The organism is Pseudomonas sp. 2024-210, assembly GCF_045062345.1.
In the GTDB taxonomy this organism is placed as follows: domain Bacteria; phylum Pseudomonadota; class Gammaproteobacteria; order Pseudomonadales; family Pseudomonadaceae; genus Aquipseudomonas.
The window spans coordinates 1-56,010 of the sequence record NZ_JBJGEJ010000024.1 but is presented as its reverse complement, the minus strand read 5'-3'; the positions used below and the strand labels follow the sequence as shown (position 1 = coordinate 56,010).

43 protein-coding genes and 1 pseudogene are annotated in these 56,010 nt (G+C 57.3%); 37 read left to right on the top strand and 7 right to left on the bottom strand.

The window, feature by feature from the left end; genetic code table 11:
- Positions 1–255 precede the first annotated feature (255 nt).
- The 5 genes from recC to ACI7MX_RS21855 all read left to right on the top strand — a co-directional run bounded on the left by recC (position 256) and on the right by ACI7MX_RS21855 (position 11,485).
- Positions 256–3,705, top strand: a complete 3,450-nt coding sequence (recC, locus tag ACI7MX_RS21875) for an exodeoxyribonuclease V subunit gamma (RefSeq protein WP_405591423.1) — start codon at positions 256–258, stop codon at positions 3,703–3,705.
- Positions 3,705–7,394 (top strand): exodeoxyribonuclease V subunit beta, encoded by a 3,690-nt coding sequence (gene recB, locus ACI7MX_RS21870; protein WP_405591426.1) that lies wholly within the window; start codon positions 3,705–3,707, stop codon positions 7,392–7,394. Before recC ends, recB begins: the two co-directional genes overlap by 1 nt.
- A complete protein-coding gene (gene recD / locus ACI7MX_RS21865; RefSeq protein ID WP_405591429.1) occupies positions 7,391–9,472 on the top strand; it encodes an exodeoxyribonuclease V subunit alpha in 2,082 nt (693 codons plus the stop codon). The genes recB and recD overlap by 4 nt, the downstream gene beginning before the upstream one ends.
- A 178-nt stretch (positions 9,473–9,650) precedes the next feature.
- Positions 9,651–10,226 (top strand): YfiR family protein, encoded by a 576-nt coding sequence (locus ACI7MX_RS21860; protein WP_405591432.1) that lies wholly within the window; start codon positions 9,651–9,653, stop codon positions 10,224–10,226.
- Positions 10,223–11,485 (top strand): diguanylate cyclase domain-containing protein, encoded by a 1,263-nt coding sequence (locus ACI7MX_RS21855; protein WP_405591435.1) that lies wholly within the window; start codon positions 10,223–10,225, stop codon positions 11,483–11,485. The genes ACI7MX_RS21860 and ACI7MX_RS21855 overlap by 4 nt, the downstream gene beginning before the upstream one ends.
- Before the next feature lie 88 nt (positions 11,486–11,573).
- Here the strand turns inward: ACI7MX_RS21855 and ACI7MX_RS21850 are convergent, their stop codons facing one another.
- Positions 11,574–12,521, bottom strand: a complete 948-nt coding sequence (locus ACI7MX_RS21850) for a LysR family transcriptional regulator (RefSeq protein ID WP_405591438.1) — start codon at positions 12,519–12,521, stop codon at positions 11,574–11,576.
- Between the two features lie 114 nt (positions 12,522–12,635).
- Between ACI7MX_RS21850 and ACI7MX_RS21845 the strand changes: the two genes are divergently transcribed.
- Together ACI7MX_RS21845 and mmsB are read left to right on the top strand one after the other, a co-directional pair.
- A complete protein-coding gene (locus tag ACI7MX_RS21845) occupies positions 12,636–14,150 on the top strand; it encodes a CoA-acylating methylmalonate-semialdehyde dehydrogenase (RefSeq protein ID WP_314485237.1) in 1,515 nt (504 codons plus the stop codon).
- Positions 14,151–14,160: 10 nt separating this feature from the next.
- Positions 14,161–15,048 carry a 3-hydroxyisobutyrate dehydrogenase gene (mmsB, locus tag ACI7MX_RS21840; protein ID WP_405591442.1) on the top strand — a complete coding sequence of 296 codons (888 nt, stop codon included), beginning with the start codon at positions 14,161–14,163 and terminating at the stop codon, positions 15,046–15,048.
- Between the two features lie 374 nt (positions 15,049–15,422).
- On the opposite strand, the gene ACI7MX_RS21835 is transcribed toward mmsB, so the two are convergent.
- Together ACI7MX_RS21835 and ACI7MX_RS21830 are read right to left on the bottom strand one after the other, a co-directional pair.
- Positions 15,423–16,823 (bottom strand): amino acid permease, encoded by a 1,401-nt coding sequence (locus ACI7MX_RS21835; RefSeq protein ID WP_405591445.1) that lies wholly within the window; start codon positions 16,821–16,823, stop codon positions 15,423–15,425.
- 147 nt (positions 16,824–16,970) lie between these two features.
- Positions 16,971–17,855 carry a LysR family transcriptional regulator gene (locus ACI7MX_RS21830; protein ID WP_314485242.1) on the bottom strand — a complete coding sequence of 295 codons (885 nt, stop codon included), beginning with the start codon at positions 17,853–17,855 and terminating at the stop codon, positions 16,971–16,973.
- Between the two features lie 105 nt (positions 17,856–17,960).
- Here ACI7MX_RS21830 and ACI7MX_RS21825 point away from each other — a divergent pair, with 105 nt between their 5' ends.
- The 9 genes from ACI7MX_RS21825 to ACI7MX_RS21785 all read left to right on the top strand — a co-directional run bounded on the left by ACI7MX_RS21825 (position 17,961) and on the right by ACI7MX_RS21785 (position 28,341).
- Positions 17,961–18,725 carry a sulfite exporter TauE/SafE family protein gene (locus ACI7MX_RS21825; RefSeq protein ID WP_405591449.1) on the top strand — a complete coding sequence of 255 codons (765 nt, stop codon included), beginning with the start codon at positions 17,961–17,963 and terminating at the stop codon, positions 18,723–18,725.
- A gap of 171 nt (positions 18,726–18,896) precedes the next feature.
- On the top strand, positions 18,897–19,487 hold the full coding sequence (locus tag ACI7MX_RS21820) for an NAD(P)H-dependent oxidoreductase (protein ID WP_314485248.1): 591 nt from the start codon (positions 18,897–18,899) through the stop codon (positions 19,485–19,487).
- A gap of 81 nt (positions 19,488–19,568) precedes the next feature.
- Positions 19,569–20,480 (top strand): LysR substrate-binding domain-containing protein, encoded by a 912-nt coding sequence (locus ACI7MX_RS21815; protein WP_405591453.1) that lies wholly within the window; start codon positions 19,569–19,571, stop codon positions 20,478–20,480.
- Between the two features lie 338 nt (positions 20,481–20,818).
- On the top strand, positions 20,819–21,082 hold the full coding sequence (locus ACI7MX_RS21810; protein ID WP_405591456.1) for a DUF3077 domain-containing protein: 264 nt from the start codon (positions 20,819–20,821) through the stop codon (positions 21,080–21,082).
- 100 nt (positions 21,083–21,182) lie between these two features.
- On the top strand, positions 21,183–22,850 hold the full coding sequence (gene ggt, locus ACI7MX_RS21805) for a gamma-glutamyltransferase (RefSeq protein WP_405591459.1): 1,668 nt from the start codon (positions 21,183–21,185) through the stop codon (positions 22,848–22,850).
- Between the two features lie 231 nt (positions 22,851–23,081).
- On the top strand, positions 23,082–24,527 hold the full coding sequence (locus tag ACI7MX_RS21800) for a SulP family inorganic anion transporter (protein ID WP_405591462.1): 1,446 nt from the start codon (positions 23,082–23,084) through the stop codon (positions 24,525–24,527).
- A 171-nt stretch (positions 24,528–24,698) separates the two neighbouring features.
- A complete protein-coding gene (locus tag ACI7MX_RS21795) occupies positions 24,699–26,048 on the top strand; it encodes a gluconate:H+ symporter (protein ID WP_314485263.1) in 1,350 nt (449 codons plus the stop codon).
- Positions 26,049–26,909 (top strand): MurR/RpiR family transcriptional regulator, encoded by an 861-nt coding sequence (locus ACI7MX_RS21790; RefSeq protein ID WP_405591466.1) that lies wholly within the window; start codon positions 26,049–26,051, stop codon positions 26,907–26,909.
- A gap of 1 nt (position 26,910) precedes the next feature.
- Positions 26,911–28,341, top strand: a complete 1,431-nt coding sequence (locus tag ACI7MX_RS21785; protein WP_405591469.1) for an amidohydrolase family protein — start codon at positions 26,911–26,913, stop codon at positions 28,339–28,341.
- Between the two features lie 146 nt (positions 28,342–28,487).
- Here ACI7MX_RS21785 and ACI7MX_RS21780 read toward each other — a convergent pair whose 3' ends face one another.
- Entirely contained in the window at positions 28,488–29,201 is a 714-nt protein-coding gene (locus tag ACI7MX_RS21780; protein WP_405634606.1) for a methyl-accepting chemotaxis protein, read from the bottom strand.
- Between the two features lie 141 nt (positions 29,202–29,342).
- A pseudogene (locus ACI7MX_RS21775) lies at positions 29,343–30,275 on the bottom strand (methyl-accepting chemotaxis protein); the annotation flags it as partial.
- Between the two features lie 460 nt (positions 30,276–30,735).
- On the opposite strand from ACI7MX_RS21775, the gene ACI7MX_RS21770 reads away from it, so the two are divergent.
- Positions 30,736–31,458, top strand: a complete 723-nt coding sequence (locus ACI7MX_RS21770) for a histidine phosphatase family protein (RefSeq protein WP_405591472.1) — start codon at positions 30,736–30,738, stop codon at positions 31,456–31,458.
- 56 nt (positions 31,459–31,514) lie between these two features.
- Here the strand turns inward: ACI7MX_RS21770 and ACI7MX_RS21765 are convergent, their stop codons facing one another.
- Positions 31,515–32,981 (bottom strand): ArnT family glycosyltransferase, encoded by a 1,467-nt coding sequence (locus ACI7MX_RS21765; protein ID WP_405591475.1) that lies wholly within the window; start codon positions 32,979–32,981, stop codon positions 31,515–31,517.
- A gap of 231 nt (positions 32,982–33,212) precedes the next feature.
- Here ACI7MX_RS21765 and ACI7MX_RS21760 point away from each other — a divergent pair, with 231 nt between their 5' ends.
- The 4 genes from ACI7MX_RS21760 to ACI7MX_RS21745 all read left to right on the top strand — a co-directional run bounded on the left by ACI7MX_RS21760 (position 33,213) and on the right by ACI7MX_RS21745 (position 36,570).
- Positions 33,213–34,571 carry a DUF2515 family protein gene (locus tag ACI7MX_RS21760; protein WP_405591478.1) on the top strand — a complete coding sequence of 453 codons (1,359 nt, stop codon included), beginning with the start codon at positions 33,213–33,215 and terminating at the stop codon, positions 34,569–34,571.
- Positions 34,571–35,203, top strand: a complete 633-nt coding sequence (locus ACI7MX_RS21755) for a hypothetical protein (RefSeq protein ID WP_405591481.1) — start codon at positions 34,571–34,573, stop codon at positions 35,201–35,203. The genes ACI7MX_RS21760 and ACI7MX_RS21755 overlap by 1 nt, the downstream gene beginning before the upstream one ends.
- A 384-nt stretch (positions 35,204–35,587) precedes the next feature.
- Entirely contained in the window at positions 35,588–36,091 is a 504-nt protein-coding gene (locus ACI7MX_RS21750; protein ID WP_405591484.1) for an Hcp family type VI secretion system effector, read from the top strand.
- The gene (locus tag ACI7MX_RS21745; RefSeq protein ID WP_405591487.1) at positions 36,091–36,570 is read left to right on the top strand and encodes a hypothetical protein; all 480 of its coding nucleotides are present in this window, start codon (positions 36,091–36,093) and stop codon (positions 36,568–36,570) included. Before ACI7MX_RS21750 ends, ACI7MX_RS21745 begins: the two co-directional genes overlap by 1 nt.
- 42 nt (positions 36,571–36,612) lie before the next feature.
- Here the strand turns inward: ACI7MX_RS21745 and ACI7MX_RS21740 are convergent, their stop codons facing one another.
- Positions 36,613–37,908 (bottom strand): carbohydrate porin, encoded by a 1,296-nt coding sequence (locus tag ACI7MX_RS21740; protein WP_314485303.1) that lies wholly within the window; start codon positions 37,906–37,908, stop codon positions 36,613–36,615.
- A 199-nt stretch (positions 37,909–38,107) separates the two neighbouring features.
- Here ACI7MX_RS21740 and ACI7MX_RS21735 point away from each other — a divergent pair, with 199 nt between their 5' ends.
- The 16 genes from ACI7MX_RS21735 to ACI7MX_RS21660 form a co-directional block, all read left to right on the top strand.
- Positions 38,108–39,121, top strand: coding sequence for an ATP-grasp domain-containing protein (locus ACI7MX_RS21735; protein ID WP_405591490.1), 1,014 nt, complete (start codon positions 38,108–38,110; stop codon positions 39,119–39,121).
- Between the two features lie 40 nt (positions 39,122–39,161).
- On the top strand, positions 39,162–40,304 hold the full coding sequence (locus ACI7MX_RS21730) for a trypsin-like peptidase domain-containing protein (protein WP_405591493.1): 1,143 nt from the start codon (positions 39,162–39,164) through the stop codon (positions 40,302–40,304).
- Positions 40,305–40,381: 77 nt separating this feature from the next.
- Positions 40,382–41,518 (top strand): phosphoribosyltransferase domain-containing protein, encoded by a 1,137-nt coding sequence (locus ACI7MX_RS21725; protein ID WP_405591496.1) that lies wholly within the window; start codon positions 40,382–40,384, stop codon positions 41,516–41,518.
- Positions 41,508–42,266 (top strand): trehalose phosphatase, encoded by a 759-nt coding sequence (locus ACI7MX_RS21720; RefSeq protein ID WP_314485315.1) that lies wholly within the window; start codon positions 41,508–41,510, stop codon positions 42,264–42,266. The genes ACI7MX_RS21725 and ACI7MX_RS21720 overlap by 11 nt, the downstream gene beginning before the upstream one ends.
- Positions 42,259–43,353, top strand: coding sequence for a cysteine protease StiP family protein (locus tag ACI7MX_RS21715; RefSeq protein WP_314485318.1), 1,095 nt, complete (start codon positions 42,259–42,261; stop codon positions 43,351–43,353). The genes ACI7MX_RS21720 and ACI7MX_RS21715 overlap by 8 nt, the downstream gene beginning before the upstream one ends.
- A complete protein-coding gene (locus ACI7MX_RS21710) occupies positions 43,353–44,309 on the top strand; it encodes an HpcH/HpaI aldolase/citrate lyase family protein (protein WP_314485321.1) in 957 nt (318 codons plus the stop codon). Before ACI7MX_RS21715 ends, ACI7MX_RS21710 begins: the two co-directional genes overlap by 1 nt.
- Positions 44,306–44,980 carry an HAD family hydrolase gene (locus ACI7MX_RS21705; RefSeq protein WP_314485323.1) on the top strand — a complete coding sequence of 225 codons (675 nt, stop codon included), beginning with the start codon at positions 44,306–44,308 and terminating at the stop codon, positions 44,978–44,980. Before ACI7MX_RS21710 ends, ACI7MX_RS21705 begins: the two co-directional genes overlap by 4 nt.
- A 74-nt stretch (positions 44,981–45,054) precedes the next feature.
- A complete protein-coding gene (locus ACI7MX_RS21700) occupies positions 45,055–45,645 on the top strand; it encodes a TerD family protein (protein WP_314485325.1) in 591 nt (196 codons plus the stop codon).
- On the top strand, positions 45,642–46,868 hold the full coding sequence (locus ACI7MX_RS21695; RefSeq protein WP_405591503.1) for a TerD family protein: 1,227 nt from the start codon (positions 45,642–45,644) through the stop codon (positions 46,866–46,868). The genes ACI7MX_RS21700 and ACI7MX_RS21695 overlap by 4 nt, the downstream gene beginning before the upstream one ends.
- A 66-nt stretch (positions 46,869–46,934) precedes the next feature.
- Positions 46,935–47,384, top strand: a complete 450-nt coding sequence (locus ACI7MX_RS21690) for a tellurite resistance TerB family protein (protein WP_153380199.1) — start codon at positions 46,935–46,937, stop codon at positions 47,382–47,384.
- 7 nt (positions 47,385–47,391) lie between these two features.
- Positions 47,392–48,441, top strand: a complete 1,050-nt coding sequence (locus ACI7MX_RS21685) for a TerC/Alx family metal homeostasis membrane protein (RefSeq protein WP_405591507.1) — start codon at positions 47,392–47,394, stop codon at positions 48,439–48,441.
- 33 nt (positions 48,442–48,474) lie between these two features.
- On the top strand, positions 48,475–49,050 hold the full coding sequence (locus ACI7MX_RS21680; protein WP_314485340.1) for a TerD family protein: 576 nt from the start codon (positions 48,475–48,477) through the stop codon (positions 49,048–49,050).
- 39 nt (positions 49,051–49,089) lie between these two features.
- On the top strand, positions 49,090–49,668 hold the full coding sequence (locus ACI7MX_RS21675; RefSeq protein WP_314485343.1) for a TerD family protein: 579 nt from the start codon (positions 49,090–49,092) through the stop codon (positions 49,666–49,668).
- 231 nt (positions 49,669–49,899) lie between these two features.
- Complete coding sequence (locus ACI7MX_RS21670; RefSeq protein ID WP_405591511.1) at positions 49,900–54,615, top strand: AAA domain-containing protein; 4,716 nt, start codon at positions 49,900–49,902, stop codon at positions 54,613–54,615.
- 337 nt (positions 54,616–54,952) lie between these two features.
- Positions 54,953–55,468 (top strand): Hcp family type VI secretion system effector, encoded by a 516-nt coding sequence (locus ACI7MX_RS21665; protein ID WP_405591514.1) that lies wholly within the window; start codon positions 54,953–54,955, stop codon positions 55,466–55,468.
- Between the two features lie 76 nt (positions 55,469–55,544).
- On the top strand, positions 55,545–56,010 hold a 466-nt coding region (locus tag ACI7MX_RS21660), incomplete at its 3' end, for a toxin VasX (protein WP_405591517.1).

Genomic DNA, 56,010 nt, shown 5'->3' with positions numbered 1-56,010 from the left:
AACGATGCATCGCCGATGGTAGTGTGGGGTTTCCCCATGTGAGAGTAGGTCATCGTCAAGATTAAATTCCAAACCCCCTGTCTGCTCACGCAGACAGGGGGTTTGTTTTTGTGCGCGAAAAAGCCCGGGCGAGCGACAAGCAACACGTTTTAAATCCTCTGCATGCCCCAAGCTGTTCGCTTGCAGCTTGCGCAACTCCCCCCCATGCAATGTTAAGGTTCGTCTTTGGATATTGCCTTCCCTAAGGATGCCTTCATGCCGGTCGCTACTTCTCTGAATCCAGGTTTCATGGTCGTTCACGGTAATCGCCTTGATGAACTGCGAGGCTTGGTCGTGAGCTGGATGCGGCGCTATCCCTTGGCACCTCTGGAGAACGAAATTGCGCTGGTACAGAGTAATGGCATCGCTCAATGGCTGAAGCTGGCTCTGGCCGAAGATGCTCAGGATGATGACTTGGGTGGCTGCGGGATTGCCGCTGCGGTGGATGTGCAACTGCCCGGCAGTTTCATGTGGCAGCTCTATCGCATCGTGTTGGGCACAGAACAAATCCCCGCCAAATCCTTGCTTGATAAAGCCCCGCTCACTTGGCGTTTGATGCGTTTATTGCCTGCGCTTATTGATCAGCCGCACTTCGAACCGTTGCAGCGGTTTCTGACCCACGACGCTGATTTGCGCAAGCGCTATCAACTGTCAGAGCGCCTCGCCGACCTCTTCGACCAATATCAGGTTTATCGCGCCGATTGGTTGGAAGATTGGGCGGCAGGCCGTCACCAGCTACGCAATGCACGAGGCGAAACCCCCGTCCTAGGTCCGGCCAATTGCTGGCAAGCGGAGCTATGGCGTGCACTTCTGCTCGATGTAGGTGAAGAGGGCATGTCGCAGAGTCGTGCCGGCGTTCATCAACGCTTTATGGACAGGATCAATAGCCTCGAACAAGCGCCGCCCGGTTTGCCGGCCCGAGTCATCGTTTTTGGCATCTCATCGCTTCCTGCTCAGGCACTCGAAGCGTTGGCAGGTCTGGCCCGCTTCAGTCAGGTGCTGCTGTGTGTGCACAACCCTTGCCGTCATCATTGGTCTGACATCGTGGCGGACAAAGATCTGCTGCGCCACCAGTACAAACGCCAAGCCCGCAAAGCCGGAATGCCAGCCGCGCTGGACGTCGATATCCTGCATCAACATGCTCACCCTTTATTGGCTGCCTGGGGCAAGCAGGGCCGTGACTACATCAACCTGTTGGACAGTTACGACGATCCGAACAGTTATCGGGCCGCCTTTCGCGATGGACGGATAGACCTATTCAGCAAAGTAGAACCACTCAACCTGTTGAATCAACTCCAAGACGATATTCTTGAGCTGCGTCCTCTCAATGAAACACGTGAGCTATGGCCTGCTGTTGATTTAGATACGGATCGTTCAATCCGTTTTCACATCGCCCACAGCGCGCAGCGTGAAGTTGAAATCCTTCACGACCAATTGCTGGCCCGCTTCAGCGAAGATCCTGGCTTACAGCCACGCGACGTGATTGTAATGGTGCCGGACGTCGACAGTTACGCCCCCCATATTCGAGCCGTGTTTGGCCAGGTTGAACGCGACGATCGCCGTTTCATCCCCTACACCCTCGCGGATCAAGGCCAGCGAGGCCGTGATCCTCTGCTGATCGCCATCGAGCACTTACTTAAATTGCCTGACAGTCGTTTCCCGGTCAGCGAAATCCTCGATCTTCTGGATGTTCCCTCACTACGAGCTCGCTTCAACGTTCAAGAGCGCGACCTTCCAACCTTGCATCGCTGGATCGAAGGCGCAGGGATTCGCTGGGGATTGAATGCGCAACAGCGCGCCGGCCTTGGCTTGCCGGCGCAACTGGAACAGAACAGTTGGCGGTTCGGCCTGCGCCGCATGCTGCTTGGCTATGCCGTGGGCAGTGGCGAAGCCTGTGATGGCATTGAACCCTACGACGAAATTGGCGGCCTGGATGCTGTCTTGATTGGCCCGCTAGTGGCTCTGCTCGATGCGCTGGAAATTGCCCATGAGGAACTCTCGCAACCGGCGCTGCCTCAGCAATGGGGCGAACGACTGCAAGCGCTGGTTCAACTTTTCTTCCTGGCGGAAACCGAACACGACGATTATCTCTTGGCCCAGCTTGAAGAGCTTCGAGAAAACTGGCTTGAAACCTGTGAGCTGGTTGGCCTGCAAGATGAGTTACCGCTCACGGTTGTTCGTGAGGCGTGGCTGGCAGGTCTCGACCAAGGCAAACTGTCCCAACGATTCCTGGCAGGTGCGGTCAACTTCTGCACGCTGATGCCGATGCGTGCCATCCCGTTCAAATTAGTGTGTTTGCTGGGGATGAATGACGGCGACTATCCGCGTGCGCAACCGCCCCTGGATTTTGACTTGATGGGCAGTGACTATCGCCCCGGCGATCGCTCGCGCCGTGAAGATGACCGTTATTTGTTGCTTGAAGCACTGCTTTCGGCCCGTGATCAGCTGTACATCAGTTGGGTCGGGCGCAGTATTCGCGACAACAGCGAGCGCCCGGCCTGCGTTCTGATCGGACAACTGCGCGATCATATCGCCGGTGGCTGGAAGCATCAGGGCGGCAGTGATCTGCTTGAAGCCATGACGCAAGAGCATCCGTTGCAACCTTTCAGCACCCGCTATTTCCATGAAGGCACCCCCAACCTTTTCAGCTACGCCCGTGAGTGGCAGCAATTGCACGAGTTTCAGGATGCCCCGGCTCAACCCGGGTCACTCACCGCACACGAACAAGAAGAACCCTTGAACCTGACTCAACTGCAGGACTTTTTGCGCAACCCGGTGCGCCACTTCTTCAGTCAGCGTTTGAAAGTGTTCTTTGAAGCCGCAGAAGTACCTCTTGCAGATGAAGAGCCTTTCGTCCTCGATGCTTTACAGCGTTACACCCTGAGCGACAGCTTGCTCGAGGCCGCCTTGGCGCAGCCCGATCAACTGGAGCAAGCCTTACACAACCGCGCCCTGCGCCTGCAAGGCAGCGGCCTGTTACCGATGGCCGGGTTTGGGGAATGCTTGCAGCACGAACTGATAGAACCTTTGCCCGACGTAATGCAACGCTATCAACAGTTGTTGACGCTTTGGCCTAAGCCTCTGAGCAGCGCCTTGCCTGTCAGCCTCGAAGAACATGGGCTGAAACTGGAAGGGTGGCTGGGCAATCTGCATCAGCGAAGTGACAACGGCTTACTCTCCGTCACCACGATTCCCAACAGCATTGGCGCGATCAAAACTCGTAAATGGCACCGTTTGACCCGGCCGTGGGTCAATCATCTGGTGGCCTGCGCCAGCGGCTTGCCCATGTCCACCGCGTTGGTCGCCAGCGATGACACCTTGTTGCTCGAGCCTATGCAGCCTCAACAAGCCCGGGACATTCTCGGCAATCTGTTGCTGGCCTGGAAGGTAGGGATGAGTCGCCCGCTGCCTATCGCAGTCAAAACAGCCTTCGCCTGGCTGGCCCAGAGTGATCCGGCCAAAGCAGAGGCCGCGGCACAAAAAGCGTACGAAGGTGATGGTCAGAACAGTAATGGCGAGCGTCGCGAAAGTGCTGCGCTCGCTCGTCAGTTTCCGGACTACGCGGCGCTGATTGCCACTCATGAATTTGAAGACTGGTGCGACGCCCTGTATCGCCCCTTGTTTGACGCCCCTTGGCGTTCACTGACCAGCGAGGCGGCCCGTTAATGAGTGCGTTAAATCCCCCCTTGGCGCTAGCCTTTCCCCTGCACGGCAGCCAACTGATCGAAGCCAGCGCCGGCACCGGCAAGACATTCACCATCTCGGCCCTCTACCTGCGTTTGATACTGGGGCACGGAGCACAGGACGCCGGGTTTGGCCGCGAACTGTTACCCCCACAAATTCTCGTTGTGACCTTCACGGATGCTGCCACCAAAGAGTTGCGTGACCGTATCCGCACCCGCCTTGCGGAAGCTGCGCGGTTCTTCCGTGACGAAATCGAAGCGCCGGACGCTTTAGTTGCACAACTGCGAGATCAGTATTCGTACGAGCAATGGGCAGGATGCGCAGGTCGGCTCGACATTGCCGCGCAATGGATGGATGAAGCCGCCGTTTCGACCATCCACAGTTGGTGTCAGCGGATGCTGCGTGAGCATGCGTTCGACAGCGGAAGCCTGTTCACACAGACACTGGAAACCGACCACAGCGACTTGCTGGGCGAAGTCGTGCGCGATTACTGGCGCCTGTTTTGCTACCCCATGCACGGTGACGCGCTGAACTGGGTACGTACAAATTTGAGTGGCCCCGACGCTTTGTTACCGCGTATACGTGCGCTGTTCGGCAGTTCGCGGGCGGGCGTAGATCCGCAGCAAAGCCCTGCGCAGATTATCGATACGTGCCTGCAGGAACGTCGTCAGGTGCTCACGCAGCTCAAAACCCCGTGGGTGCAATGGGCCCAGGAACTGCGAGATATTTGTCTGCAGGGCGTAGCCAGTAAAAGTGTCGACGGTCGCAAGATGCAAGCGCGTTACTTTGAACCCTGGTTCGAGAAACTCAGCGCATGGGCGGTAGACGACACACTGGAACAGTTGGACCTGAGCACTGGATTCACGCGTCTGACCCCCGACGGTATGGCCGAAGCCTGGAAAGGGCAACCGCCGCAGCATCCGGGTCTGGATGCCATGGCCGGCCTGAAAGCCGCATTGGACGCTTTACCCAGCCCTGACGCTGCGGTGTTGGAGCATGCTGCGCGTTGGGTGAGTGCGCGTTTTGAGGAAGAAAAGCGCCGCCGTGCCGAGATGGGCTTTGACGATATGCTGCTCAGGCTTGATACAGCGTTGCAAGCAGATGGCGGCGAGCGTCTGGCGACGTTGATTCGCGAGCAGTTTCCGGTAGCCCTGATCGATGAATTCCAAGACACCGACCCGGTGCAGTACCGCATCTTCGAAACCATTTACCGTATCGAGGACAACAGCCCTGAGACGGGTTTGTTTCTGATCGGCGACCCGAAGCAGGCGATCTATGCGTTTCGCGGTGCCGACATTTACACCTACCTGCGCGCCCGTCATGCCACTCAAGGCCGACTGCACACACTGGACACCAACTTTCGCTCCAGCCACGCGATGGTGGATGCGGTGAACCACGTGTTTGCCCGAGCTGAACAGCGCGATACAGGACGCGGTGCGTTTTTGTTCCGTGAGGGTTCTGAAAACCCTGTGCCGTTTGTCTCGGTTAAATCTCAAGGCCGAAAAGAAGTCCTGCACATGGATGGGCAACCGGTGTCCGCCATGAACCTTTGGCAATTGCCCTCCGAACAGCCCGTTTCCGGCGCGGTGTATCGCCAGCAACTGGCGGCCGTGTGCGCCAGCCAGATTGTCGAGTTGCTCAATGGCGGCCAGCAAGGTCGGTGCGGGTTTGTCCAGGAAGGGCATCCGCTACGCGGTGTATTGCCGGCTGATATCGCGATTCTGGTACGTGACGGTAAAGAAGCGCAGGCTGTGCGGCGCGAATTGTCGACCCGTGGCGTGCGAAGTGTTTACTTGTCAGACAAGGATTCGGTCTACGCCGCGCAGGAGGCACACGATGTGCTGGCCTGGCTTAAAGCCTGTGCCGAACCGGATGTCGAGCGCCCACTGCGCGCCGCACTGGCCTGTATCACGTTGGACCTGCCCTTAATTGAGCTTGAACGTCTGAATCAGGACGAACTGGCGTGGGAACGTCGTGTCATGCAGTTCCGTGGTTACCGCGAAATCTGGCGCAAACAAGGCGTATTGGCCATGTTGCGACGCCTGCTGCATGACTTTGAATTACCCCGCACCTTGATTGCCCGCCCGGACGGTGAGCGGGTGTTAACCAATGTGTTGCACCTGTCTGAACTGTTGCAGCAAGCGGCTGCCGAGCTGGATGGTGAGCAAGCGCTGATCCGCCATCTGGCCGAGCATCTGGCCTTGTCGGGTCAGGCCGCAGAAGACCAGATCCTGCGCCTTGAAAGCGATGAGCAACTGGTAAAAGTGGTCACTATTCACAAGTCGAAAGGGCTGGAATACCCGTTGGTGTTCTTGCCATTTATCTGCTCGACCAAGCCGGTGGATGGCAGCCGTTTGCCGCTCCATTACCACGACGCTGCGGGTAACGCGCAGGTCAGTTTGAAAGCCACGCCCGAACTGATCGCTCAGGCCGATGACGAGCGTCTGGCCGAAGACCTGCGTTTGCTCTATGTGGCCCTGACCCGTGCCCAGCATGCCTGCTGGCTGGGCGTTGCCGACCTTAAACGCGGCAACAACAATCGCTCGACGCTGCACCTGTCTGCGTTGGGTTATTTGCTCGGGGGGGGCGCAGTGCTGGCCGAATCCGTGGCCCTTGCAGGCTGGCTGGCGGACGCACAGCAAGATTGCCCGGCCATTGATTGCCAGGCTGTGCCATTGCCCAGCCCCGCGTACTTTGTTCCGCCGATCAACCAGGCCATGTTACGTACACCGTTAATCCCGGCTCGGCGCGCAGCCGAAAACTGGTGGATAGCGTCCTACAGCGCGTTGCGGATTGGCGACAGCCTCAGCCCTGCCGAGGCACCGGAAAGCGCATTGGCTCAAAAGCTCTCGGATGATGAGCGACTCGATCCTGATGCGCCGCGTGATGTGTTGCTCACCGGGGGCGACATTCACCGGTTCCCTCGTGGGCCCAATCCCGGCACCTTCTTGCATGGCCTGCTGGAATGGGCTGGCGGCGAAGGTTTCAAGGCTGAGGCTGCAGCCGTCAACGATGCCGTCGCGCGACGTTGCAATCGACGTGGCTGGCAAGGCTGGATTGAAACCTTGAGCGACTGGTTGCTGCATCTGCAACACGAACCCCTGCGCCTGAACAATGGTCAACCCGCTGTGGTACTGAGCGGCTTGAATCAATACCAGATCGAAATGGAATTCTGGTTTGCCAGCCACAAGGTCGACGTGCTGCAACTCGATAAGCTGGTGCGCCAACATACGCACGGCGGTGCGCCACGTGCGGCCGCTGAACCAAGCCTGCTCAATGGCATGTTCAAAGGCTTTATCGACCTCACGTTCGAGCATGCAGGGCGCTATTACGTAGCGGATTACAAATCCAACTGGCTGGGTATCGACGATGCGGCCTACACCGAACAGGCGATGACCACATCGATCCTGGATAATCGCTACGACCTGCAATACGTGTTGTACCTGTTGGCCCTGCACCGTCAACTCAAGGCGCGGCTGATTGACTACGACTACGACCAGCACATGGGCGGCGCGTTGTATTTATTCCTGCGCGGCACTCGCTCCCAAGGGCAAGGGGTGTTCTTTACGCGGCCGCCCAGACATTTGATTGAAAGCCTGGACCTGATGTTCCAGGGCAAACCTCAGCCTCAACGGGCTGAACCGGCATGGGAACAGGGAGAGTTGTTATGAGTCGTTCGTTTGCCGAACTGTTGCCCACGCCGTTGACGGCTGAAAGCCTTGCCCGATTACAACCGTTGACGCGAGCCGATGATCTGTTGCTGCTGCTGGAGCGCTGGGTAGAACGCGGGTGGCTGCGTGCGCTGGATAAAGCGTTTGTCGCTTTTCTGCATGAGCGCGACCCCGGGGGTGACCCATTGGTGTTGCTGGCGGCGGCGCTGACCAGCCACCAGCTGGGTCACGGCCATGTCTGTCTGGACCTGTTCGAAACCCTGAAAGAGCCCGACTTTGCACTGTCTCTGCCGCCTGAAGGCGATGTGCAGACAGGCGCCATGCTCCTGCCGTCGCAGCTACTCGAAGCGCTGGAGGGTGACGCGTGGTGTGCTGCCTTGCAGGCCAGCCCTTTGGTTGAGCACGCCGGACATTGCGCCGAGGCGAGCAGTCGTCCCATGGTGCTGAGTGACCGTCGTCTGTATTTACGTCGTTATTGGGCGTATGAGCGGCGAATCGACAGCGCTTTGCGCCAACGGCTGTCTGCTGCGCAGGTCACGCCTGAGGATTTGCCGACTCGCCTCAACAGTTTGTTTGGCAGCCCGGAACAGCCTGCACCGATTGACTGGCAAAAGCTGGCCTGCGCGTTAGCGACCCGCGGGGCCTTCAGCATCGTCACGGGCGGCCCCGGCACCGGCAAAACCACCACCGTAGTGCGCCTGCTGGCCCTGCTGCAGGCCCCGGCCGTCGAGGCAGGAGCGCCGTTGCGAATTCGTCTGGCTGCACCGACCGGCAAAGCGGCCGCGCGCTTGACCGAATCCATCAGCCTGCAAGTCAAATCGCTGGAAGTGGCTGACAGCGTTCGGCAAAAAATCCCAAGTGATGTCACCACGGTTCACCGCCTGCTGGGCAGCCGACCGGGTACACGGCACTTCCGCCATCACGCGGGCAATCGGCTGCCGCTGGATGTGTTGGTGGTGGATGAAGCCTCCATGATCGACCTGGAGATGATGGCCAATTTACTCGATGCATTACCCGACCATGCGCGGCTGGTGCTGTTGGGGGACAAGGACCAGTTGGCCTCGGTTGAAGCGGGCGCGGTACTGGGCGATTTGTGTCGCGATGCCGAGGCGGGCTGGTATACCCCGCAGACCCTGGCATGGCTGGAGCAGGTCAGTGGTGAAAACTTGGCGGCCAGCGATTTGCAACAAGATCTGGACGGTACTCATCCGCTCGCCCAGCAAGTGGTCATGTTGCGTCACTCGCGTCGCTTTGGAGAAGGCAGCGGTATTGGCCAGCTTTCTCGTCTGGTAAACCGTCAGCAGTCACACGAAGCGCGGGCGTTGCTGGTCGCCGGCCATCACGAGGATCTGTTTACCTTGCCCCTCAAGGGTGAGCAAGACCGGGGGTTCGAGCGTCTGGCGCTGGAAGGGCGCGGTGCGCAAGCCAAAGGCTATCGGCATTACCTTGAGGTACTGCGCGACCGGCGTCCATCGGCCGATGCAGGCCTTGAAGACCCTTGCTGGTCCGTTTGGGCGGGGCAAGTACTGGAGGCGTTCGAAGCGTTCCAGGTACTGTGCGCCGTGCGTAAAGGCCCCTGGGGTGTGGAAGGTTTGAACGAGCGCATCACGCGAACATTGTTTGCCCGTATGTTAATAGACGGTGACCAACAGTGGTACGAAGGGCGTCCCGTGCTAATGACCCGTAATGATTACGGCTTGGGGTTAATGAATGGTGATATCGGCATCGCCCTCAAACTCCCGGAGCGTGACGCAGATAAGCAGCGCCATGTGCTGCGGGTAGCCTTTGCCCGCAATGATGGGCAGGGCGGTATTCGTTTTGTGCTGCCCAGTCGACTCAATGATGTTGAAACGGTGTACGCCATGACGGTGCACAAATCCCAGGGTTCAGAGTTTTCGCACACCGCGCTGGTGCTCCCTGAAGCCCTTAACCCGGTGTTGACCAAAGAGCTCATCTATACCGGCATCACGCGGGCTAAACACTGGTTCAGCCTAATTGAACCGCGGGCAGGTGTGTTTGAGGAGGCCGTAGCACGCAAGGTCAAGCGCTTGAGCGGGCTAATGTTGGGTCTGGGTTAGCCAAAAACCGATTCAATGGCGGCGGGCGCGCAGGGAAGCGCTGCCCCCCAAAAGCGGTGTGTATACAGGCCGGGTATCTACTTTTGGATGTTCGGTAATGTGATGTCTGTCACAGTTAATACGAATCCTGTGATACATTCCCGGCATTATTCCTACAACGTTTTCCGAGATTTCCTGCATGGATGTGGCTGTTTTCTCGACACGGCAGGGTTTGAGAAGCGGCCTGCTGCGCCTGTCTCTTCACCTGCTATTGCTGAGCACCCCCTGCTTGGCTCAACCCGAAGTGACGCTAAATCAGGTTGATCAACGAGCCAAAAATGTCACCCAAGTGGTGCTTGGCATTCTCAGCTATGCGCGTTGGCCCATCGAACCGGCGTATTTGCAGCTGTGTGTGGTTGGCCCGACCGAGTACGCCGATGACCTGCTTAAAGGCGCGACACAGGCCAATGGCAGAGCGTTGCAAGTGCGTCGGGTAATGGTCACGGATCCTTCGCTTATCGAGCGCTGCAACGCGCTTTATTTAGGCAAACTCAGCCCTGAAGACCGTAGCGGTGTGTTCGAGCAACTCACGGGCCAAGCGGTTCTGAGCATCAGCGAACAGGTGGATCCGTGCAGCGTCGGCAGCTTGTTTTGCCTGCGAGTGGGCGAAGCGCAGGTGTCGTTTGAGGTTAACCTCGACGCTGTCGCCCGTAGCGGCGTGCGGATTCACCCGCGCGTGTTGCAATTGTCCCGTCGTCGGGGTGATCAGGCATGAGCCCGAAAAAAAGGTTTCCTGTACATCGCCGATTGCGTTCGGTGCTGCGCCGCGGGCATTTGAGCGTGGCGTTGGTCGCCGTCGTGCTGGCCAGTACGTCGATGACGCTGTTGGGCACGTTGGCACTCAAGGTGTACGCCGACAACAACGTGCATTTGTTGGCGCGTGCCATCAATTACACCGTCGAAGCGGCAGTGGTGTTCGATGACAAGGCCGCTGCGTTAGAAGCACTGGCCTTGATTGCCTCCTCAGCGGCTGTCGCCGACGCTCAAGTGTACAAGGCCAATGGTCAATTACTGGCGCAGTGGCATCGCCCGGAAAACGGGTTGTTGTCCAAGGCAGAGATGTGGCTGGCAGATCACTTGTTGAGTCAGCCGGTAACGGTGCCGATTGAGCGTCAGGGTCAGCAGATCGGTGAAGTGAGGATCCGTGCCCACGGCGGTAACCTGTTGAGGTTTTTGATCAGCGGACTGTTCGGTATGTTGCTGTGCACGGCGCTCTGTGTATGGAGTGCATTGCACCTTTCACGGCGCATGCACGGCGGTATAACCGGGCCATTACAACAACTGGCTGAAGTGGCACATGCGGTACGTATCGAGCGCGTATTCGACCAGCGCGTACCGGTGGCGCAGATTGCCGAGTTGAACAGCCTGGGCAATGACTTTAACGCGTTGCTCGATGAGCTGGAGTCGTGGCAAAGCCATCTGCAAAATCAAAACCAGGCACTGGTGCACCAGGCCAATCATGACTCACTGACCGAGTTGCCCAACCGTGCCTACTTTGAATCACAGTTGGCGCGCACGCTGCGTTCGCTGAACACAACCCATGAAAAAGCCGCGGTGCTGTTTCTCGACAGTGACCGTTTTAAAGACATCAATGACACCTATGGCCATGCAGCGGGTGATGTGGTGTTGGTGACGGTGGCCGCCCGCATCCGCGGCTTGCTCCGTGAGAACGATGTGGTTGCGCGACTGGGGGGCGATGAATTTGCGATTTTACTGCAGCCGCTGCACAAGATCGAAGACGCCCAGCGTATTGCGGACAAAATCATCGCCAGCATGCTTGAGCCTGTTTCTTTGCCGGGCCACTGCAGTGTTGTCACCTCTTTCAGTATCGGTATTGCGGTTTACCCCGAGCATGGCACCCACCCGGATTCGCTGCTGTGTGCAGCCGATTCGGCGATGTACCACGCCAAACGCCTCGCCCGTGGCGGGCAACATGTTGCGAAGCCGGAGTGCGCCGTAACCTCGAATACCTAATCAGCTGTTCCCCCCAACAAGACCCGCGCCGGGCGAACCGAAAACCGGCGGGTGTCCATCGTGGTGATTACGGATTAACGCCGGTGGGTCAGCCCACAAACTTGAGTACCCGCGTCTGCCCCTGCAATAAAGGCGCATTCAGCTCAGTCACTTCACGGATGTAATCCCACAACAGGGTGATCCGCTTGAGCTTTCTCAGATCCTCCCTGCAATACATCCAGAACTGCCGGGTGAGGTTGATTTCATCGGGCAGCACAGGCAATAGCCGTGGGTCTTGAGCCGCCAGAAAGCACGGCAGTATTGCCATCGAACGCCCTTGCTGCGCAGCCACGAACTGCGCAATCACGCTGGTGCTTCGCAAGGTGGCGCTGGCGCCGGGCACGACATTGGCCAGATACAGCAGCTCTGAACTGAATGCCAGATCGTCGACGTAGCTGATAAAGGGATGTTCCTGCAAGTCAGCGGCCCGGCGGATGGGCGGGTGTTGGTCCAGATAGTCCTGGGTGGCAAACAGTTGCAAGCGGTAGTCACACAGTTTGCAGCACACATACGGCCCATGCTCCGGGCGCTCCAGCGCAATGACAATATCGGCTTCGCGTTTGGACAGGCTGATGAAGTGCGGCAGCGGCAGGATATCCACCGAGATCGCCGGGTAAGTGTCCACAAAGTGGCTTAACTGCGGGGTGATGAAAAAGCTGCCAAAGCCTTCGGTACAGCCCATGCGTACATGCCCGGACAACGCCACCCCTGAACCCGACACTTGCTCACAGGCCATGTGCAGCGTGCTTTCAATCGACTCGGCATAACCCAATAAGCGCTGGCCTTCAGGGGTCAGCGTGAAGCCATTGGTGCGCGATTTTTCAAAGAGCAACGTACCCAGTGCACTTTCCAGCGAGCTGATCCGCCGCGACACGGTGGTGTAGTCGACTGCCAGGCGTTTAGCAGCGCTGCTGGCTTTGCGGGTGCGGGCCACTTCCAGAAAAAACTTCAGGTCGTCCCAGTTCAAAGCGCTTAACGAGGTGATGTTTTTTTGCATGTTTGACCGGCTTATATGTGCGTTCTTATTAGAAGAACGCACACCTATACTCCAAAAACTGTCCTGCGACCAATCCGGGCGCCCGTACTCATAAAAATAATGTCGGAGACCTCCATGAGCGTTCCTAACACCCCGTATCAAAATGCCCGCTTACTGATCGATGGCGAATGGATCGAGTCGCAGACCACCGAGTGGCACGACATCGTTAACCCGGCCACTCAGCAGGTACTGGCCAAAGTGCCTTTCGCGACAGCCTCTGAAGTCAACGCGGCGATTGCAGCTGCCCAGCGTGCCTTTCAAACCTGGAAGCTGACGCCGATTGGCGCGCGCATGCGCATCATGCTCAAGCTGCAAGCGCTCATTCGTGAACACTCCAAGCGTATTGCTACTGTCCTCAGTGCTGAGCAGGGCAAAACCATTGCCGACGCCGAGGGTGATATTTTTCGGGGCCTGGAAGTGGTCGAACACGCGTGCTCCATCGGTACGTTGCAGATGGGTGAGTTCGCCGAAAACGTTGCAGGCGGGGTGGATACCTACACCTTGCGTCAGCCCATCGGCGTCTGTGCGGGGATCACGCCGTTTAACTTTCCGGCCATGATTCCGTTGTGGATGTTTCCGATGGCAATCGCCTGCGGCAACACGTTCGTTCTGAAACCTTCCGAGCAAGACCCGCTGTCGACCCTGATGCTGGTGGAGTTGGCGCTTGAAGCCGGTGTGCCACCGGGTGTGCTGAACGTGGTGCACGGCGGCAAGGAAGTCGTGGATGCCCTGTGCACGCACACTGACATCAAGGCCGTGTCCTTTGTCGGCTCGACAGCCGTGGGCACCCATGTGTATGACCTGGCGGGGCGTCATGGCAAGCGCGTGCAATCGATGATGGGCGCCAAAAACCACGCCGTGGTACTGCCCGATGCCAATCGTCAACAAACCCTCAATGCGCTGGTCGGTGCGGGTTTTGGCGCAGCCGGCCAACGCTGCATGGCCACGTCGGTGGTGGTGCTGGTGGGCGCGGCCAAGCAATGGCTGCCCGACCTCAAGGCGTTGGCGCAAAAGCTTAAGGTTAATGCCGGCAGCGAAGCGGGCACTGACGTCGGGCCGGTGATCTCCAAGCGCGCTAAAGAGCGCGTACTGGGGTTGATTGAAAGCGGGATCAAAGAAGGCGCAGTGCTTGAACTGGACGGGCGCGACGTCAACGTGCCGGGGTTTGAGCAGGGCAACTTTATCGGCCCGACCCTGTTCTCGGGCGTGACCACCGACATGCAGATTTACACACAGGAAATCTTTGGCCCGGTGCTGGCGGTCATAGAGGTGGATACCCTTGATCAAGCCATCGCGCTGGTCAACGCCAATCCGTTCGGCAACGGCACGGGGCTGTTCACCCAAAGTGGCGCTGCTGCGCGCAAGTTCCAGACCGAAATCGATGTGGGTCAGGTCGGTATCAACATTCCGATTCCAGTCCCAGTGCCGTTTTTCAGCTTCACTGGGTCACGTGGGTCGAAACTCGGCGATCTTGGCCCGTACGGCAAACAAGTCGTGCAGTTCTATACCCAAACAAAAACCGTCACCAGTCGCTGGTTTGACGATGACAGCGTGAATGATGGCGTCAACACCACCATCAACCTTCGCTGAGGGCACGATCATGAACATCGCATTTATTGGCTTGGGCAACATGGGCGCACCGATGGCGCGCAACCTGCTCAAGGCCGGCCATTCGTTGAACCTGTTCGATTTGAACAAAGACATTCTGGCGGAGCTGGCCGCGCTGGGCGGGCACATCAGTCACTCGCCCCGCGAGGCCGCCCAAGGCACTGAGCTGGTCATCACCATGCTGCCGGCCGCCGCGCATGTGCGCAGTGTTTGGCTGGGGGAAGACGGCGTGCTGGCCGGTATCGGTGAAGGTGTGCCTGCCGTGGATTGCAGCACCATCGACCCGCAAACCGCCCGTGATTTGGCGGCCGCTGCCGCTCGGCAAGGCGTGCAGATGGCCGACGCACCGGTCTCCGGTGGCACCGGCGGGGCACAAGCGGGCACCCTGACGTTCATGGTCGGAGCCTCGCAAGCGCTCTTTGACACCCTGCACCCCGTACTCGCGCAAATGGGCCGCAACATCGTCCATTGCGGGGATGTGGGCACCGGTCAAGTGGCTAAAATCTGCAACAACCTGCTGCTTGGAATCACCATGGTGGGCGTCAGCGAGGCCATGGCCTTGGGGGCGGCGCTGGGGATCGACAGCGAAGTGTTGGCCGGGGTGATCAACAGTTCTACCGGGCGTTGCTGGAGTTCCGAGGTCTACAACCCTTGGCCCGGTATTGTCGAAACTGCCCCGGCGTCACGGGGGTACACCGGCGGTTTTGGTGCCGAGCTGATGCTCAAGGATTTGGGACTTGCCACGGAAGCGGCTCGTCAGGCCCATCAACCTGTCGTGATGGGCGCTGTGGCTCAGCAGTTGTATCAAGCCATGAGTTTGCGCGGGGAGGGCGGTAAAGACTTCTCGGCCATCATCAATAGCTATCGCAAACCCGAATAGGGTTTTTTCCGGGAGTCCGCGTCGGGCGGATTTCCCGGGTTTTTGCGTTCACTGACATTTGTTCCCTCACCCCAACCCTCTCCCTGAGGGAGAGGGGGCTGATGGGTGGTGTTACGCACATCTGTTTTTGAATTGAGTTCCCTCTCCTTCTGAAAGGGAGCTGATGTACGCCGTTACACCTATCCGCTTTTGCTTGAGTCCCCACTTCCAGAGGGAGAGGGCGCTGATGTGCGCCGTTACACCCACCTGCTTTTGTTTGAGTCCGCTCTCCCTCTGGGAGAGGGCGCTGATGTGCGCCGTTACACCCATCTGCTTTTGCTTGAGTCCCCTCTCCCTCTGGGAGAGGGCTAGGGTGAGGGGCTTTTGATGTGAAGTTAGCGCCTGGACAGTGGCCTGCCAGTGCTCAAGCGCACCTGATAAAAACCATAAATGATCAGCAGCCATACCGGGATGGCGTACACCGAAGCGCGAACGTCGGGGATCATCCAGATAACCGCAATAATCACCGCCATAAAGGCCAGGCACAAGATGTTGCTGAACGGCGACCAGAACGCCTTGAACGCAGGCGTCTCACCTTTCTCGCTCATGGCCTTGCGGAACTTGAGGTGGGTGAGGCTGATCAGCGCCCAGTTGATCATCAGCGAGGCAACCACCAGCGCAAACAGCAGTTCCAGCGCCTTATGCGGTGCCACGTAATTGACCACCACACAGAGTAACGTCACCAGCGCTGACAGACCCAGTGCGCGTAAAGGCACGCCGTTTTTGGTCAGTTTCATCAATGCTTTGGGCGCATCACCTTGTTCGGCCAGACCAAACAGCATGCGGCTGTTGCAGTACACACCGCTGTTATAAACCGACAGGGCGGCGGTCAGCACCACGAAATTGAGGATTTGCGCGGCGGTATCGCTGCCGATCAAGGCAAAAATCTGCACAAAGGGGCTGCTGCCATAGGCATCGCCACCCGCGCCCAGTGTGACCAGCAACTGATCCCACGGGTACAGGGCCAGCAACACGGTCAGGGCGCCCACGTAGAAAATCAGGATGCGGTACACCACCTGGTTGATGGCCTTGGGAATAACCTTTTTCGGTTCGCTGGCCTCGGCTGCCGTGATGCCCACCAATTCCAGGCCACCAAAGGAAAACATGATGAAGGCCATGGCCATCAACAGCCCGGTGCCACCATTGGGGAAGAATCCGCCGTGGCTCCACAGGTTGCTGATTGACGCTTGTGGGCCGCCCGTGCCGCTGATCAGCAGGTAGCAGCCCAGAACGATCATGCCGACAATTGCCACAACCTTGATGATGGCAAACCAGAACTCCATCTCGCCGAAGACTTTCACATTCAGGGTATTGATCAAGTTGACCAGCACGAAGAACACCACAGCACTGACCCACGTGGGCACTTCGGGCCACCAGAACTGGATGTATTTACCCACCGCTGTCAGCTCGGCCATGCCCACCAGCACGTAGAGCACCCAATAATTCCAGCCCGACAGAAAGCCCGCATAGCCGCCCCAGTATTTGTGGGCAAAGTGGCTGAACGAGCCGGCGACAGGTTCTTCGACGATCATCTCGCCCAGCTGGCGCATGATCAAAAAGGCGATAAACCCGGCAATGGCATAGCCCAGAATCATCGACGGCCCGGCTGACTTCAGCACACCCGCCGAACCCAGAAACAAGCCTGTACCGATAGCGCCGCCCAAGGCAATCAGCTGGATATGGCGATTTTTTAAACCGCGTTTGAGTGTGATCGGGGGGGAATTAGTGTCAGCCATCAGGTGCCCTGCACGTTGTTGTTATCGGTAGTTGATCACATCACCCGCGGCGCCTCACGCCCCCGGGTGGCGGGAAGCCACGGATATTACTCCGGGTAAAAATGCAGGCATACAGGCGAAATCGACTCTGAGAAATTTCCTACGTATCTAGGGTGGGCTCAGCGCATCCAGCAATGCCCGTGCATAGGGCGGCAGCTGTTCAAAGGAGCGTGCGCACAGCAGCAGCGTGCGGTCGGCCCACGGCTCACTCAAGTTGACGACGGTGAAGCTCGGTTCGGCTTGCCAGCGTGCGATGGCGGCCTTGGGCACAATGCCCAGCCCGGCGCCTCGGGCGACCATGCGCAACACGCCATCGACGCCCTCGGCGCGGATGCGCACGTTCATGCGCACCCCGCTGCGCAGGGCTTGTTCTTCCAAATACACGGCCAACGCGCTGTTTGCCGAAAGCCCGACATAGTCATGGCTCAGGGTGTCGTTGAAGGTCGGTGCGTCAAGCGCGCTGAGGGGATGATTCGGGGGCATGACGAGCACGAGCGGGTCATCGCGAAAGGCCCGGGTTTGCAAATCGCGGGTATCCACAGCATTGGAAATTACACCGATATCGGCAGCGTTCTGACGCAAGGCATGGGTAATACGCAGGCTGGTCAGCTCTTGCTGGTCGACGCTGATGGCGGGATGGAGGCGAACAAAGTCCGCCAGGAGTTCGGGCAAGTATTCCGTCAGGGCCGCCGTGTTGCACAACAGCCTGACCTGGCCTTTGAAGCCTTGCGCGTATTCGGCCATTTCAACCTTCAAGCGTTCGACGTGCAGCAGCAACAGCCGAGCATGCTGGGCCAAAGCTTGGCCGGCCGGGGTCGGACTGACCCCACGGCGACTGCGTTGCAAACATTCAACGCCCAAAGAAGCTTCCATCGCCCGGATACGCGCGCTGGCGGCGGCCAGCGACAAATGGCTGAGGCTGGCACCGGCGGTAATATTGCCAGCCTGAACCACATTCAAATACAGACGCAGGTCAATCAGGTCGAAATGCATGGCAGGCCTTAACGATGCGGAGTGTGTCGAGCCTCTTGTCTGGCAAGAGGCTGGCTCAGTGTATGGCACATTTTCAATCCCGTCCCCGGCGCGCACGCTGGGCGCATGAACACATTAATCGAGTTTTACCAACATCTGGGTTGGGCACTGTCGCTGCTGGTGATGATGACCTTTTTGCTGGCAGGCATGGTCAAGGGGGTGATTGGCTTGGGCTTGCCCACCGTTGCCATGGGCCTGCTCGGCCTGGCTATTGCGCCTGCGCAGGCTGCGGCATTACTGATCATTCCCTCAATGGTGACCAATGCCTGGCAATTGGCCGCGGGCGGGCAGTTGGCCGAGGTGTTCAAGCGCCTATGGCCGATGCAACTGGGGATAGTGATCGGCACGGCGTTCGGCGTGCTCTGGCTGCCAATCGACGGCGGCAGCGGCGTCGTGCGTGCGCTGGGCATGGCGTTGCTGGTGTATGCCCTGAGTGGCCTTTTTTTGCCTGCCTTGCACATCGCTGCGCGCCACGAGCGCTGGATGGGGCCGATGTGCGGGCTTATTACCGGGGGTATCAGTTCAGCCACCGGCGTGTTTGTCATTCCTGCCGTGCCCTACCTACACGCCTTGGGCATAGGCAAAAATCAGTTGGTTCAGGCCTTGGGATTATCGTTCGGCGTCGCCACATTGGCCCTTGCGGCCGGGCTGTACTGGCGCGGCACATTGGGTGGCGTCGAGCTCAATGCTTCAGTCTTGGCACTATTGCCAGCCATGCTCGGCGTGTTTTTCGGCCAATGGTTGCGCGAGCGCATCAGCGCGAGGGTGTTCAAGCGGGTGTTTTTTATCGGCATGGCACTGCTGGGTGCGCATTTGCTGATCGGTGGTTAAGCCGCTTTGACAACAATCAAATATTGATTTGTGACTACAGCGCAAAAGCTATTTGTCCCGGCGCGGGTTTTTCTGTGGTGCATGGCTCTATATCCTGCCCCTCATGATTTAAACCTTTAACGCCCCACGTCGCTCAACAGCGCTGAGGGTGAACTCCTGATGAGGCTGACGATGAAAAAGATTCTGTTACTAAACGGCGCTAAAAAATTTGCACACTCCGATGGTCGCTACAACCTGACGATGCATGACACGGCCTTGGCGTTTTTTGATCGCCAGGGTTTTGAGGTCAAAGTCACTCACATCGACGAAGGTTATGACGTTGCCGAAGAAGTCGAAAAATACCTGTGGGCGGACGTGGTGATCTACCAAATGCCAGGCTGGTGGATGGGCGCGCCCTGGATCGTAAAAAAATACATCGATGAAGTGTTCACTCAAGGTCACGGCAAGCTCTACGCCAGCGACGGTCGCACCCGTTCCGATGCTTCGCAGCGTTACGGCAGCGGTGGTCTGATCCAGGGTAAAAAATACATGCTGTCACTGACCTGGAACGCACCGCAGCAAGCGTTTGACGACCCAGCGGACTTCTTTGAAGGCAAAGGCGTGGACGCAGTGTATTTCCCGTTCCACAAAGCCAACGAGTTTCTGGGCATGACCGCTCTGCCGACCTTCCTGTGCGTTGACGTGATGAAGCGTCCACAGCCAGACGTTGATGCGGCCCGTTACGAGCAACATTTGACTGAAGTGTTTGGTCTGAACGGATAACAGGTTGCCACCCAGGTGCAGATTTACCCTCGTTTCGCTTCTCAGCGACTACGCTACGTCGTTATTCAATGAGGGGCACGTGTGAAAGCCAGATCCGATGAGCTGCAAATCTTTGTTTCGGTGATCGAGTGCGGGTCTATTTCAGCCGCCGCCGAACAGGCCGGGCAAACGCCTTCAGCCGTCAGCCGCACGCTGTCACGGCTGGAGGCCAAGCTCGACACCACGCTGATCAATCGCACCACCCGGCGCATGGACCTGACCGAAGAAGGCAAGTTCTTCTTCGAGCGGGCCAAGCTGATCCTGGCGCAGATGGAAGAGCTGGAAGAACGCCTGATTTCGCACCAGCGCACGCCCTCCGGGCGTTTGCGGATCAATGCCGCCGCGCCGTTTGTGCTGCACGCCATCGTGCCTTACATCCCCGAGTTTCGTGCGCTGTACCCCGAGATCCAGCTGGAACTCAACAGCAATGACCTGATCATCGACCTGCTGGAGCAAAGCACGGACATTGCCATTCGCATCGGTCCTTTGGCGGACTCGACCTTGCATGCCCGCTCGTTGGGGTGCAGCCCGCTTAACATTCTTGCCAGCCCCGACTACCTCGCCCGCCACGGCGCGCCCACCAGCGTGGCTGACTTGGCCAATCACACCTTGATCGGCTTTACCCAGAACGATGGCCTCAACCAATGGCCCCTGCGTTATGCACAGGGTGATCGCTGGGCGATTCAACCTGCCATCAGTGCTTCCAGCGGTGAAACGGTGCGTCATCTGGCGCTGCAAGGGCAGGGCATCGCCTGCCTGTCGCACTTTATGACCCACGAAGACATCAGTGCCGGGCGCTTGCAGGGGGTATTGGCTGAGTACAACAGCGGCTACCGCCAGCCCATCCATGCGGTGTACTACCGCAACTCGCAGTTGGCGCTGCGCATTCAGTGCTTTCTGGATTTTATCCAGACCAAGCTGGCCAGTTATGCGGAATGTGATGACCGAAGATAACCCTCGTGCTTACACATATGGCAACGTCTGACCCGACGCTTCCCTTTCTATTGAACGACGTTTCCTAGAGAATCCTGACCGTCTTGCGGCGTAGCAATTGGGCGAATAGTCTCGGCGAGTCACTGGCATCAGTGACCGGTTTTGACAGACCGACCCAAAAGCACTTTCAGCGCTGTAGACCTTTCTTGATGTTATGGCAGCTGCGTGTGGGGCACTTTCGAGTGCGCCGAGTTTTCGGGTGTTTTTTTCCTCGGTCTGTCAACCCGCACGCAGTTGCCACCCTCACCGATTGACAGCGGTACGTGGCAGCTATTTCAGTCTTGATTTGGAATACACCCATGAAAAAAATCGTCCCCGACCCGCCTCTGCTGACCTGCGCCCATAAGGGCACTGCGTTATTCAGCACCAACCCCGGCATTACCCTGCAAGACGCCCTCACTCACGCCTCTTTATTGCTCAAGGGCGCAGAACTGACGGCCGATGACATCCGCTCTCACCTCAACGGATACGACGCTGAACAGTTATGGAGCGTCATTCACGGCGTCGAGATGGCGCGCAGTCTGGTGGAGTCGCTTCTGATCGAGACTCGCTTGCCTGACTGAACCCGGCGCGCCGTTCTGCTTTTTTATTTCTTGTTTGAAAACGTGTCTGAAATGAGACAAGGTTTGGGCACGTTTTAAAAACAATAAAAGGAAGTGTTGAATGCGCATTGTGTGGTTTAAAACCTTGGCCCTGACGGCTGCCATTGCAGCCAGTTCATCCGTATTTGCTGTCACGCTTGAAGGCGGCGCGGTGGCGGCTCCCAATCAATACGGCGCTGATGTCGCCGCGCAAATTCTCAAAAAGGGCGGCAATGCCGTTGACGCAGCGGTCGCGACCGCATTCGCACTGGCCGTGACCTACCCCGAAGCCGGCAACATAGGTGGCGGGGGCTTTATGACCTTGTTTATCGACGGCAAACCCTACTTTCTCGACTATCGCGAAACGGCGCCCAAGGCGGCCAGTCGCGACATGTACCTGAATGACAAAGGCGAGATTGTCGAAAACATGAGCTTGGTCGGCGCGCGGGCTGCGGGCGTACCAGGTACGGTGATGGGCTTGTGGGAGGCGCATCAGCGCTTTGGCAAATTGCCCTGGAGTGAGCTGCTGACCCCGGCTGTGGGGTATGCGAAAAACGGCTTCACCGTGGCCGACAAGCAATACCAGTACCGCGAAGATGCGTTAAAGCTGTTTAACGGCACGACCAATTTCGCTGACTACTTTGGCAGCATGAAAAATGGTCAGAACTTCAAGCAGCCTGAACTGGCCGAAACCCTTGAGCGCATCGCTGATCAGGGCGCCAAAGATTTCTACCACGGCAAAACCGCCGACCTGCTGGTTGCCCAAATGCAGCAGGACAAAGGCCTGATTACCAAGGACGACCTGAACGAGTACAAGGCCCAATGGCGTGAACCGATGCGGGTCGACTGGCGCGGCAATACGTTGTACACCGCGCCGCTGCCCAGCTCGGGCGGGATTGCGCTGGCGCAGCTGATCGGCATCAAGGAAGCCCGCGCTGCCGATTTCAAAGGCGTTGAGCTGAACTCCGCGCCGTATATCCACCTGCTCGCCGAAATCGAGAAGCGCGTGTTTGCAGACCGTGCCGACTATCTGGGTGATCCAAGTTTCGGCAAGATGCCGGTGGCCGCTTTGATTGACCCCGTGTACATCGCCAAGCGGGCGGGTGAAGTCAATCCGAAGGCGATCTCGCCGACGGCCAACGTCAAACCGGGACTTGAGCCGCATCAGACCACGCACTTTTCCATCGTCGACAAAGACGGCAATGCGGTCAGCAACACCTACACGCTGAACTTTGATTACGGCAGCGGGGTGGTGGTTAAAGGCGCCGGTTTCTTGCTTAACGACGAAATGGACGACTTCAGCTCCAAACCGGGCGTGGCCAATGGCTTCGGTGTGGTGGGTGGCAGCGCCAATGCCATTGAGCCGGGCAAGCGCATGCTGTCTTCGATGAGCCCAAGCCTGGTCACGCGGGACGGTAACGTCACGCTGGTATTGGGCACGCCAGGCGGTTCACGGATCTTCACCTCGATCTTTCAAGTATTGAACAACGTCTACGACTATGACCTGCCGCTGCAAAAAGCCGTGGCTGCGCAGCGTGTGCATCATCAGTTGCTGCCTAAAGACACGATCTACTACGACGCGTATGCACCCATCACCGGCAAAGTGGCGGATGAGCTGAAAGCCATGGGCTACACCCTGGAAGATCAGGGTTGGAACATGGGTGATATTCAAGCCATCCGGGTCAACGGCACCCAGCTCGAAACCGCCTCCGACCCCCGTGGTCGCGGAGTGGGTAAAGTGGTGAAGTAACCCCCCACACACATCACCCGTAGCAGCTGCCGAAGGCTGCGTCCGGCGGCGCAGCCGTCGTAAATTCAGCCATTGCGGTGTAACAAGTACACCGTGATTGCAGAATTTACGATCGCTTTGCAATCGGACGCAGCCTTCGGCAGCTGCTACGGGTTGATATATCCCTGTATAGATTTGTTACCATCCGTTTCTCGATACTCCCCTCCGTTTGTCCTGTCTTTTAGGTATTCCATGAAATTCAAACGTCTGCGCGCTGATGTACTGGCCGGGCTCACGACGTCGTTCGCCCTGCTGCCCGAGTGCATCGCCTTCGCGCTGGTGGCGCATCTCAATCCTCTAATGGGGCTGTACGGCGCGTTTATCATCTGCACCCTCACCGCACTGTTTGGCGGTCGGCCCGGCATGGTTTCGGGTGCTGCGGGATCGATGGCGGTGGTCATTGTCGCGCTGGTGGTGCAACACGGCGTGCAATACCTGTTGGCCACCGTGCTGCTGAGCGGTCTGATCATGCTGGCGTTCGGCTTGCTCAAGCTCGGCAAGCTGGTGCGCATGGTGCCGCATTCGGTGATGCTCGGTTTCGTTAACGGGCTGGCGATTGTCATTGCGCTGGCTCAACTCGATCACTTCAAGGACGGTGACACCTGGCTCAGCGGCATGCCGTTGTACCTGATGATCGGCCTGGTGGCGCTGACCATGGCCATCGTCTATCTGCTCCCTCGCCTGACACGTGCTGCGCCACCCGCTTTGATAGCGATTCTGGGTGTGGGGCTGGCGGTTTACCTGCTGGGTTTACCAACCCGCACATTGGGCGACATGGCCCATATTGCCGGCGGCTTGCCAACGTTTAGCCTGCCGCAGTTGCCGTGGAATCTGGAGACCCTGAGCACCATCGCGCCCTATGCGCTGGTGATGGCGATGGTCGGGCTGCTTGAAACCTTGCTGACCCTCAATCTGACTGACGAAATCACTGAAAGCCGAGGTTTCCCCGACCGCGAGTGCGTGGCGCTGGGCGCGGCGAACATGGTCTCGGGCGTGTTTGGCGGTATGGGCGGCTGCGCGATGATCGGCCAAACCGTGGTCAACCTCAGCTCTGGCGGTCGCGGCCGATTGTCGGGCATTACGGCCGGGGTCATGATTCTGTTGTTCGTGCTGTTTTTGTCACCGTTTATTGAACGCATCCCGCTGGCGGCTTTGGTTGGGGTGATGTTCGTAGTGTCACAGCAGACTTTTGCCTGGGCCTCCCTGCGGGTGCTGAACAAAGTACCGTTGAACGATGTACTGGTCATCATCGCGGTGACGGTGATTACCGTGTTCACTGATCTGGCGGTGGCGGTGATGTGCGGGGTGATCATTGCGGCGCTAAATTTTGCCTGGCAACACGCGCGCCAGTTGTATGCCGATACCGAGGTGCAGAACGATGGCAGCAAGCTGTACCGGGTTCACGGCACGCTGTTTTTCGCTTCCACGACCGCCTTTCTCAAACAATTTGATCCGGCAGAAGACCCGGACAATGTCACCCTCGATTGCAGCCATTTGAGTTTCGCCGACTACTCTGCCATTGCCGCGCTCGACACCTTGCGTGAGCGCTACAACAAGGCCGGTAAACACCTGCGAGTGGTGCATTTGTCGCCGCGCAGTAAAAAGCTGCTCAAGCGGGCGCGCATCACGCATGAGTAAGCCAAGGGATGAAAATACACCGGGGTGATTTTCATTTTGGGCACTTGCTCATGCCTGAATGCGACAGCACATGCCGCTAAACGAAAATTACTTTCAGAAAGATTGATAAATAACCTCTGGAATGCTTTTTAAGTTTCAAAAGAACTCGAAAACATTGCCGGGGTATCTCGCATGACGCCATCTTCGGGCTACGGGCTGCTGCTCTACGCCGCCATCGCCATCATTGCGCTGATCGTTTTGATTGCGCGCTACAAGATCAATCCTTTTATTGTCATTACCCTGATTTCTGTCGGGCTCGGCCTTATGGCGGGCATGCCGGCGGGCAGTGTGATTGGCGCTTACGAAGGCGGCGTGGGCAAAACCCTGGGGCATATCGCACTGGTGGTCGCGCTGGGGACGATGCTGGGCAAGATGATGGCCGAGTCGGGCGGTGCCGAGCAGGTGGCGCGCACGCTGATTGATCGCTTTGGTGAACGCAATGCGCACTGGGCGATGGTCTGCATCGCCTTTCTGGTGGGCTTGCCGCTGTTCTTTGAAGTCGGTTTTGTGCTCTTGGTGCCCATTGCTTTTACTGTCGCCCGCCAGGTCGGGGTGTCTGTGCTCATGGTGGGTTTGCCGATGGTCGCCGGCTTGTCGGTGGTGCATGCGCTGGTGCCGCCGCATCCGGCGGCGATGCTGGCCGTACAAGCCTATGAAGCGTCTGTTGGGCAAACCTTGATGTATTCGATTTTGATCGGCATACCCACCGCGATTATCGCGGGGCCCATCTTTGCCAAATTTATTGTGCCGCGTATCCACCTGCCTGCGCATAACCCGATGGAACAGCAGTTCATCAACCGTGAGCCGCGTACACGCTTGCCGAGTTGCAGCCTGACGCTGGGCACTATTTTGTTACCGGTCGTGCTGATGCTCATTGGCGGTTGGGCCAACCTGATCTCAACGCCGGGCAGTGGTTTTAATCAGTTTTTGCAGTTTATCGGCAACTCGGTCATGGCCTTGCTGATCGCCACGGTGGTGAGTTTCTGGACGCTGGGGTTGGCGCAAGGTTTTAGCCGCGAGTCGATCCTCAAATTCACCAATGAATGCCTCGCGCCGACGGCCAGTATCACGTTGCTGGTGGGCGCGGGTGGCGGCTTGAATCGCATTTTGATTGACTCGGGTGTCACCACTGAAATTGTCGGGCTGGCGCAGGATTTTCATCTGTCGCCGCTCTTCATGGGCTGGGTATTTGCGGCGCTGATGCGTATCGCTACGGGTTCGGCGACCGTTGCCATGACCACGGCCTCGGGCATCGTTGCGCCGGTGGCCATTGGCATGGGGTATCCGCATCCGGAACTCTTGGTGCTGGCGACGGGGGCTGGCTCAGTGATTTTTTCCCACGTGAACGACGGCGGCTTCTGGCTGGTCAAGGAATACTTCAATATGACGGTCGCTCAAACCTTCAAGACCTGGACGGTGCTGGAAACCTTGGTTTCAGTCGTGGCGTTCGGTTTAACCCTGGTGCTCTCGGAGCTGATCTAAATGGACATCCTGTATCAAATTCGAGTGCGTCAGGACACCTTCAGCGCAGCTGAGGCGCGGATTGCCCAGCTGATACTGAGCGATATCGGCTTTGCCGCCAGTGCCAGTCTGGACGAGCTTGCCGTGCGTGCAGACGTCAGCAGCGCCACCTTGTCGCGCTTTGCCCGCAGCGTCGGTTGCCGCGACTTGCGTGACTTGCGCTTGCAGTTGGCGCAGGCCAGCGGGGTGGGCAAGCGCTTTTTCGACACGGGCAGCCGGCCGGAGCAGTCCGCATTTTTTCGCCAGATCGTCAGTGACATTGAATCGACCCTTCATGAGCATTTGGCCGGGTTCAACGGTGGGCAGTTCGCGGATGCGGTCAAACTGCTCGGCGAAGCCAGCATGATTCACGCGTTCGGCATGGGCGGCTGTTCCAGTGTGTGCTGCGACGAGCTGCAAGTGCGCTTGGTGCGCTTGGGCTATCCCATTGCGGCATGTCGGGACGGGGTGATGATGCGGGTGACAGCAGCCACGCTCGGCCCGCAGCACGCGCTGATTGTCTGTTCACTGACCGGCCTGACACCGGAGTTGATCAAGGCGGTGCAACTGGCCCGCAACTATGGCGCCAAAGTCATCGCCATCACGCGCCCCGATACGCCGCTGGCGGATCTGGCCGACGTGGTGCTGGCGCTGCAAGGCGTGGAAACCAGCTTTATCTACAAACCGACGGCGGCCCGTTACGGCATGCTGCTGGCCATTGATGTGCTGGCCACTGAGCTGGCGCTGTCGATGCCCGAAGCCAGCCAGGAACGCCTGCGCCGGATCAAATTGGCTTTGGATGACTATCGAGGCGGCGACGACGGTTTGCCGTTGGGGGACTGAGATGAATTACGACACATTGATTAGAAATGCCCAGGTGATTGATGGCAGTAATACGCCTGGTTATGTCGCTGATGTGGCACTGCGCGGTGGGCGTATCGCGTGCATTGGCGACTTGAGCGGTAGACGGGCCACACACGAAATCGATGCGGCGGGGCGGGTGCTGGCCCCGGGGTTTATCGATGTGCACACCCACGATGACACCGTGGTCATTCGTCAGCCCCAGATGTTGCCCAAGCTCAGTCAGGGTGTGACGACGGTGATTGTGGGTAACTGTGGCATCAGCGCGTCGCCGGTGACCTTGCGCAATGAGCCGCCTGATCCGATGAACCTGCTGGGCAACAAGGCTGCTTTTTCGTACCCGCGCTTTGCTGACTACCGCACCGCGGTGCAAGCGGCCCGCCCGGCGCTCAATGTTGCCGCGTTGATTGGTCATACCGCGTTGCGCAGCAACCATATGGATGACTTGCAGCGCACCGCCACGGCCAGGGAAATTCAGGCCATGCGCCTGCAACTGCGAGAAAGTCTGGACGCGGGGGCGCTGGGGTTATCCACAGGGCTGGCCTACGCCAGTGCGTTTAACGCCGACACGGACGAGGTGCTGCAACTGGCCGAAGAATTGACCGCGTTCGGTGCGCTGTACACCACGCATTTACGCAGTGAGTTTGAACCGGTGTTGGAGGCGATGGATGAAGCCTTCTTGATCGGCCGTACCGCGCGGGTGCCGGTGATCATTTCTCACCTTAAATGCGCGGGGGCCGGGAATTGGGGGCGCAGTCCGCATTTGCTGGCCGCCTTGGAGCAGGCGGCGAAGGATCATCCCGTGGGCTGCGATTGCTATCCGTATGCCGCCAGTTCGTCGACGCTGGATCTCAAGCAAGTGACGGATGCTTTTCGCATCACCATTACCTGGTCAACGCCGCATCCGCAGATGGGCGGGCGGGATTTGCAGGACATTGCAGCGCAGTGGGGAGTGTCCTTGATGGCTGCCGCTCAGCGTTTGCAGCCGGCGGGTGCGGTGTACTACGGGATGGATGAAAGCGACGTGCGTCGAATTCTGGCGCATCCGTTATCGATGATTGGCTCGGATGGTTTGCCGGATGATCCGTTTCCGCATCCTCGATTGTGGGGCGCGTTTCCTCGAGTGCTGGGGCATTTCAGCCGGGATGTGGGGCTGTTCCCGCTGCACACGGCGGTGCACAAAATGACTGGCATGTCGGCGGCTCGTTTTGGTCTTACTGAGCGAGGGCAGATACGCGAAGGGCATTGGGCCGATCTGGTGTTGTTTGACGCTGAAAAAGTGCGGGACGTGGCGGACTTCAACGCACCGCAACAGGCGGCTGAAGGGATAGACGGGGTGTGGGTCAATGGTGTGTTGAGTTATCAACAGGGTGGCGCGAATGGTCAGCGTGCCGGGGTTTTTTTGCCACGCTGATCAAAGGCCCCTCACCCCAACCCTCTCCCAGAGGGAGAGGGGGCAGATGTGTGGTGTTGGGCAGATGTGTGGTGTTGCGCAAATCTGCTTTTGCTTTTAGTCCCCTCTCCCTCCGGGAGAGGGCTAGGGTGAGGGTGAAACCTGCCTCACACTTTAAAGTGGCTCACCATCTCTTGCAGTTGATTGCCCAGACGCGCCAGTTCAACACTGGACTTGGCCGTTTCATCACTGGCCGCTGCCGTTTGTTCCGACACGTCGCGAACATTGACGATGCTGCGGCTGATCTCTTCAGCCACCGCGCTTTGTTGTTCGGCCGCTGCTGCAATCTGCTGGTTCATCGACTGAATATTCGACACGGTACGGGTAATACCTTGCAGCGATGTGCCCGCCTGACGGGTCAACGTCACGCTGCTGTCAGTCAGCACGCGGCTGTTGTTCATGACCGACGCCACGTGCTGGGTGCCGCTTTGCAGGGCGGCTACCAAAGTTTGAATCTCTTCAGTGGACTTTTGTGTGCGCTGAGCCAAACCACGCACCTCATCAGCCACCACCGCAAAACCGCGTCCTGCTTCACCCGCACGGGCCGCTTCAATGGCCGCATTGAGTGCCAACAGATTGGTCTGTTCGGCCACGGCCTTGATCACGTCCATCACGCTGCCAATTTTGTCGCTTTCCTGTTGCAACACGGCCATCGCTTCGGTCGAACGACCCACTTCCACCGCCAGGCGCTCAATCTGATCAATCGCCTGATTGACCACGTTGTCGCCTTCACGGGCTTCGGCGTCAGCACCGGCCGCCGCTTGCGAGGCTTGTTCGGCGTTACGCGCGACTTCCTGCACGGTGGCGGTCATTTCATGCATGGCGGTGGCCACTTGATCGGTTTCGATTTTCTGGCTGTTGACCCCGGCACTGGTCTGTTCCGTCACCGCTGACAGCTCTTCAGCTGCGCTGGCGATTTGTGTCACGCCATCGCGAATGCCACCAATCAAATCGCGCAACGTGGTGCCCATGCGCGCAATACCTTGTTGCAACACCCCCAGTTCATCGCGGCGGGTCACACGCAGGTCCTGGCTCAGGTCGCCACTGGCAATGCGCTCGACCACGTCCAGGGTTTCACGCAGCGGGCGAGTGATCTGGCGAGTGATGATCACGGCGGCGGCAATACCGAACAGCAAGACCAGCAGGGTGGTGATCAGTTGCAGTCGGTTGGCCTGTGCGCTTTCGATGTCGCGTCGCTCCAGCTGAAGGGTGTAAAGCGCATCACTGCGGCTGAGTACGTTGGCGCCGTAATCAGTCATGTCTTTGCGCACGGCAATAATGGTGTTGTCCGTATCGGCGTACACCTGCAGCGCGGCTTGATACTGATCCATGGTCTGGGTCAGTGTGCGCAGGGTGTCAGTGGCACTGACCGCGAACCAGGTGTTCAATTTGCCGAGGCTGGCGACCGTATTACTCAGTTGTTCTCGCGCTGTTTTCTCGGTGGCCGGGGTGGGTGCCGATACATAAGCGCTTACCTGATAACGCGAGAGCAGAAGTTGTTCGCGCAGCTCAGATACCGCTTGGTACATGGCGAAGCGTGATTCATCACCCTCCGGCACTTGCAGGGCGCGGGCCAGCAGGGTGGCGATCGCCTCCTGTGCGACCAGCGCGTTACGGTCCATGGCGGCCCGAGCGGTTGCGGAGTCGATATAGGCCTTGCGCATGACGACCAGCGCGGCCTCGTACCGGCTGATGATGTCTTGCTGCTCTTTAAGCAACTTGAGGTTTTCCGGGCTCTTGAAGCTGCCGATCAGTTGCTGTTCGAGGGCCTGGAAGGCATTAATACTGTCTTGAACTTTTTGCGCGGCGGTCTCATCACCGTTGGTGAGCATGTACTGCAAGCGCGTTACCCGAAGGTTGGTGAACGCGGTGTTGAGGCGTGTGATGTCGCTCATCCAGTTACTGCGGTCGATCAGTTTGTCCAGACTGAACCAGTTGCTGATTGCCATCAGGCAGGTGAGGCCCAGTACCAGACCGAAGCCCAGGGCCAGTTTTAGATTGACGCTGATGTTGTTCAGCCAACGGTTCATAAAATTCTCCAGGAACGTGCGCGCAGGATCGAGATTCGCTGGAGTTTTTTGTTATTTAGCCCAGCAGAGTGCTTGTGTTGGCTTGTATCGGCGGCGGAGCGCAGAGCTGAAACGATTTATTTTTTTACATGATGAAAGGCCTTCTGCGCAGGAGTGACCGTTTCGCGCTTGAGCTTTTTTTCACATCCGTTTCACCCCCCTCTGACCCCCGTTTTTTTAGGCTGCGGTTCAGCAAACAGACGCCATTGGTGTGTGAGGCTTCTTGCAGCTAAAGGCTGCGCATCAAGCCAGGTTCATCGTCGCGTCAAAGGTGGGGGGGCAATTTGTGATACTGAGTTTTCATTTCGCCGGGACGCTGCGCGCCAAGCTGCGCAGTGGTCTGATCCGCCATAGAAATACAGGGGTGGTGGTCGCTGCCAGTGCGCTGACGGTCATGCTCACCTTGCATCTGCTGGCGCCTGTCGCGGTGCCTAATCTGGCGCAGCCGGTGAATGCAACCCGAGCGCTGGACCTGGCCCAGAGTTGGTCAAAAGGCGATGTGATCGCCTTGGTGCGCCATGCCGAGCGCTGCGATCGTTCATCGAAACCGTGTCTGGGCCCGTTGGACGGCATTACCGAGCGAGCAGCACGCACGGCACACATCGTGGGCGCAGACTTCAAACAGCTGGGCCTTAACAACGTCGATATTTACAGCAGCCAAATGACCCGCACCCGGCAGACCGCCAAGGCCATGTTTACCCGGCCTGTTGCCACGCAGGATTGGCTATTCGACTGCCGGGGTTCGATATTGCACGATGCGCTCAAGCACAAAGTGGCGGGGCGCAATCTGGTGCTGATCACCCACAGCGAATGCATGGACGCCTTGGTGTCTGACTTGCACGCCGCCACGAACACATCGTTCGGTTATGCGACGGCATTGTTTATCAACGCCGAAGGCGCGCAAGGCGGGCCGCAGATGTTGGGGTACATCGAGCCCGAACATTGGTCGAAGGTAATACCGCTCGCAGGCACGCCGAGCCGCTATGCAATCGAGGCTGCGCAATTTTAAGCACCCTTAAGCAGGCGATTCCTGACGGCCCATGATCGGCCATGGCAACTGATGTTCTAATGTCCGGGATCAAGTGTGGCCAGGCTGACAAAGTAATAGTGATGCCGCCCGACGCTGACCTTATCCACGACTGTCAGGGGCAGGCCCGGTATGACCGGATCTTCGACCACCGCAATATTGTCGGGCGATGCGGCCAGAAAAGTCTGCAGTTGAGCCGTTGAATCCAGCGTGTGCTGCAACTGCTGGCTATAAAACACCACGGCGCCCAAACGCTCGTCGGGTTTGAGCAAGGCAACGTGCTTGCCCTCGGCTTGTAATCGGATGACCTGCACGGCCACCGGCTGGAACGATTCGGCCCGATCAGCGCGGGGCGCCCATAGCGCCGCCCCGAGGTAAGTCGCCACCACACCGAGCAGTACCGTCACCGCGAGAGGGCGATGATAGTCACTGAGGCATTTGGCGACGGCCGAGCGCTGGCTGTGAGCGCGCAGCCAGGCCAAAATCACTCCCGCATATTCCGCAGCGATGACGGCCGCCGCCGGTGTCAGCGCCATCAGGTACACGATGCGTTTGCTCGACGCGACATTGAGCAGTACAAACTGCGCCACCAGCCACACGCAGAAAAACAGCAAGTAGGGGTTGTTGCGCAGGTGTTTGCGGAAATGCCAAAGCCCCAGGTAGGTCAACAGGTTCCACGGCAAGAAGGATTCGGGCAGTTTTCTTAAGTAGTAATAAAACGGCTCGTAATGGCCTGCCTCCACAAATGACCCGCTGAAACGTCCCACGCTATTGGTCCATAGCACCTCACCGACGGCGTGCAGCCCCCCGCGTTGATACAGCACGCACAACCAGATCAGCAGCGGGATCAACCCCAGCAGGGTAAACAGCGCAGGTCGCAACCAATTGCGCAGCACCCATCGTTTGTCGATCAGGCTTTGGCACAGCAGGTAGACGAAAATCACCACCCCAGGCAACGCCAGCCCCAGCACCCCTTTGCTCAACGTAGCGATGGCGATCCCCGCGGCAAATATCAACCAGCTGCCAAGGGGCAGCCGGGCGTGGCGGCTGGCTTGATAAAACGCCAACAAGGCGAGCGTCACGCCAAGTGTGAGCAGTGAATCCTCACCGACTTGACGCGCGTTATCCCAAAAGCTGGCCATGGTTGCCAGCATCGCCGCGGCGGTCCAGGCCAACGCCACAGGGCGCCCCATTCGGCGCAGCATGGCGTAGAGCAACATCACACACGACAACCCGGCTAACGCCGACGCCAACCGCACGGCCCACAACTCGCCGCCGAATAGGCGAATGGCCGTTGCGTCCAGCCACAGGCTTAGCGGTGGTTTTTCCAGAAAGGGCTCATTGAGCAGCGAAGGCGTGACCCAATCGCCGCTCACCTGCATCTGCATGGCAATCCCCGCCACCCGAGACTCGGTAGAGCCCTGCAAGTGGTGATTGCCAAGGGCGAAAAACAACAACAAACCGGTAAGCAGCAATAACAGCAGAGCGGGACGAGTCAGGCGCATGGGTCTACCAACGGGCATCGGGGAATGTGCAGGGGCGAAAGTATAGAAGGGCAATCCTGTACAGAACGTGAAAATGGGCACCGGTTTCTTTCATGTTCCTGGTGGGTGTTGAGAGCGTTTTAACTGAGGGATTTAAGACCTTTAAATGTAGGACGCCTCCTGATTTTCCCGGTGATGATCCAGAGGGAAGAGGGGCTGGTAGGGTCGCGACATTCCCGTCGGAGCCTGCCCATGACTCAGTGCTTTAAAGACCATCCAAGTGATAACGAAAAGCTAAACGAGAACATCAAACCTCTGGATGAATGCAAGACTCACAAGATGGAAGTCTTGGGCGTGGAGATGATGATCACCGACGTTCCAATCCTGACCTGTGATTGTCTGTGGCGCATCTACCAGCAAGAAGCCGAAGAAATCGTGGCCCCTGGCGGCGTGTTGATTGCCGACCCCATCGAACGTAACCGCGCCATCAATGCGGCCTATGCTCGCTTGTGGCTGCACGATTCGCGCTTTCAATGGGCTGGGTTGGCAGCCTTTGCGTCCAAGCAGGTCGGGTGTGGATTGCTGCATGCCACAGAGTCGATGGAGAAACTTGAGGTGGAGTTCAAGGCCGTTGCCAAGTTCATGAAGCTCACTCCGTTTCTGAACGCCGCGTATGAGAAAAACGATGTCATTGAGTTGATCTATAACCTGACTGAACTCAACGTTGAGGACTTTACTGAGTTTCGTATCGAAGATTTGAATGAACTGACGGATGAAAAAATAAAATCCATCATTGATGATTTAAAAATGTTGGGTGGGCGATTTAATACGCTTACCTTTGATGAAGTTAAAGAGCAGGTTGTCGATAAGTTTAAAGAATTCACTGTTGATAGGGTCGATGCTATCGTCAGCGCATTTGAAGAGTTTCAGGCCGCCAATGCGGATAATCTTATTCCCGTGGATGTACGCGTGGGGGCGATGAAACTGGGTGCGGTCCAGAGGCAGTTGAAATATGTGCACGACATGCTGGCGTTGGGGAATACCACGCTGTTTTTGGATATATACCCGCTGCACCAGTTTTATAAGAAGCGTGGATTGGCGGAGTTGAAAGGGTGTTTGAAGGAACGAGAGAAAATTTATGGGCATCCGAAATTTCCTGTGTTGTGGCCAGTGGGGAAAGAGAAATTAATTTTTGGTAGATTTTATGAAGAGATTATTGATGCTTTCAAAGCGCTAGATTCCGGGGAGTTGGCTAAGAGTGTAAAGTTCTTCGCGGATCACGAACAAAAAAATATATTGCAGCCTGCGATATACGAGGATTCGGCGTTCGGGCTAATACTTCGTGGTAATCAAATCTCCTACGTGACTGACTTTCCTTCAGGGGCTGCGCAGTCTATCGAGCTTACGTTGACTAGTACATGCAAACCTGCCTCCAATGGGCGCACAATCGGGTTTAGTACCAGTCCCTATGCTGACCTGTCGGATATTGACCAAAGGATGGAGTTCGTACTTCGTGCTGCCAATAGTTTTGATCACATGTTGAAAGATTCAAATCGACAATCTCTAGAGCAATCAATTAATGAAATTTCTGGCCATGTTAGAGTGAATTGATGGTGAGGAAGATTAATTCTAGAAATAGCCGATATTTTGTATTTGCACTGTTTGTGCTCTTTTCTATAGCCGTCGTGCGATGTGCCTCCCATATATTATCTGACGATCCTGAAATTGCATTGACCCTTGATGAGCCGTGGGAGGATATGCGTCAGCGCTCAAGTGCTGTGATAAGTCCGGCGATTCCTGATGAGATTTGGTTTCGTATGCCGAAATCTGATGCACGATTGCGCTTTATTGACCCGAAATATGGTTTTGAGACCCCATTAGCTCGCTTTTTAACGATTGGCTTTATAAATGGACGGGTACGCAATATACGAATGTCCCCGCAAGTAGAGCCTTTGTTGCTTGATGATGCGTTGAAGATCGTTTTGGATTTGCAGAGTCAATTGAAAAGAGGCGGATGGTATTTAGTTTTTCCTAAAACTGAACCCGCTATTGCAGATACTGTTGAATGGCGGGCCAAATTACGAGATATAAATAAGGGAGGAAGAACCTTTTGGCAGGCGGAAGAAAAATATCAGGTCATGCTCGGTTTGAATAGATACAAAGACAATAAAAGACCCAGTGAAGAACGTTACATGATTACGCTGGCTGTAGGAAAACCATGGGCGCCACACGATGAAGGCTAATCTTATCGGTGGAGGAAACTCACTAAATGTTCATTTCCCCATGTTTCGAGCGGCCGCTAGCTTTGATGAGATGCTACATAGCACACGCCGTCACTTACTGGAGTATTCGGTCAGAGAAGTTACGAGTATTGGTGTCGTTCAATTAAGTTGCAAATTGAGGTTGCCAGCAGGCGCCAAAAGTTAGTTTTCGTGTTCATTGTGATAGCAGTATTGATAGTTGTTCGTTGGATGGTCCAGTCGCTCGCAGCAGACAAAAGAAACCCTGATCAAGAGCGGTTTCTAATCACTTTAGAGCTGGCGAAACCTTGGATTCCTGTCGAGACAAAATGACAGTTTTACTTCAGCAATCTTTTAGCCTTCTTCATTCCCAAAAAGGAACCCCCCATGCCAACTCCCGCTTATTTAACCCTCGTTGGTAAATCCCAAGGCTTGATCAGTGCCGGCGCACTGGGCAAGGAGTCCATCGGCACCGCCTGGCAAATGGGTCGCGAGGATCAGATCATGATTCAGGCGCTGTCCCACGGCATTGCAGTCCCCGGCGGTGCCAAAGCCAGTCAGCGCATGCATAAACCCTTGATCATCACCAAGGTGATCGATAAGTCGTCGCCTCTGATCAATATTGCCTTGTGCAATGCTGAAATGCTTACCACCTGCCGAGTGGAGTGGTATCGGCCTGCGGGCAGTGCGGGGCTGGAGCATTTCTACACCATGGAGCTGGGCGACGCCGTGATTGTCGGCGTCGATATTGCCTTGCCCCACTGTCAGAACATGGACACCGCGCAATTCACGCAAATGGAGACGCTGCAGTTTGCCTATCAGACGATTACGTGGCGGCATGAAGTCGCGGGGACTTCGGGGTATGACTTTTGGCAAAACGAGGGCCACTGATGAAACTGATCAGCGCTCGATTCCCCTTACCCTCTGAGTTGAAGCACGCGTACAGCGCAGAAGAAGCGGTAGGCGTAGTCAAACAACATCTGGACGGCAGGATCGCGCTGGATGGGCTGGCGCATTTGCGCAGCTTTCTGGCGCTGAATTTCGACGATCAGGTGTTGAATAAAGTCAGGGACGGCGAATGGCTGCTGATCAAGCCCGAAGCGTATTACTTCGACTACGCACCGTTCAAAGAAGCGTTCAAGCAGCAGCGGGTCATGGAGATGCTGGCGTCACCGCCCCCTCAGGTGAAAGAGGCGATGAAACACATGCGCATTATCACCCGCTTCACCGAGGACGCGCTGCCCAGTCGACGCTATTACGCCACCATCAATGGGCAGAAAGGCCAGCGTCGGGTTGATGCGTTGGGCATCGCGCAAATTCCGGAGCCTGCAAAGGGCGCGCAGGTCAACCTGCACGTCCTTCAGAGTTAAGGGGCGCTTGATTCAAGGGTGAGGTATGAGCGAGGGCGCCGATTAGAACGTCGCTTTAATCTGCACACCTGCGACCAACGCATTGCCCCGGCTTTTGCCGTAGAACGCGCCGGGTTCGATGATGTATTGCACGTCCGGGCGCACGAGCAGCCACGGGGTGACTTGCGCACCGTAGTTGAGTTCAAGCAACTGTTCGCCGCTGTCTAGGCTGGCGATCATGTCGGCTTGCTCCGGCGTAGAGGCTGCCGCTTCCTGTACGTCACGTGAACGTGAGTTGAACACCGCTCGGCCATAGGCGAAGGCGATGCTGTCGTGCGGACGGCTGGCAAACGGTTTTTGTTTGACCAGACCCACCGAGTACCAACGGCGCATGGCCGAGGTCGCGGCATTGCTGGTGGCCGCCTGACCGAAAGCGCGTAGCACGCTGTCCGGGTCTTGCTCATCCCGCCAAATCGCCTGATCAATCAGTACGTAGGCACCGGTGCGATGGTTGGCCTTCTCGCTGCTGCCAATTTTGGTGGTGTTGGACGTGTCGTAGTACCAGCCCACTTTGTATTGGCCATTAAGGTAGGCGTTGTTATTAAAGATCGCTTCCAACGGCATGATCGCGCCCGTGGTGCCTTTGGTGGTCATGGTGAAGGCTTCGGAGGAGCGGCTGTTGTACTCAGGGTTCACTTGGAACAACGCCGTTTGCAGGGTCAGTTGCGGGCTGACGGTGTAACGCAATTCGCCGCCCCAATGCCCGGTCGGGTAGTTGGTCCAGCCGCTGCCGTTGGACATGGTCAACGGGTGTGCGCAAAAGCCAGCGTTCACAAAATTAGTCAGCAAGGGCATGCCGCCAAAGTCATTGCCCATCGGCAAAAAGCCGACCTTGGCGTTCAGTGCGGGTGAAAACAGCGTGTTCTCGTAACTGAACTCGGACAATCGGGTGTACATGCCGCCGTAGTTTTCCTGCACAGGCAGGCGATTGCCTACCAAGTCTTCGGACGCACTGTGGCCGCGACGGTCGTTGAGGGTGATTTGCACCCGGCCTGCGTCGGGGGTGTCGAGCAGTTTGCTCAGGTCGAACTGGGCCCCAATGCGCACTTGTTGTGAGTAACGAGTGCCGTGTTTGATTCCGCCATGCAGGTTGGAAAACGTCTCGGAGTTGTAGTCACCCGTCAGCTTGATGCCTTTGTCGGCAAGCTTTTGGCGTTCGCCGCCCCAGTCGCCCGTCAGGGTTGAGCGGTGCATCAGGTCATCGGCGCTGTCGGCCTGTGCATAACAAGGCACCAGGGCCAGAAGGGACAAGCCGCTGCACACGCTGGAGGTCAGCAGGGCGCGGGAAGAGAAAAACATCGAAGGGTGCTCCTTTACGTATTAGGCCCGCTCTACGGAGGGCGCGACATGATGCCGCACATTATGAACTATTTAGTACAAAGTTTTCATGTTTCGTTACATAAGCCCCTGAGCACAATGTCTGAGAGCGTCTACCCGCGCCATCCGCTAGACTGCCGCGCTTAACGTACGTCTTCACTATCTGTCGCAAGGGATGTTCATGATCTGGTTTCTTGAAGGGCAATCCAGCCAACGCGATGTGATTGCCGGTGCCCGTGCGGCATTGCCCGAAACGGTTCGGATCTTCGCTTCTCACCGACAAAATCGCCCTGAAATCACTGGCCTTGCAGACATCGGCTGGCGCGAGCCGCTGGATAATCAAGCGCGCATTGCCTGGGTGATCGAGCAAGCGCGAGCGCAGCACATCAAGGTGGTATTGGCAGGGCGCGCAGGGCAGGTCTATGAAGCCCATCGGGGTGAGTTTGAGGCTGCTGGCCTGCAACTGGTGACGGGCGCGCTGGATCTGGACACCTTTGAGCGGGTCGATGACAAGTCGGTGTTCACCCGCGAAGCGCTGGCCGCCGGGCTTGCGTGCATTCCGGCGATGACCGTCAGTACTGAGGCTGAGTTGCTGGATGCCTACGCCCAACTGTCCCGTGATGGTCAGGTGTGTGTAAAACCGACGCGCGGGATTTACGGGCAGGGCTTTTGGCGTTTGGCAGAGGACGTTGATCCGTTCCGCAGCTTTGCCAACGCAGATGCCCACGAAGTGAACGTCACGGTATTTGCCCAGGCTTACGGTCAGTCTGTAGAAGCCAAGCCGTTATTGGTGATGCCTTATATGCCCGGTACCGAGTGTTCGGTGGACATGGTGTGTGAGGCGGGCGAGGCGGTGGCGTATGTGGGACGGCGCAAGCAAGGGCTGATGCAGTCATTCGAGCGCGACGGCGCCGCGGTGGAGCTGGCGATCAAGGCCGCGCGGCACTTCAAGTGCGATGGCATCATCAACGTGCAGACCCGCGATGACGCGAGCGGCCAGCCCCATTTGCTGGAGATCAATCTGCGCTATTCCGGCGGCATTGGTTACACCCGTGAAACAGGGGTCAACTTGCCGGGTATCTTTGCTGCGCGTCGCCTGGGTTTGCCTGTGCCTGCCAGCGTCTGGCGCGAGAATATCCAGGTCAAAGCCATCACCACCGTCGTTTCGGTTCGCGGAGAAGAACTGTTAAGGTGATCGGCTCTTGTTTGTCGCGGGCACAGGGGAGTCACAAGCGATGATATTGATGCCGGGCGCCAATGCGGCCCTTGAGTCTGTGCGCTGTGAAATGAGCCTCACCTGCTCTCGAGCCGGGGCATTAGGCGAGTACGCGGGCTTGGCGTTGCTGGCCGTTGATGACAAGCGCCAACCCGTTGCAGAACCCGCGTTGATGCATGCCCCTCAACCTTGGGTGATGTGGCATGACACGCTCGGCCTGGCCCGCTTCGGCCTTGCGCTGGAGCAATTGCCGGCACACTGCGAACGGGTATTGCTGGTGCTCTATGTGTTTGGCGCGCTGGGACCTTTACGGGAACTCGGCGCTTTCCAGCTCAAGGTCGGCGAGCAGATCGAGCACGGGCTGGCACTGGATGAATACGGCGATGGCGCTATGGTCATTGCCGAGGTGTACCGCCGCAACGACCAATGGAAAATCCGCGCACTGGCTGAAGCTTCAGCCTACGGGTTGAGCGCGTTTGCCCGCCGCATGGGGCTGACTCTGGATGATCGTCATCCCTTGCGAACAGGTGCTGAGGCGTCAGACGACAAGGATGCGCGCCAAGGCTCCACGGGCACAGGCTTTGCCGTCAGCGCTCAGCATATTTTGACCTGCGCCCATGTGATTGAAGGCCTCGATCATTTATCGATTACGTCGTTTGAAGGTCGATACAAAGCGGAACCGGTAGTGGTCGATCGTAAGAACGATCTCGCCTTGTTGCGCGTCATTGGCGCGCCGCCCTTGAGTTCGGTGACGTTTCGCGAGGGTATGGGCTGTGAGCTGGGCGAAAGTGTCGTCACGCTGGGTTTCCCGCTGGCCGGACTGGCTGGCGGTGGCGTACAAGTCTCCCAGGGCGTGGTCTCCGGCCTGTTTGGCCTGCGCGATGACGCCAGCCTGATGCAGTTCACCGCGCCGATTCAGCCTGGTTCCAGCGGCAGTCCGGTGTTTGATCCGCAAGGTCTGGTCAGCGGTCTGGTGACCTCGAGCATGGCGGATGCGCAGAACATGAACTTTGCCGTCAAATCCGCGCTGCTGCTGGCGTTTCTTGAGGCGGTCCGAGTGCCAGCCCAACGTGGGCGCAACGAGCGCTCATTGAGCACGCCCGAATTGGTGAGAGCGGCTCAGGCCGGGTTGTGGCGGATTGACGCCAGCCATCTCCAGTAACCATTTTTTTCTTGTCTTAAACCACCGTCTCACTAATCGTCCCCCCATTTTTAAGTATGTTCAGGTAGTAAACATTGATGAGCAGCGGTAATTCCAAGACCCAAACCAAGGCTTTGCATGCAAACCTTAAGCGCGGTCGCCTGGAGGTTGAGGTCAATGCATCGACTTTTGATCCACAGGCATTGTTCAGTTTTGCCGAGCGCCGAAACCCCAAGCGCGCTTTTTTATTCGTCTCCCGCGTGCTGGGCCGTCATATCCCGGCCCGCCCTTCGCTGATGGCTGAAAGCTTTAATGCGCTGGCCGCCAAGATTCCCGCCGACCTGCCCGGCCCGGTGCTGGTCATCGGCATGGCTGAAACTGCCGTAGGGCTTGGCGCCGGGGTGCACCGTGCACTCAGCCAGACCCGCGATGACAGCCTGTACCTGTGCAGCAGCCGCCACCCCACGGGTGGAGCGTTGTTCGCTCGTTTTGAAGAGGAGCACAGCCACGCCAGTTCCCATCTATTGCACCTGCCTCAAGACGCAGTCACTCGCGAGATGATGCTGAACGCGCGTTCGCTTGTGCTGGTGGATGACGAAGCCTCTACCGGCAATACCTTTATCAATCTGACCAAGGCACTGGCCGAGGCCGGGCTGAACTCGATTGAACGGATCGTCACCGCCACCCTGACCGATTGGTCTCAGGATGCCGTGCGCCATGCGATGGGTGAGCACGTCACCAGTATTTCGTTGCTCGACGGTGGCTACACCTTCATTGAGGATCCTGATGCAGAGCTGCCCGTGATGCCCGAAGTCGCCAGCGTGGCCCAAGGTGACTGGCCACTGGACTCAAGCCGGGACTGGGGTCGCATGGGTGTGCGTGAACACGCTGATACGCTGGCGCCGGGCTTGCAAATTCAGCCGGGTGAGCGTGTGTTGGTGATCGGCACCAGTGAGTTTGTCTGGCCGCCGTTTCTGCTGGCCGAACGTCTGGAGCGCGCGGGTGCTGATGTGCATTTCAGCTCCACCAGTCGCTCGCCGATTGCGCTGGGGCACGCCATCGACCATGCCTTGTCGTTTTCTGACAACTACGGTCTGGGTATCCCCAATTTCCTCTATAACGTGGCACCCGGCCAGTTTGACCGGGTGCTGATTTGCAGCGAAACCCCGGCGGCTGCGGTTGATCCAGCGTTGCTCAACGCCTTGAATGCGCAGGTAATCGTCGATGACCATTAATCGCCCGCTGGTGTTTGTCGATCTTGACGACACCCTGTTTCAGACTGCCCGCAAGATGGGTGATGAACCGCGTTTCACGGCCACTCTGGATGTCGAGGGTCAGCCCAACGGCTTTATGAGCGCCACGCAAAAAAACTTTGTCGAATGGCTGCTGGCCACGGCAGATGTGGTTCCGGTAACGGCCCGCAGTGTTGAAGCCTATCAACGCGTGCAGTTGCCGTTTGTCCACGGGGCCATTTGCGCCCACGGTGGCGTCATGCTCAATGCGCAGGGCGCGCTCGACGCGCCGTGGCATGCGCGCATGGCAGATGAATTGGCCCTGGAGCAAACCCGCCTGCATCAATTAAGCGAGTTGACCCTGGCGATTGGCACCGAGCTGGGCTACTCCCTGCGCGGCTGGGTCGTAGAAGAACAAGGGCTGGCCAATTACGTGGTCACCAAGCACAACAACGAAACCGATGAAGCCCTGTTGATCGTTATGAATGAAGTCAAGGCGCGTGGGTTGCTAGACGGGCTGTATGTGCATGGCAATGGCAACAACTTGGCCTTCTTGCCGAATGCTTTGCAAAAGCAGGTGGCGGTGCGTGAATGGATCCGCCGTGATCAGGCGAACAACGGTAAACGCCCGATACTGGGCTTCGGCGATAGCGTGTCGGACTTAGGCTTTATGACCGAGTGCGACTGGTGGGGCACGCCCAAGCGTGGGCAGTTGGCCAGTCACGTGATGTCGAGTGTTACTGATGAGTAATGCTTTTGCAGGGCTACACACCGTAGGCAGTGGCAGCTACGACACTGATGACGTGCACTTTTTACTGCGCGCCATGGAAATCGAAGTCACCGATGTGCAGGAAAAAGAGCGCCTGATCCAGACTCAGCAGCGCCACTATTCCGAGATGATCAGTCAGGAAGATGCGCCCTCTGACACCCACAAGCGTTTGTATCAATTAGCGTTGACGCAAAACGGTGCACGAATGGCTGCCGATGTGCAGTCACTCGCTCAGGCGTTGGATGAGCGCTACACCGGCGCCTCGATTGCGCTGGTGTCGTTCGTGCGTGCCGGTTTGCCGCTGGGCGTGCTGCTGCGTCGGGCGCTGGTCGGGTTGGGCCGCAATGCGCGGCATTACGGTATCAGCATCATTCGCGACCGAGGCATCGATAGCGTCGCACTCGAAGCGATCATCAAGACCCACGGCGCCGACAACATCGTTTTCGTCGATGGCTGGACGGGTAAAGGCGCGATCAGCGGGCAGATTCGCGAGAGCCTGGCCGGCGACTCGCGTTTTCCGGTTGATCCTCGACTGGTGGTGCTGGCCGATCCGTGTGGGCGTGCCTGGCTGGCGGCTTCGGCCGAGGACTGGCTGATCCCTTCCGGTATTCTGGGGGCAACGGTTTCCGGCCTTGTTTCGCGTTCAATCTGGCCACAGGAGCCGGGCCTGCATGGCTGTGTGGTGTATAGCCATCTGGCTGAGCATGACGTGACCCGGCCTTTTATTCACAGCATTGAAACCGAGCGAGCGCAGTTGGCGCCGCTGGCATCGGCCCAGCCCTGGACGACTGAGCAGGCCGCAGCGTTGCAACACTCGGCTGTGGCCGCTGTCCAACGTATCTCGACACGGTTTGGCGTGACCAATCCCAATCGGGTTAAACCGGGCATCGCCGAAGCGACCCGCGCCGTCATGCGTCGGGTGCCAGACCATGTGCTGGTGCGCAATCGCGATGACCAGGATGTGCAATTGCTGCTACACCTAACCCGGCAGGCAAATATCGAGGTCGAAGAAGTCGGCGAGGTATTGGGGCCCTATCGCGCAGTAACAGTAATCAGGAGTGTTCGCTGATGATCAAGCATTCACCCTATGCCTTGGGCGCCACGCTCTATATGCCGGCTACACGTCCCGACATTCTTGACGTGGTGATGGGCGAAAAGATTCAGGGCTTGCGTTCGCTGGTGGTCTGCCTTGAAGACGCGGTGGCCGAAACCGATGTGCAGCAAGCGCTCAATAACCTGAAAAACCTGTTATTGGGGATCGATGCACGTGGCGGTCGACCGCCGGGCGGCCCGATGGTCTTTGTCCGGCCACGCGATGCAGCCATGGCGGCTGTGCTCAACGACTGGTCGTTGATGCGGTATGTCGACGGGTTTGTGGTGCCCAAACTGCGGTTGAGCAATATCCAGCAGTGGCAACAGGCGGTAACACGCGACGAGTTGATGCTGATGCCTACCCTGGAAACGCCCGAGGTCTATGACCCCAGCGCCATGGTTGAGCTACGGGGCGCCATGCTTGAACTGTTGCCCGAGCGGATCATTGCTCTGCGTATCGGTGGCAACGACTTGATGGGCTGTCTGGGTTTGCGACGTAACCCGGCGATGACGCTGTACAGCACGCCCATGAGTTATGTCATACCGATGCTCTGCGGAATCATGGGTTCGGCGGGCTTTGCCCTGACAGCGCCGGTATTTGAACAACTCAATACACCGCAATTGCTGGAGCATGAGCTGGCGCTGGATCTGGCCCACGGGCTGGTCGGTAAAACAGCGATTCATCCGTCACAAATCGCCATTATCCACAACGCGCTGCAAGTCAGCCTTGAAGACCTCAACAGCGCCCGCCACATTGTGAGTGAGGCCGCACCGGCGGTGTTCAAGTTCAATGACGCCATGTGCGAACCCGCGACCCATTACACCTGGGCGCAAAAAACGATTGAGCGAGCGCATTGGCAGGGGGTTCGCCCTGAATGCAGCTCAGCGGATATTTTTGGAGGCAGCCTGCGACTGGCTGAAGTAGTGGGGTGAACAACGTTTTGAATACATCGAGTAATGGCAAAAAGGTTTTAGCGGCTTTCGATTTTGATGGCACTTTGACATATCATGATTCGTTCGTGCCCTTTTTGCGCTTTGCGTACGGCAACCGATTGTTCGCCATGCGCTTGCTTCGGATGATTCCTGCGACCCTGTCTTACTTGCTAGGCCAGATATCGCGTAATGATCTGAAGGAAAAGTTGATCACGGTTTACCTTACCGGGGCGAAGGAAGCGTGGGTCAAAGAGCGTGCAGAAGCATTTTGTGACGTTTCGTGGCAGCGCCTCATGCGCCCTTTAGGCTTAACATCTGTCGCCAACCAGCTGGAGCAGGGCGCTATTGTCACTATTTGCTCAGCGTCGCCTGAGCTGGTGCTTGCCCCCTTTGCCAGGAAATTGGGCATCGGCCTCATTGGCACCCGTCTGGCTTCGGTCGACGGTGTACTGACCGGAGAGATCGATGGCACTAACTGTCGTTGCGAACAAAAAGTCATCCGTTTAGAGGCGCAATACGGGCCTCTGGACCAATACACGTTACGCGCCTGGGGTGACACCCGGGGCGATGAACAAATGCTCGGGGCCGCTCAAGAGCCACATTGGCGCGAATTTCACGCGCTGTGGCGTCGCAAGCGGCCACTTGACGTGTGCTTGCGTGAAGAACTGTAAGCAAGGCGTAAGCAAAGCACGTCAATAATCAGCAACACCCTAAATGTGCATCAGTGCAGACAAGGAGACGCTACATGGCCATTTCGCTGTCCAAGAACCAAACCATTTCCCTTGAGAAAGAAGCCGGCACCGGCCTCAAAAAAATCCGCATGGGCCTGGGCTGGGACCCGGTCAAGCCGAGCGGCTTCTTTGCCAAGTTGCTGAGCAGTGATACCGCCATCGATCTGGATGCGTCCTGCATCTTGCTCGACAGCAGCAAACAACCCCTGGATCTGGTCTGGTTCCGCCAGCTCAAATCTAACGACGGCTCAATCGTTCACTCCGGCGACAACCGCACGGGTGAGGGCGATGGCGACGATGAGTCGATACTGGTCAACCTTGAGCAATTGCCAGCCGGGGTCAAGCATCTGGTGTTTACCGTCAACTCCTTCACAGGGCAAAACTTTGAGTCAGTAGAAAATGCCTACTGCCGAATCGTTGATGAGCTGACGGGCAAAGAGCTGGCACGTTTCAACCTGTCTGATAAAGGTCGCCATACTGGCGTGGTCATGGCCTACCTGAGCCGCACTTCGGCAGGCTGGGACCTGACCGCAGTGGGCACTGTGGCCAACGGCCGTACCGCACAGGACTTGAGCAGCGAAGCTGCCCAGGCGGTGCGTGCATGACCACTCTGACTCCTGGCGCCAACACGGCCGTCACCTCCGGCACCCTGAGCGTCACCATCAGCTACACGCCTGTGCCGGGCGCTGACCTGGACGTCTCGGCGTTTTTGCTCAATGAGTCGGGCAAGGTGCGTGGCGATAACGACATGTGTTTCTTCGGTCAGCAAAGCGTCAACAATGGCGCGGTCAAGCTGGCCGAGTCGGCCGCCGGTCGCAGCGTGTTCAGCGTCAATCTGGACGCCCTTGATCCGGCCATTGATAAAGTGGCCCTGACCGCGACCATTTACGAGAACAAGGCCAAGTTCGCCGCCTTCCCACAGCTGAACGTGTCGGTGACCGGTGGCATTGAAGCGCCGATTCCGACAGAAGGCATGCAGGAAACCGCGCTGATTCTGGGCGAGTTCTACCGCCGTCAGGGGGCCTGGAAGTTCCGTTGCGTGGCTCAAGGGTTTGCCGGTGGTCTGGCGCCCTTGGCCCAGTATTTCGGGGTTGAAATCGCTGCTCCAGCCCCCGCGCCAACGCCAACGCCAACTCCGGCTCCGGCTCCGGCTCCGGCCCCGGCTGCAGCGCCCGTAGTGCCTACACCTGCACCAGCACCGGCCCCGAAAATCAACCTGTCGAAAATCACCCTCGACAAACAGCGCCCTACCATCAGCCTCGACAAAAAAGACGGCGATTTTGGCGAGATCAAAATCAACCTTAACTGGAACCGTACATCGCCAAGCGGCGGTGGGGGCTTCTTCGCTTCGCTGCGGGGTAAATCGGGTGGCATCGACCTGGACGTCGGCTGTCTCTACGAAATGGAAAACGGCCGTAAAGGCGCAGTGCAAGCCTTGGGCAATGCTTTTGGCGATTTCCGTGACGAGCCGTTTATCCAGTTGATGGGCGATGACCGCACGGGTTCAGTCAGCGACGGCGAGTGGTTACGTATCAATGGTAAAGAGTGGCGCAAGATGCGCCGCGTGTTGGTGTACGCGTTCATCTACGAAGGTGCACCGAACTGGCAGGCCACTGATGGTGTGATTACCTTGTACATCCCGGGTGAGCCACCGATTGAAGTCCGTCTGAGCGAAGAGGGCGGCACCAAAGGTATGTGCGCTATTGCCCTGCTCGAAAATATCGGCGGCAGCGTGAAGGTCAACCGCAAGGTCGAATTCTTCAAGGGCCACTCCGATATGGACAAGGCCTACAACTGGGGCATGCGCTGGTCGGCTGGCTCCAAATGAGCGTTTTGTAAGTGGCCGCCTGCCGAGGCAGGCGCCGATCCCGCAATTTCTGACAAGGTGAACCCAATGCTCGAATGGCTGAAAACCAATGCAACGGCTGCCCGTGACAAGCTTTCGACGGAAGTCAGCAAGTTCAAAAATCGCGAGTTCATGGAAGCGGTGGTCAGCGGCTGCGCATTGGTGGCTGCGGCTGACGGCTCTATCAGTAGCGAAGAAAAACAGAAGATGATCGGGTTTATTCAAAACTCGAATGAATTGAAAGCCTTTGACGTCAAAGACGTCATCAAGTCCTTCAATGCCGTCTGTGAGAAATTTGAGTTCGATCAGCAGATCGGTCGCGCAGAAGCCCTGAAGTCGATCGGTCAGCTACGTAAAAAAGAAGATGCGGCGCGTCTGCTGGTGCGTGTTTGCTGCGCAATCGGTAGCGCTGACGGCAATTTCGATGAAAGTGAGCGGGCTGCTTGCCGCACTATCTGTAATGAGCTGGGGCTGAACCCTGGCGATTTTGATCTCTGAGGACATCATGGAAAACACGGTAAATACGGCAATTGGCTTTCCGCCAATGACCATCGCTGTATTTGTGGCGCTGGCGGTGATTGCCTTGGCAATCGACCTGTTCACCCACAAAAGCGATAAACCGGTCACCTTGGCCAATGCGGCCATCTGGTCGGTCTTTTGGGTACTGATCTCGCTCGCGTTTGCGGGTTACCTGTATTACGCCCACGGCCCAAGCGTGGCGAGCCTGTTCGTGACGGGTTACGCGCTGGAGAAAGTGCTCAGCGTCGACAACTTGTTCGTATTTATGGCGATTTTCGCCTGGTTCAAGATTCCCGATGCGTTGCGTCACCGCGTGCTGTATTGGGGCATCATCGGCGCCATCGTCTTCCGTTTGATCTTTGTTGCGATCGGTACCGGCCTGCTGGCGTTCGGCCCTTGGGTCGAAGTGCTGTTTGCAGTGGTCGTGGCCTGGACCGCAGTGATGATGCTGCGTAGCAAGGAAGAAGACGAAGAAGAGGACTATTCCCAGCATATTGCCTACCGTTTCGCGAAGAAACTGTTCCCGGTATGGCCAAAGCTGCATGGACATAATTTCTTTGTTTCACGCACAGAGCTTGAAAAAGAGATCACCAAGCCGCAGAACAAGGGTATGACCCTGGTTGGCAAGGGCGCGTTGTTCGCGACTCCGCTGTTTTTGTGTGTGGTGGTGGTCGAGGTCTCGGACATTCTGTTCGCCTTCGACTCCGTACCGGCCGTGATTGCAGTCAGCCGTGAACCTCTGATCGTTTACTCGGCCATGATGTTCGCCATTCTGGGTCTGCGGACCATGTACTTTGTGCTTGAAGCCCTGAAGCGCTACCTGGTTCACCTGGAAAAATCGGTCATCGCGCTGTTGTTCTTTATCGCCGGTAAGCTGGCCCTGAACGCAACCGATCACCTGTTTGGCCATGGTTATGAAATTGATCCAAACACCAGTCTGATAATCGTGCTGGTGGTATTGGCCATAGGTATCGTGGCCAGCATCATCTTTCCCGGTAAAGATGAAGAACCTGCTAAAAACGACACGAACGCTTGATCGCAGATTACTAAGGACTTAGGAGAACTACACATGGCACTTTCCCTTTCCAAAGGCGGCAACCTGTCCCTGACCAAAGAAGCTCCAGGGATGACTAAAGTACTTGTGGGTCTGGGCTGGGATGCCCGTTCCACCGACGGTCAGGACTTCGACCTGGACGCGAGCGCTTTTCTGCTCAAGGCTGACGGCAAAGTCCGTGCGGACTCCGACTTCATTTTCTACAACCAGCTCAAAAGCACCGACGGTTCGGTTGAGCACACTGGCGACAACCGTACCGGCGAAGGTGACGGCGATGACGAGGCGATCAAAATCGATCTGTCCAAAGTGCCCGCCGATATCGATAAAATCGCGATCACTGTGACCATTCACGAAGCTGACGCCCGTCGTCAAAACTTCGGTCAGGTGCGTAACGCGTTTATCCGTCTGGTCAATCAGGACAACAACAGCGAAGTTGTTCGTTATGACCTTGCAGAAGATGCCAGCACCGAAACGGCGATGATTTTCGCCGAGCTGTACCGCAACGGCGCCGAGTGGAAATTCCGCGCTGTGGGTCAAGGCTTCAACGGTGGCCTCAAGCCATTGGCTGAAAGCTTTGGTCTGAAGTTTTAATCCGTACCCATTCATCTTTTTATATAAGGGTTCACGAAAATGGCAGTAAGTCTGAGTAAAGGCGGCAACGTTTCCCTGACCAAGGAAGCACCGGGTCTGACCGAAGTGATCGTTGGTCTGGGTTGGGATCCACGTGTGACTGACGGCCAGGAGTTCGACCTGGACGCTTCGGTGTTTATCGTTGGCGAGAACGGCAAAGTGCTGAACGACGGCAGCTTTGTGTTCTACAACAACAAGACCTCCCCGGATGGTCACGTGGTGCACCAGGGCGATAACCGCTCGGGCGCAGGCGAAGGCGACGATGAGCAGATCAACGTCAACTTGGCGGGTCTGGCGCAAGACGCTAAAAAACTGGCGTTCGCCGTGACCATTCACGATGCTGAAGGCCGTAAACAAAGCTTCGGCCAAGTGTCGAACGCCTATATCCGCGTTCTGAACAAAGCAGACAACAAAGAGCTGGCACGCTTTGACCTGAGCGAAGACGCTTCGACCGAGACCGCGATGGTGTTTGGCGAGCTGTATCGCAACGGCGAAGAATGGAAGTTCAAGGCTATCGGCCAAGGCTTTGCGGGCGGTCTGGCACCGCTGGCATCGAACTTCGGCGTTAACTTGGGCTAATCAGCACGGCGTTATCCAAAGGCTCTTCCCGGTTCCGGGAAGGGCCTTTTTTTTAGGGTTTGATGCACCTGGCCTAGCGCGCGGATGCTTCATGCGTCATCGATCAACTGTCTCGTGAGTAGTTTTTGCACTGAACCGCTGTATCGTGTCGAGCATTGTAAGTTTTTTCGCTTTTTTCCGGCGCCTCACATTTTTCCCAGGCGCCCCTTTTGGAAGTGGTTCAGCTCCCCCATGGATACAATACGTGCCCGTCTCGCCGGTCTGATTGAATTTGTAAAACAGACCGCTCTCATGCAAAAGCGGCCTGCCTTAACCGTTAGCCAGCACAATGCATTCAGTGCCAGTGAAGAAAAACTGCGAGCGTTGCCTGGCGTCAGCCTGGATGTGCAAAACGGCGAAGAAGATGAAGTCTGGTTGCGGCTGGAGCGCTTGCATGAGATCAAACCCCCTGCACCGCTCAGCCCGTTGTTGGGCGTGTGGTTAGACCTCAAAAGCACACCGCAAACCGAACCGGTCCTGAAGCTGCAGGTGGCTCGCGAACGGCTGTTGGGCTGCGGTGCACTCAGCGATGCCGAGTTGGCCCGTCTCACGCCAGACGCCTTGCAGTTGGACGAAGAAGTCCTGCTGGATGAGTGGGTCAATCTGGAAGATTGCCTGGATGCTGGCGAGATCAAGGCTCAGTTCAAATCCTACTGCCAAACGGCTTGGCGACGCTGGGCGACTGAAGAAAAGCAGCGACGCAAAAGCATCGAGCTGTATGCCGAGCTGTTTTTATTAGTGCAACAGATGCAGGGCAATTTGGGAGACGCACAACTGGAGCTGGTTTGGGGGTTAGGTGTTTCGACGTGGGAGCATCCCCAGATTGGCGTCATCCATTACCCTCTGATCAGTCAGTTGGTGGAACTGGCCATTAATCCGGATAGCATGGCGATTGAAGTGCGCCCGCGGGCGGCCGAGCCGCGTCTGGAAGTGGACGCCTATGTGGCGGCGGACATTGCCGGTGTCGGGCCGTTGGCAACGCTGGCCAAGGATTTTTTCGCCCACGAGAAGGCGGGCATCAGTCCCTTTAGCCCTTCAAGCTATGAGCCGGTGATTCGCTCCGCCTCGACCTTGCTTGATGCTCATGGGCAGTTTTTGCCGGTAACGGTTGCCGAAGGTGATCGCTCTGTCCCCAAAGCCGACGAACACCTGTGTGTCACTGACACCTGGTGCCTGTTTGCCCGTGCGCGCGACAGCAATATGTTTATCGAAGACCTGAGCCGATTTGACGGCGAGATTGAGGGACTCGAAGCGCTACCGGCTGCCTTGCAGGCCGTTCTGACTGAACCGTCCTCTGTGCTTGAAGACGTGGATCTGCCTCCCTTTCGTGGTTTGTCTTACGTCAGCGGTTCACAACATGCAGAAGCACCGGCTGCGAAGGTTCATGAACTGTATTTCCCCAAGCCCTACAACGACGAGCAGGTGCAGATCATCCAACTGCTCCAAGTGCACGATGGCGTCGTGGTACAAGGTCCACCCGGTACGGGCAAGACGCACACCATTGCCAACGTCATTAGCCATTACCTGGCCAATGGCAAGCGTGTGCTGGTGACATCGATGAAAGACCCGGCCTTGGCCGTGTTGCAGGAAAAGCTTCCCGAAGCCATTCGCCCACTGGCTATTAGCTTGTTGAGCAGCGAAGCGGACGGCATGAAACAGTTTGAGTTTGCCATTCAAAAAATTTCGGCCGAAGTGCAGCGCATTGATCGTGCGCTGTATAAGCGTGAAATCGGTCAAATTGATGACGAAATAAACACCCTTCACGGTCAGATGGCCAGTGTCGATCGTGAGATTACCCACTGGGCCGAGCGCAACTTGTCTGACCTTGAGATCGACGGCGAGCGTCTTAGCCCCACACAAGCGGCGTTGCAGGTTGCTGCGGCGCACGCCGAGGTCAGCGCTTTTTCCGATCAAATAGGGATCGGCGACGCGCATCGGCCACGCTTCAATGTGCAAGACATCATCGCACTGCGCCAAGCCCGTCTTGAGCTGAAGGATGCGCTGGCCTATCTGGGCCACGCATTACCGAAGCTGGCCGATTTTCCGGACGCTCAGACGCTGATTCAAGTGCATCAGGATCTGTCTCAGGAAAGCCAGTTGCAGCATAAGGAGAGCACCGGCGAAGTGCCTCGGCTGTTGGACAACAGCCCGCAGACGCTAGAGCAGGCTCAGGCACTGGTTGAGCTTCTGGAGCATTTGCAGGCATTGCGCACGCAAATCAGTACAACGTCGCACAGTTGGGTCGCGCCAATGCAGGCCTGGCTGATGCGCGGCGGTAACGGCGATGTACACGCGCTTTTCGACGGCCTCAAGGCTGAAATCGCAGAGGCATTGGCGGGGCGTAAGGGATTTGTTGCCCGTCCGGTGAGTGTGTCGTTCGAGCTGCACGCACAACCCGAAGTGTTGATAGCCATCGACAATTTGGCGGAAGGGAAGCGCCCGTTCGGGTTGTCCGGATTGATCGGGAAGGGCGTACAAAAGCAGCTGTTGGACGCCATTGTGCTACTGGGCAGTAAACCGCAAAGCGAAGAAGACTGGCAGCACGTGCAAGCCTTTGTGCGCTGGCAGCAACACAGTCGCACCTTGATGCTGCGCTGGAATGCACTGGCCGCAGAAATGCCGTTGCCGACCTTGGAAGCCGACACTGAGCAATTGATGGTGGCGGCGCGGGCTGTCGAGCAATTTGACGCGCTTGTGCTGACAGAACAGAGTGAAACCCGTGCACACCGCGAGCTGAAACGCATCCTCCCAGAGTGGGCTGACGTGAGCCGATTGCGCAGCGATGAGGCTGTATTGGGCCAGGCGCAAAGTATCCTGCGCCATTACTTGATGCGCCATCGTTTGGCGGCCACATGGGTCATCAAAGAAACCTTCAACACAGCCTTGGCCGGTTGTGGTGGCGAGATCAGTTCACGTCTGCAAGGGTTTTTGAATCTGACGCTGGGCCAGCCGCAGGTGGATACCGCCGAGCTTCAAGCGCAATGGTCCTCGCTGATGGACGAGTTGCGTCGGGTGCTGGCACTGGCCGATGCGCTCGACACCATGCAACGGGTCACGGACCTTATCGCGGACAGTGGCGGCATAAGCTGGGCCGCTCGTTTGCGTGAAGAACCCAGTGCAGATCCGGTGGACGGCTTGCTCCCGGACAACTGTCTGGACGTCTGGCGTCTTTGCCGTCTGGCGCATTACCTCGATAGCATTGACGGACGCGAGGATCTCAAGCGACTGTTTAACCTTCGAAGCGAACTGGAATTGAGTCTGTCGCGCCTGTATCAGGACGCGGTGGTTAAGCGGACGTGGTTGCGTCTTTCTGAAAACGCCACGCCAAGTGTCAGGGCGGCCCTTGAGCTGTATCGCACGGCGATTCGAAAAATTGGCAAAGGCACAGGGGTACGCGCTGGTCGTTACCGACAGGATGCACGGCTCGCGGCCGATGTGGCGATTTCGGCGATACCCTGCTGGATCATGCCGCACTACCGCATTTGCGAAAGTTTGCCAGCACAGTACGGCGCGTTCGATTTGGTGATCATCGATGAAGCGTCACAGTCCGATCTGACGGCGTTGCCAGCGTTGTTGCGGGCTAAAAAAGTGCTGGTGGTGGGCGATGACAAGCAAGTCTCGCCGGACGGCATTGGCATGGAAGAGGAGCGTGTGCAAAACATGATGTCGCGCTTTCTTGGCAATCAGGTAGGGCTGTACCGGCCTTTGATGTCACCCGAGCGCTCGCTGTATGACCTGTTCAAAGTGGTTTTCGCTAAAAGCGGCACCATGCTGCGCGAGCATTTCCGTTGCGTGGCGCCGATCATTGAATACTCCAAGCGCGAGTTTTATAACCACGAGCTCAAGCCGCTGCGTTTGCCCAAAATGACCGAGCGGCTGGACCCGCCGCTGGTCGACCTGCTGGTGATGGACGGGGTGAAAAAAGGCAAGTTCAACCTCGGCGAAGCCCACGTGATTGTCGAGGAAATTCGCCGCCTGATTGCCATGCCACAGATTGCCGGTCGCAGCATTGGCGTGGTCTCGTTATTGGGGGCGGAGCAAGCGCAAAAAGTCATGCAAATGCTGACCAAAGAACTGGGTGAAGAAGTCATCAGCCAGTTCCAGATCAGTTGCGGCGACGCCCGCACATTTCAAGGCAAGGAACGCGACATCATGTTTCTGTCGATGGTGGCTTCGCCGGGCGATTGCTTTGCCAACAGCCGCGACTCGATTGCCCAGCGATTCAACGTAGCGGCGTCGCGAGCGCGGGACCGTATGTACCTGGTGCGCAGCGTCGAACTGACCGACCTCAGTGCGGTAGATACCCTGCGCCGTGGCTTGATTGAGCACTTCGAAACGCCCTTTGCTCAGGATGCTGAGCAGGTCAGTGATCTGCGAGAACTGTGCGAGTCCGGCTTCGAGCGCGACATGTACGACGAACTGACCCGTCGGGGTTATCGAGTGATTCCGCAGGTGGGCGTGGGCGCTTATCGCATCGACATGGTGGTCGAGGGCGATAACGATAGCCGTCTGGCGATCGAGTGCGACGGCGACCGCTTCCACGGGCCTGACCGCTGGGACAGTGACATGCGACGCCAACGTATTCTGGAACGCGCGGGCTGGCGTTTTTGGCGTTGTTTTGCATCGGCCTTTACCCTTGATCGCGCGCTGATCATGGAGGACCTGCTGGCCACCTTGAAGGCGATGAATATCGAGCCCGCCAGTGGCGAGGGCACAGCGCCAAGCATTCATGTGGAACGCCGCAAAGTGTACGGTTTTCGTCGTGCAGGTGAATTGAATGAAAATCTCCCGATGCGGCCTTACGATAATCGCCCGGCCAAGGACCCCTTTTTGATTTGGGTGCCGGAGCCTTTGTCATCTTTGAACGATAAAACTGAATACGCGGGCTTATCACTTCAGAGAAACTGAAACCGAGGCGTGTGATCGCTTGGCGTCTGGCAAATGTGAACCCTTTTAAGTGCGCAACTTATTGCGCACTTAAAAGGTTATTTCTTTGGGTGAAGCGCTGAAACCTGTAGGGGGCATGGGCTACCGTTCAGTGCGCAAAATGTTGCGCAGTACTGCGCAACTTCTTGCGCACTTTTACCTGTTGTTACTCATTAGTTGATACAAATAACGACGTCTATCCATCTGCAAGCTTTGATTTATAAGGGCCGCGGACAAGTTGGCATAAGTCTTGGAATGATTGAAGTTGCCCATTGTGAAATGACACATGGGTTTACCTCAATTCTCTAAGGAGCACTTCATGGCTACGCCAGCGTATATGTCCATCACCGGTGAAAAACAAGGTTCGATTACTGCCGGCGCTTTCACCGAAGACTCGGTGGGTAATATTTATCAGGAAGGTCATGAAGACCAAGTCATGGTTCAAGGTTTTTCCCACGTTGTCATCATTCCGCGTGACCCTCAGTCGGGTCAGCCAACCGGGCAGCGTGTCCACAAACCCGTGTGCATCACCAAGGTCTTCGACAAGTCCTCGCCGCTTCTGCTTGCAGCATTGACGTCCGGTGAGCGCATGACTGAAGTCGTTATTCAGTGGTATCGGACCTCGGCTTCGGGCACCCAGGAGCATTACTACACCACCAAACTTGAAGACGCGATCATCGTAGATATCAAGGACTACATGCACAACTGCCAAGACCCTGGCAATTCGCACTTCACTCACTTGCAAGATGTGCATTTTACCTACCGCAAAATCACCTGGACTCACGAAGTTTCTGGTACCTCCGGTTCTGACGACTGGCGTGCTCCAGTTTCCTAAGTTTGTATAGCCCTGTGCATCATCGGCCCGCGCAAGCGGGTCGATGGCTGGTATTCGGAATACAGGAATCTGACTAATGAGCCCGCGCATTCTACGAAACCCCAACGACCTCAAGCTCAGACGCACCGATGCCAAAGTGGCCTTGGGCGTCTGCCCGTTAATGAAAAGCACCGTGCAACTGCTGCCCCTGCGTTATGGGCTGGTGGATAACCCGGCGCTCGACCCGTCCGCTGAAATCGCCATGCCTTACAGCCTGAAGAGTCGCCCGTTGGGCATTCGCCTGCTGCGCGATGGCTGGCTTTATGTGATCGACGGCGGTAACGGCGAGCTGTCCGAGTACCGGGTCTATAACGGCGTGGTTGAGTCGATGCTGTTTCAGGGCAAGGAGGTGGTCGAGGATGAACGCGACGACCCGATCCATTCGCCGACGTTGATCTTCCCCAAAACCAGCACCTTGTATGTCGGGTATGCCGAGGTGCAATGGTCAGCCAATAAATGCCGGCAAGTGATTAATGATCCCGCCGAGCGCAATCACTTTATGC

Excerpts from the sequence above, each read along its gene's own strand:
- recC (WP_405591423.1), top strand. The coding sequence starts at position 256 with ATGCCGGTCGCTACTTCTCTGAATCCAGGTTTCATGGTCGTTCACGGT.
- recB (WP_405591426.1), top strand. The coding sequence starts at position 3,705 with ATGAGTGCGTTAAATCCCCCCTTGGCGCTAGCCTTTCCCCTGCACGGC.
- recD (WP_405591429.1), top strand. The coding sequence starts at position 7,391 with ATGAGTCGTTCGTTTGCCGAACTGTTGCCCACGCCGTTGACGGCTGAA.
- ACI7MX_RS21860 (WP_405591432.1), top strand. The coding sequence starts at position 9,651 with ATGGATGTGGCTGTTTTCTCGACACGGCAGGGTTTGAGAAGCGGCCTG.
- ACI7MX_RS21855 (WP_405591435.1), top strand. The coding sequence starts at position 10,223 with ATGAGCCCGAAAAAAAGGTTTCCTGTACATCGCCGATTGCGTTCGGTG.
- ACI7MX_RS21850 (WP_405591438.1), bottom strand. The coding sequence starts at position 12,521 with ATGCAAAAAAACATCACCTCGTTAAGCGCTTTGAACTGGGACGACCTG.
- ACI7MX_RS21845 (WP_314485237.1), top strand. The coding sequence starts at position 12,636 with ATGAGCGTTCCTAACACCCCGTATCAAAATGCCCGCTTACTGATCGAT.
- mmsB (WP_405591442.1), top strand. The coding sequence starts at position 14,161 with ATGAACATCGCATTTATTGGCTTGGGCAACATGGGCGCACCGATGGCG.
- ACI7MX_RS21835 (WP_405591445.1), bottom strand. The coding sequence starts at position 16,823 with ATGGCTGACACTAATTCCCCCCCGATCACACTCAAACGCGGTTTAAAA.
- ACI7MX_RS21830 (WP_314485242.1), bottom strand. The coding sequence starts at position 17,855 with ATGCATTTCGACCTGATTGACCTGCGTCTGTATTTGAATGTGGTTCAG.
- ACI7MX_RS21825 (WP_405591449.1), top strand. The coding sequence starts at position 17,961 with ATGAACACATTAATCGAGTTTTACCAACATCTGGGTTGGGCACTGTCG.
- ACI7MX_RS21820 (WP_314485248.1), top strand. The coding sequence starts at position 18,897 with ATGAAAAAGATTCTGTTACTAAACGGCGCTAAAAAATTTGCACACTCC.
- ACI7MX_RS21810 (WP_405591456.1), top strand. The coding sequence starts at position 20,819 with ATGAAAAAAATCGTCCCCGACCCGCCTCTGCTGACCTGCGCCCATAAG.
- ggt (WP_405591459.1), top strand. The coding sequence starts at position 21,183 with ATGCGCATTGTGTGGTTTAAAACCTTGGCCCTGACGGCTGCCATTGCA.
- ACI7MX_RS21800 (WP_405591462.1), top strand. The coding sequence starts at position 23,082 with ATGAAATTCAAACGTCTGCGCGCTGATGTACTGGCCGGGCTCACGACG.
- ACI7MX_RS21795 (WP_314485263.1), top strand. The coding sequence starts at position 24,699 with ATGACGCCATCTTCGGGCTACGGGCTGCTGCTCTACGCCGCCATCGCC.
- ACI7MX_RS21790 (WP_405591466.1), top strand. The coding sequence starts at position 26,049 with ATGGACATCCTGTATCAAATTCGAGTGCGTCAGGACACCTTCAGCGCA.
- ACI7MX_RS21785 (WP_405591469.1), top strand. The coding sequence starts at position 26,911 with ATGAATTACGACACATTGATTAGAAATGCCCAGGTGATTGATGGCAGT.
- ACI7MX_RS21780 (WP_405634606.1), bottom strand. The coding sequence starts at position 29,201 with ATGCATGAAATGACCGCCACCGTGCAGGAAGTCGCGCGTAACGCCGAA.
- ACI7MX_RS21765 (WP_405591475.1), bottom strand. The coding sequence starts at position 32,981 with ATGCGCCTGACTCGTCCCGCTCTGCTGTTATTGCTGCTTACCGGTTTG.
- ACI7MX_RS21760 (WP_405591478.1), top strand. The coding sequence starts at position 33,213 with ATGACTCAGTGCTTTAAAGACCATCCAAGTGATAACGAAAAGCTAAAC.
- ACI7MX_RS21755 (WP_405591481.1), top strand. The coding sequence starts at position 34,571 with ATGGTGAGGAAGATTAATTCTAGAAATAGCCGATATTTTGTATTTGCA.
- ACI7MX_RS21750 (WP_405591484.1), top strand. The coding sequence starts at position 35,588 with ATGCCAACTCCCGCTTATTTAACCCTCGTTGGTAAATCCCAAGGCTTG.
- ACI7MX_RS21745 (WP_405591487.1), top strand. The coding sequence starts at position 36,091 with ATGAAACTGATCAGCGCTCGATTCCCCTTACCCTCTGAGTTGAAGCAC.
- ACI7MX_RS21740 (WP_314485303.1), bottom strand. The coding sequence starts at position 37,908 with ATGTTTTTCTCTTCCCGCGCCCTGCTGACCTCCAGCGTGTGCAGCGGC.
- ACI7MX_RS21735 (WP_405591490.1), top strand. The coding sequence starts at position 38,108 with ATGATCTGGTTTCTTGAAGGGCAATCCAGCCAACGCGATGTGATTGCC.
- ACI7MX_RS21730 (WP_405591493.1), top strand. The coding sequence starts at position 39,162 with ATGATATTGATGCCGGGCGCCAATGCGGCCCTTGAGTCTGTGCGCTGT.
- ACI7MX_RS21725 (WP_405591496.1), top strand. The coding sequence starts at position 40,382 with ATGAGCAGCGGTAATTCCAAGACCCAAACCAAGGCTTTGCATGCAAAC.
- ACI7MX_RS21720 (WP_314485315.1), top strand. The coding sequence starts at position 41,508 with ATGACCATTAATCGCCCGCTGGTGTTTGTCGATCTTGACGACACCCTG.
- ACI7MX_RS21715 (WP_314485318.1), top strand. The coding sequence starts at position 42,259 with ATGAGTAATGCTTTTGCAGGGCTACACACCGTAGGCAGTGGCAGCTAC.
- ACI7MX_RS21710 (WP_314485321.1), top strand. The coding sequence starts at position 43,353 with ATGATCAAGCATTCACCCTATGCCTTGGGCGCCACGCTCTATATGCCG.
- ACI7MX_RS21700 (WP_314485325.1), top strand. The coding sequence starts at position 45,055 with ATGGCCATTTCGCTGTCCAAGAACCAAACCATTTCCCTTGAGAAAGAA.
- ACI7MX_RS21695 (WP_405591503.1), top strand. The coding sequence starts at position 45,642 with ATGACCACTCTGACTCCTGGCGCCAACACGGCCGTCACCTCCGGCACC.
- ACI7MX_RS21690 (WP_153380199.1), top strand. The coding sequence starts at position 46,935 with ATGCTCGAATGGCTGAAAACCAATGCAACGGCTGCCCGTGACAAGCTT.
- ACI7MX_RS21685 (WP_405591507.1), top strand. The coding sequence starts at position 47,392 with ATGGAAAACACGGTAAATACGGCAATTGGCTTTCCGCCAATGACCATC.
- ACI7MX_RS21680 (WP_314485340.1), top strand. The coding sequence starts at position 48,475 with ATGGCACTTTCCCTTTCCAAAGGCGGCAACCTGTCCCTGACCAAAGAA.
- ACI7MX_RS21675 (WP_314485343.1), top strand. The coding sequence starts at position 49,090 with ATGGCAGTAAGTCTGAGTAAAGGCGGCAACGTTTCCCTGACCAAGGAA.
- ACI7MX_RS21670 (WP_405591511.1), top strand. The coding sequence starts at position 49,900 with ATGGATACAATACGTGCCCGTCTCGCCGGTCTGATTGAATTTGTAAAA.
- ACI7MX_RS21665 (WP_405591514.1), top strand. The coding sequence starts at position 54,953 with ATGGCTACGCCAGCGTATATGTCCATCACCGGTGAAAAACAAGGTTCG.